Here is a 55,810-nt window from a genome sequence, read left to right as displayed (position 1 = left end):
CGTCAGGCTGTAGACGTCACCGGACCACGCCATCGTCATCCACACGTCGCCCTTGCTGACGGCGTCGACGTAGTCCTGCGTGTAGTACTTGCGGACGATGCCCTGGTCGCGCTGGTCGCGGAGCTTCGCGGCGGCCTTCTCCCAGTCGGCCTTCGTCGACTTCTCCGGGTCGATGCCGAGCAGGAACATCCCGAAGTTCCCGAGCTCCTGCGAGTCGCCCATCATCCCGACCCGGCCCTTGTACTTGGCGTCGAACAGCTGCGCGATGCTGGTGATCTCCTCCTTGACGTACTTGGTGTTGTACGCGATGCCGGTGACGCCCGACTCGTAGGGGATCGTGAAGGCGTTGCCGGGGTCGTAGGACGGGTTCTTGTACGGCTCCCCCGCGTTCGCCTGGAAGTTCTTCAGCTTCGACAGGTCGAGCGGCGCCAGGTAGCCGAGCTGGCGGCACTGCTCCAGCTGGATGCCGTTCGTCATGACCATCAGGTCGAAGCCGATGGACTGGCCCGCCGCGAGCGGCGCCTGGATCTTGCCGAACCACGGGCCCATCTCCTGGATGACCTCCTTGTAGGTCACCTTGATGCCCGTCTCCTTCTCGAACGCCTTGATGGTCGCCTGGTCGTCCTGCATGTAGCCCGGCCAGTTCGCCCAGTTGAGCTTGCCGCTCTTCACCTTGCCCGCCCAGTACTTCTGGACGTCGCTCTGGCTGACCTTCTCCTTGCCGCCCTGCCCCTTGACGCCGCAGGCCGACAGGGCGAGGCCGGCGCCCGCCGCGCCCATCAGCCGCAGCACGTCGCGGCGGGCCGGGTGGGAACGCGCCAGGCGCGGCCGGGTGAGTCCGCGCAGGAATGCGGGGTCGATCTGGCTCACTGGGGGGCTCCTATGGCGTACGAGTGGCGCGGATCCCACGACAGCCAGACGCTGTCGCCGCGCACGGCGATGTCGTCGGCGGACGTGGCGTTCTGCAGGAAGACGACGACGTCGGCCCCGGCAGAGGTGGTCACGTTGTAGTTCGTCGACGTCCCGAGGTACACGACCTCGGTCACGGTCCCCCGGACCCCGCACAGGCCGTCGCCCGGCTTGTCCGGCCCTATGCCGATCTTCTCGGGGCGGACGGTCAGCTCCAGGCGCTCCCCGGCCGCGACGTCCAGGCCGTTCCGCACCGGGACCTCGATCCGGCCGTCCTGGCCGTGCGACAGCACGGCGGTGCCCTGCCCCGTCTCGGTGACCTCGCCCCCCAGCAGGTTGGACGTCCCGATGAACCCGGCCACGAACCGCGTCGCGGGATGCTCGTAGATCTCCCGCGGCGTCCCGAGCTGCTCGACCAGCCCGTCGTTCATGACGGCGATGCGGTCCGACATCGTCAGCGCCTCGCCCTGGTCGTGCGTCACGTACACGAACGTGACGCCGACCTCCCGCTGGATCCGCTTCAGCTCGACCTGCATCGCCTGGCGGAGCTTCAGGTCGAGGGCGCCGAGCGGCTCGTCCAGCAGCAGGGCCCGCGGCCGGTTCACCAGCGCGCGGGCCAGCGCGACCCGCTGCTGCTGGCCGCCGGACAACTCGGCGGGACGGCGCCGCTCCCGTCCCGCCAAGTCGACGATGTCCAGCATCTCCCCCACCCGGCGCGTGATGTCCGCCTTCGGGACGCCGCGCCGGCGGAGGCCGAACGCGACGTTCTCGAAGACGCTCATGTGCGGGAACAGCGCGTACGACTGGAAAACCATGTTCACGTCGCGCCGGTTGGGGGGCACGCCCGTGACGTCCTGCCCGTGCAGCCGGACCTCGCCCGCCGTCGGCTCCTCGAAGCCGGCGATGACGCGCATGGTCGTCGTCTTGCCGCAGCCGGACGGACCGAGCAGGGAGAAGAACTCCCCCTGCGCGATCGCCAGGTCGACACCGCGCACCGCCGCCACGGTCTCGCCATAGGCGTGGTACGCCTTCTCGACACCCGTGAGCTCGATGGCGGGAACGGCGCGACCCGGGTCGTCGCGCGCCGGGGCGGGTTTCGTCTCGGTCATGGGCGGGGCTTCCTTCACGGGCCTCGGTCGGCGGCGGTCAGCCGCCGATGTAGTGCATGACGTGCTTGACGCGGGTGTAGTCCTCGATTCCGTACATCGACATGTCCTTGCCGTAGCCGGAGTGCTTGAAGCCGCCGTGCGGCATCTCGGACACCAGCGGGATGTGGGTGTTGACCCAGACGGCGCCGAAGTCCAGCGCCTTGCTCATCCGCATGGCACGGCCGTGGTTCTGCGTCCACACGCTGGCGGCCAGGCCGTACTTGACGCCGTTGGCCCATTCGATGGCCTGCCGCTCGTCCGAGAAGCTCTGGACGGTGATGACGGGGCCGAACACCTCGTTCTGCACCATCTCGTCGTCCTGCCTGAGCCCGCCGACGACGGTCGGCGCGAAGAAGTAGCCGCTGTCGCCGACACGCTCGCCGCCGGTCAGGACCTTCGCGTGGCTGGGCGCCCGCTCGATGAAGCCCTGGACGCGCTCCAGCTGGTTCGCGCTGTTCACCGGCCCGTAGAAGGCGTCGGCGTCGCTGGGCGGCCCGACCACCGTCCCCTTGGCGGCCTCGGTGAGCGCCTCGGTGAAGGCGTCGTGCAGCCGGTCGGCGACCAGGACGCGCGTCGCCGCCGTGCAGTCCTGGCCCGCGTTGAAGTACCCGGCCTCGGCGATGCCCGTCGCCGCCGCCTCGACGTCGGCGTCGTCGAACACGACGACCGGCGCCTTGCCGCCCAGCTCCAGGTGGACGCGCTTGAGGTCCTTCGCCGCGGACGCCGCGACCTCCATGCCGGCCCGCACGCTCCCGGTGATCGACACCATCTGCGGCGTCGGGTGCTCCACCAGCGCGCGCCCGGTGTCGCGGTCCCCGCAGATCACGTTGAAGACGCCCTGGGGCAGGAACTCGGCGGCGATCTCCGCCAGCATCAGCGTGCTCGCCGGCGTCGTCTCCGACGGCTTCAGCACCACCGTGTTTCCCGTCGACAGGGCCGGCCCGATCTTCCAGACCGCCATCATCATCGGGTAGTTCCAGGGCGTCACCTGGGCGCAGACCCCGACCGGCTCCCGCCTGATCGAGGACGTGTGGTCCGCCATGTACTCGCCGGACGCCTTGCCCTCCAGGACACGGGACGCCCCGGCGAAGAACCGGAGGTTGTCCACCATGGGCGGCACCTCCTCGTCCAGGGTCATCTGGAGGGGCTTGCCGGTGTCCCGGCTCTCCGCCTTGACGAGCTCCTCCGCGCGCGCCTCCACCGCGTCCGCGAAGCGGAGCATCGCGAGGCTCCGCTCGCCCGGCGTGGCGTCGCGCCAGGCGGGGAACGCCTCGGCCGCCGCGCGGAACGCGGCGTCGACGTCCTCGGCGCCGGACACGGGCGCCTGCGCGTACGTCTCGCCGGTACTGGGATCGACCACCTCCAGGGTCCGCCCGTCCTTGGCGTCCACGTACTCGCCGCCGATAAAGTTGCGCAGCCGATCGCCGCTCATCCTCAGGTCCCTCCTGGGCACCGTCGCCCGTTGTGTCCTGTTGGCCCGACCCTTACAGAGGATTCAGCCCAACACAAGTGATTCCGTTGTTACGATCCAGTTTCACGACTAATTCACTTGACCCAGAGGCCTCACACCCTCGATGCCGCAGCTAGGAGACCCCGATGGCCCGCGCCGCCCACGTCCAGCTGGACGAGACCGCCAAGCAGATCATCGAACAGCTCCAGCAGGACGGCCGCCGCTCCTACGCCGCCATCGGCAAGGCCGTCGGCCTCTCCGAGGCGGCGGTCCGCCAGCGCGTCCAGAAGCTCCTCGACACCGGCGTCATGCAGATCGTCGGCGTCACCGACCCGCTCATGCTCGGCTTCTCCCGGCAGCTGATGATCGGCGTCAGGTGCGAGGGCGACCTGGAGAAGATCGCCGACGAGCTGGCCGACGTGCCGGAGATCGACTACGTCGTGATCACCGCCGGCTCGTTCGACATCCTCCTGGAGCTCGTCTGCGAGGACGACGAGCGCCTGCTGGAACTGCTCGGCCGCATCCGCGCCGTCCCCGGCGTCGTCTCGACCGAGAGCTTCGTCTACCTCAAACTGCGCAAACAGACCTACTCCTGGGGAACCCGCTGACTCCATCGGACACCCGGCGATTCTCGTCCTCAGTGGGGATGTCCTGGCTACACCCGGCGGCGTACGTTGAAAAGCCGCAAGGAAGGAGACCGGCCATGTCTGAGTCGGTTCGCCAGGACCTTCCCGCCGCCTGGGGCCACGACCACATCGCCCTTCCAGCGTCCGCCGACCAGCTCCTCGTGATCCGCAAGGCCGCCGAGCTGGCCGGATGGACGGTCAGCGACTACATCCTGTCCACCGTCCTCGACCGGGCGGAACGCGACCTCTACGCACACGCCGCGGCCCAGGAGGCCGCGGTGCCGCCCCCCGCTCCCCCGGATCCGGCCGCCCCCTTCGTCGCCCTGCTAGCGGCCCTCGGCTGACGCGATGCCCTTGGCCCGGGACGGCGACGGCAACCTGCTGCTGGCCTTCCTCCCGCCCGCGGCCCCGCCGGCGGACGCCCCGATGCCCGCCGCCCTCGCCGCGGTCCGGCACGGCCGCCACCTGCTGCTGGTCTTCAACCGGCACCGAGCCCACTGGGAACTCCCCGGCGGCCTGATCGACCCGGGCGAAACCCCCCACGAAGCGGCCGTCCGCGAACTGCACGAGGAGAGCGGCCTCCACCTGCCCACCCTCACCCTCGCCGGCTACGGCCGCTTCCACCTCGTCAGACCACCCCGCGACGAGTACGCCGCCTTGTACACGGCTTCGACGACGTCCCGCCACACCGCCTTCACCCCCAACGAGGAGATCAGCGCGATCCGCTGGTGGGGCACCGCCACCCCGCATCCCCCCGACGCCCAGATCCTCGACACGACCATGGCCCGCGCGGCCCTATGACCGGAGGACGCCGGCGAGCCGCTCGGCGTACTCGGCGGCCTCGGCATCGGACTCGTACTTCTGCCGCGGCCAGAAGAACCCCCTCAGCCCGTCCTTTCGGTTCCGCGGCACCACGTGCACATGCAGATGCGGGACGCTCTGGCTGACCCGGTTGTTCATGGCGACGAACGACCCCGCGGCCCCCAGCCCCTCCTCCATCGCCGCCGCGAGCCGCTGCGCGTACCCGAAGTACGTCCCCAGGAAATCCCCGGGCAGATCCGTGAGCGTCTCGTAGTGCGTCCGCGGGATCAGCAGCGTATGCCCCTTGAACAAAGGCCGCACATCAAGAAACGCGACGACCTCGCCCTCATCCAGAACAACATGCGCCCCCCGCTCCCCCGCCACAACCTCACAGAACAAACAACCCATCCCCCCATCCTCCACCCGGCCGGGGGGGTTAACGCCGGGCTTACGGGTGGGGGTCTAGCGTGCGGGTCTCATGCGGCTGGACAACGTCGCCTTTCGTTATCGCCGGAAGGATCCCTGGGTGTTCAGGGATGTCACCTTCTCCCTCCCCGGCGGCAGCGTGACCGAGGTGACCGGGCACAACGGCGCCGGGAAGTCCACGCTGCTCCGGGTGATCGCCGGGCTGCGGAGGCCGGGTGCGGGCGCGGTCAAGGAACGGCCCGCGCGGGTGGGGTACGCGCCGGAGCGGTTTCCGGTGGACCAGCCGTTCAGCGTCCGCGCATACCTGGGGCACATGGCCGCCATTCGGCGTGTCCCCGCCGATACGGTCGGCACGTGGGCGGAGCGACTTGCCTTCGGTCATCTCCTCGATGTGCGGCTGCCCGAGCTGTCGAAGGGCAGTGCCCAGAAGGTGGGGCTCGCGCAGGCCCTCATGGACGACCCCGAACTGCTGGTATTAGACGAGCCGTTCGCCGGCCTGGACGCCGCGACCCGTGATGCGCTGCCCACGTTGATCGCCGAGCTCGCCGCAGGCGGCACCACCGTAATCATCAGCGACCACCAGCGCTGCATCGAGACCATGCCGGGCGTCGACCGGCTGCGCGTGGCCGGCGGCACCGTCACCCGCCTTCCGTCGGGCGACGCCCCCGGTTGGGCCGTCCTCGAGGTCGAGGTGCCCGCGGACGAAGCCGACACCGTGGAGACCAAGCTGCGCGCGGACGGCTACCGGGTGCGGAGGCGCGAGGGGTGATCGCGCTCGTCCGGTTCCAGGTCGCGGGATACGTCCGATCGCTCCGTGTCCTCCAGCCGCTGATCCTCGTCCTGCTGGCCGTCGCGCTGATCCTCGTCCAGGGGCCCAGCGGTCCGGACGCCGCCGACCTCGCCGTCGGCACCTTGGGAGACGTGGCCGCCTTCATGTTCCCCGTGTGGGCGTGGGCGGCGCGCGCCCTCCTCGACACGCAGCCCGACGAGCAGCGCGCGCTGACGACCACCGCCGCCCGCTCCCCGTCGGCCCCCGTCTGGGCGGGCCTGTTCGCCGCATACACGGTGAACGCCTTCCTGGGTGCCGTCGCACTGGCGGTTCCCCTCCTTCAGGCACTCGGTGCAGGCTCACCCGGGCAGGCGATTCTGGCGGGTCTCGTGCTCAACCTCCTGGTGGCCATTCCGGGGACGCTCCTCGGCGCCTGGACGAGCCGAGCGCGCATCCCCCATCCGGGCATCTCCTTGCTCGTCCTCCTCGGCGGCGCCACGGCGCTGCTCCTCCTCGGCCTGGGACGGCTCGCCTGGCTCTCCGTCCCCATGATCGGGTGGATGCGCGCGGCCCACGACGGCCCGTCCGCCTTCACCTCCGCCTTCCCCGGCATCGCCCTCCACCTCCTCATCTGGTCCACCCTCGTAGGCGCCGCCTACCTGACAACCACCCACCGCTCCCCCTAACACCCCGCAACTCTCACCTCCGCGCACCCAACTGTCTCAACCAGCACCACCTCCGCCCGGCGCCCCCGGCTGCGCGGCACCGATGCGCGCCGCGACGGCGGCCCGCGCCTCGATCCAGGCAAAACCCGGCCAGCCGCCTGCGCACCAACCGGCGGTGGGCCAGCCCACCCGCAGTCGCTAACGAACACCACGACGCAGCACGCCCACGCACCCCGCGGCCGCGGGTGGGGGCGCGATGCTGCGCGCCTCGGGTCGTGTCTGTCCTGGGGCGGTCTGCTGAAGGCCTCATTGGATGTTCAGGGCTGCACGGGCACTCCCTTGGCGCGTGGGTTGGGCGGCTTGGAGGGTTAGGCGGCTTGGAGGGTTAGCCAGGATTGCTCTAGTGGGGTGTTCTGGCGGGTGCAGAAGTAGACGCGGCCTGGGTCGCCCCAGTACCAACCGAGGCGGTCGTCCGAGTCGAGTTGGAGGAGGAGGTGCCATTCCTCGACGGCGTGCTGCTCGTCCGGGCTCAGGGACGGGGGCTTGACGGAGTCCAGGGGACGGCCGGTCGAGGCGTAGAGGCAGTCGGGGCCGAGCGGGCGCTGGACGAGGACGGGCCAGCCGCCGAGCTGGTGGGCGGGTGCGTCGTCCGGGCAGGTGTGGCGCGTCCAGGCCGCGTGCAGTTGCGCGTAGACGGCGGCGACGCCGCTGTAGACGGCCTCCAGGCGCTGGACGGCGGGCTCCTGCGGGGACGGTAGGGAAAGGAACGGAGCGGCTCCCAGGGTGGTCTGTGGGTAGGGGCGCGATTCGGGCGGTGGATCCGCGGCGTGGAGGTCGCCGGTGAAGACGCGCCACCCATCGCGCTGTACGGCCTCGTCGCCCCACGGACGCGGGGTCTCGCTCGCGTAGTAGAACGCGGCGCGGCAGGACGGCAGGCCGGGGATGTCGCCGAGGGAGGCGAGGCCGGCGAAGTCGATCGCGCCGAGGAAGTCGAGCGGGCGGCCGTTCCATTCCGGCCACGGCTCGTCCGGTGGCAGCAGCGGGGTGCCGCCGAGGTGGACGGGCACCTCCCCTTCGGCGCCGAGCCGAAGGGCCGGTCTGATCAGCGGCAGCACGGCGGCCGTGGCCTCGGGGGCGAGGAAGACGTCGAACAGGGCGCGGAGCCGGCGGTATTGCGCTGCGATGTTGTCCATGCACGTAGCGTTGCCTGGGTCCGGCCGCGTGTGCAGGTTCCCGCGAAATTGTGGATAACTCATCCGGTCTTGCGGCCCGGGGTCGTCCCGGGCCGCAAGACCGGCTGGCGCACTGAACAGCCGCCGCCAAGCTTCCGGTCAGTGGCCGCGTACGGGTGCATGGTGAAAACGGCGTCGGCGCGGCGGCCGTGCCTCACTCTGCGCCGCCGACGGCGCGCAGCAGGGCGCCGAGGTCGTCGAACCGGTCGACGTGCCGCAGCTTGTCGGGATTGGCGATGGAGTGGATCGTCTGGATCCGGCCGTCGGTGATGCTGAGCGCCGTGACCATGACCAGCCGGTCCTGTGCGTCGGTCGCCACCGCGCCGGGCTGGCCGTTGACCTCGGTGACACGGACGCGGACACCTCGACGCGCCAGTTCGGACATCCCGGCCGACAAGGTCCGGGCCACGTGCCGCCGCCCGTTGACCGGTCGCGCCAGCGCCCCCGGCACCTTGCCGCCGCCGTCGGCGTGCAGCGCCGCGTCCTGCGCCAGCAGCGCCTCCAGCGCTCGCAGGTCGCCCTGCCCGGCGGCGGCGAAGAAGCGCTGAGCCAGCTCCTGTCGCTGCCGCCGAGAGGCGTGGTAGCGCGGCCGGCGTTTCCGGACGTGGTCGCGGGCCCGCGCGACCAGGTGCCGCGTGGTGTCCACATCGGTGCCGAGGATCTCGGCGACCTCCGTATACGGATACTCGAACACCTCGCGCAGCAGGAACGCGGCCCGCTGCTGTGGCGACAAGCTCTCCAGCAGCACCAGGAACGCCAGCGACAGCGAGTCGGCCGTCTCGGCGCGCTCGGCCGGCGTCGGCTCGGTGACCAGCGGTTCCGGTAGCCACTCGCCGACGTAGCGCTCCCGCCGCACCCGTGCCGAGCGAAGATGGTCGATGGCCAGCCGGGTGACCAGCGTGGCGATGTACGCCCGGGGTGAGGCGATCGGCTCGTCCCTCCGCAGCGTCTGGTGCATCCGCAGGAACGCCTCCTGCACCACGTCCTCGGCCTCGCCGACACTGCCGAGCATCTGGTAGGCGATCGCAAAGGCCCGCGGTCGCAGCTCTCCGTACAGATCCGAGGTGGACACGGCCGGGTCACCCCAGTCCCTCGATGAACCCCGTGCGCCAGCTCGGGTACTGCGGCGCCCACCCCAGTTCGCGTTTGGTCTTCTCGCTGGAGATCCCGCGTGCCTGCGTCATCAGGTTCACCGGGCCCTTGCCGGCCAGCCGGCGTACGAGCCAGGCCGGCACGCGGCGCGGCGGTTCGGCGCCCAGCGCGCGGGCCAGTTCCGAGAGCCAGTCGCTCACCGGTGCCGGCTCGTCATCGCCGACGTGGTAGATCCCGGGCCTGCCACGCTCGACGGCCGCGACCGTGGCCGACGCGGCGTCGATGATGTGCACCAGCGACCACACCCCACCGCCGTCGCCGACGATCGGGAACTTCCGCCTGCGGATCTGCGCGGCCATGACGGCGTCCGGTGCGGCGCTGATGCCGGTCCCCGGGCCATAGAACCCACCGTAGCGAAGCGCGATGCCCTCACCCCAGCTGATGCCGGTCACCGCCTCCTCCAGGTGACGCAACGCGTCCACCGACTCCTTGACGTCCGCAGGCGGGTTCGGCTCGATCCGGCCGTTCTCGTCGGCGACCGGCCCGCCGGTGCGCTCCATCCACAGGGCGTTGCTCTGCGCCACGAACTTGCGGACGCCGACGGCGCGCGCGGCGGCCAGCAGGTGGTCGGTGCCTTCGGTGCGCAGCCGGTCGGTGGCGGCCGCCATTCGCTTCACGTGCCGGAAGTCCGCCGGTCCGCTCAGCGCTGTGAGCTGATGGACGATCACCTCTGGCTCGGCCCTGGCCACCACCTCGGCCACCGAGTCGGGGTCGAGCGCGTCGACGATCACCGGTTCAGCGCCGAGCGCGCGCAGCGCGGCGGTCTTGGCGGCCGAGCGGGTCGTGCCGACGACCTCGTGGCCGCGCACCACGAGCTGGGGAATGAGCTGGCCGCCGATCGCACCGGACGCTCCGGCGATGAAGATCTTCATGACGTCTCCGTTCGTTGTTCTCACCAACAGAGACGAGACAGGCCGGCACCCCATGAACGGCAGTAACCCACTTCACAGCACGACCCCTGGGGCCGCCACACCACGGCCGCGCCGTTGGGGGTCGGACGGAGGCCGGGATGACTTCGTCAGCGTTCGAGGGCGGCGGCGAGCTGGAGCAGGAAGCGGTCGACCTCGTGCTCGTCGTAGCCGGGCCCGAGCCGGACGACGCGGAACGCACTTTCCCGGACATCCCGGGCCGTCACCGGCGGGGCGGTGCCGCGCAGACCGGCGATCACGCGCTCGAGGAACGCGTCCACGTCCCGCACGTCGTAGCCAGAGCGCAGGCGGGCACCGGAGAACCGGGCGTTCTGGATCCAGTTGATCAGCCAGCCGGGCTGGGCCCGTGGACGGCCCGGCCGCTCGCCGATCGGCGCCCGGCCCTGGAGCTCCCTGATGCATTCGCGGAGCAACTCGTCCACAGCGCGACGCTCGTAACCGCGCAGGACGACGTCGAAGCGAGTCATGCGCACGTCGTCCACGGAAACCGGCGGACCGCCGTCCAGCGCCTGCGAGACCCGTTTCAGCAGAGCGTCCACCTGGTTCCGGTCATAGCCGCGCATGACCACCGGCAGCCGCGCACCCGTCCTCACCGGCACCGCTCCTCAGCCGTGTCCCCGCGCCCGCACGGACGCCGGACACGCCCGCGGAGCGCTCAGTCCTTGGTCGACGCGGCCAACTGGCCGCAGGCCCCGTCGATCTCCCTGCCCCGAGTGTCGCGCACCGTGACCGGGACACCGTGGGCCTCCAGGCGGCGGACGAACTCGCGCTCGTCCTCGGGCCGTGAGGCGGTCCACTTGGAACCCGGCGTTGGGTTCAACGGGATCAGGTTGACGTGAACGAGATTCCCGCGCAAGAGCCTGCCGAGAAGATCCGCCCGCCACGCCTGGTCGTTGACGTCCTTGATGAGGGCGTACTCGATCGAGACGCGGCGGCCGCTGCGGTCCGCGTAGGCCCAGGCGGCGTCCAGGACCTCGGAGACCTTCCACCGGTTGTTGACCGGCACGAGGTCGTCGCGCAGCTCGTCGTCGGGCGCGTGCAGGGACACCGCCAGGCGGACGGACATGTCCTCCGCGGCGAGCTTCTCCATGGCCGGGACGAGCCCGACGGTGGAGACGGTGACCGATCGCTGGGAGATGCCCAGGCCGGCGGGTGCGGGGTCGGTGATGCGGCGTACCGCGCCTATCACGGCCTTGTAGTTGGCCAGGGGCTCGCCCATGCCCATGAAGACGATGTTGGATACGCGCCCCGGACCGCCTGGGATACGTCCGCGGGCAAGGGCACGCGCCCCTGCAGCGACCTGTTCGACTATCTCGGCCGTCGACAGGTTACGGGTGAGCCCTGCCTGACCGGTCGCGCAGAACGGGCAGTTCATTCCGCACCCCGCCTGGGACGAGACGCACATCGTGGCCCTGTCCGGGTACCGCATCAGCACCGATTCGAACAGGACGCCGTCGAAGGCCTTCCAGACGGTCTTGAGGGTCGTCCCCCCATCGCAGTCCATTTCACGGACCGGGGTCAGCAGCGAGGGAAGCAGCTCAGAGACGAGCCGTTCGCGGAGAGCGGCGGGCAGGTCCGTCATCTTGGACGGGTCGTCGATCAGCCGCGCGAAGTAGTGCCGCGACAGCTGGTCGGCTCTGAACGGCTTCTCCCCCAGCGCGGCGACCGCCTCGCGCCGTTCCTCCGTGGTGAGGTCGGCGAGATGCCTCGGCGGCTTGCCGCGCCTCGGGGCGGCGAAGACGAGCTTCGCCGGGGTCTTCTTGGGCGCGGCGCCGGTCGCGGCGGGCTGGGTGGCAGACATGGTCCTCCAAGTGTCGCAAACACCTGCCCGTGCCTCGTCCGTCTGCGGCCACTCACCTTTACCCGCCGCACGACATTCCTGCACATGACCTTGTCTGCGACTAAGGTCTCGATCATGTCGGTATTGCGCAGGGGTGCGGCCACGGCACGGGGGCCGGCGGCGACGGTCGTCCACACGGCGGCCAGCCCGTACGGCAGCCGGCGGCTCACCGTCGAGACCGACGGCGACGTCACCGCGGCTTACCTGAAGGACGCGCGGGACTCGGTGGTCGGGGCGGTCTGGGTCGCGAACCACCGTGCGGCCCCGTCTGAGCTGGATCGGGCACGGCTGGAGGCGGGACGCGCGCCGCTCCTGCCGGAGTCGCACGTCCGCCATCCCTCGGGACGCGGGGCGCTTGACGGCGAGGCCCTGGAAGTCGTGTGGTTCGAAGAGGGCGACGGGGTGGCCGTCCTGGAGGCGGGCGACCCGCTCTTCGTGATCCCCGGCTGGTCGGACATGGGCCGCGGCATCCCCGGCTATGCCCGGGACGCCACGCGCCAGAGCCCGTTCGCGTTCCCCCTGGACGAGGAGATCGAGGACTTCGGGCCACGCATCGACCAGGCGCGCGAGCACTGGAAGCGGTGCCGTGCCGACGGCTCCTGGGCCGAGTTCCAGCAGTCGGTGCTCGGGCACCTGCTGCAACGGCTCGGCCCGAGTGGCCACTACTGGCACGACGTCGGACGCCAGCTCACCAACGGCAGGCCGGCCGCGGCCCCGACAGTAGGAGTGTCGGAGCGTCCCGCACGAGGCGACCGCGAGTACACCGTTCTCAGCACCGTGGGGATGAGCCGCCAGCGGATGCCCACGGTCGAACTGTACGAGGACGACGTCGCCCCGTACGGGCGGATAGAACTGGCCGTCGCCAGCACCCTGCCCAGCCAGCGGGCAGGGAGCATCTTCCCGTGGTTGGCGCAGTACCCCTGGCGGTCGGTGACCTGGTTCGCGCCTGGAGACGTCGTCAAGTGGTACCACGAGGCCCGCACGTTCCCTCTCGGCAACGGTGAGTCGTCCTGGGAAGGCGTGCTCCTCCTGGACGATCCGAACCGCCTGGCGGGCCCTCAGGGGCCGGCCATGACGGGGCTGACGCTGAACGGCGACGCCGTCCGGTGGCTGTGGCTCGTGCCCATCTCCGCTGAGGAACATCGCTACGCGAAGAGCGAGGGGTCGGACGCGCTCATCCGGCGTCTGGCCCAGCAGGGCCGCTCCTGGGTCGTCTCCTGACGAGACGCCGGGAGCGGCGGCCTAACTCGGGACGAAGAGCTCCAGCAGCAGCCACACGACGGGCGCCGTCGCGACCAGCGAGTCGAGGCGGTCCATCACCCCGCCGTGGCCCGGCAGGAGCGTTCCCATGTCCTTGATGCCCAGATCGCGCTTGACCACCGACTCGACGAGGTCGCCGGCGGTCGCGGTGACGACCGCGGCCAGCCCGATGATCACGCCCTGCCAGACCTGCCCGCCGTCCAGCAACCACCACACCAGCCAGCCGCCGATGAGCATGCAGGTGAGGGCCGAGCCGGTGACGCCCTCCCAGGTCTTCTTCGGGCTGATCGTCGGCGCCAGCTTGTGCTTGCCGAGGAACGACCCAGCGAAGTAGCCGCCGATGTCGCTGGCGACGGTGGCGGCGATGAAGATGACGATGCGGTGGTCGCCGTCGTCCGGGCGCATGAGCAGCGCGACGATCCCGCCCATCAGCACCAGGTAGACCGCCACGAACGAGCCCGCGGCCACGTCCCGGACGTATCCGGCGGCTCCTTCGGTCATCCGCGTCATCAGGAGCGCCAGCACGGTCAGGGACACCGCGGCGATCGTCGCGGTGGGCCCCCACACGTACGCGACGACGGGCGTGCCGACCATGCCCGTCGCGACCGGGATGAACGGGACGCGGATGTCGCGGGTCTTGAAGGCCTCCGTCAGTTCCCGCATGCCGAGGAACAGGAACACGACCATCACGCCAAGGAAGATCTCCTTGACGGTGTAGAGAGAGAGCAGCACGAGCGCGCCGAGCGCGGCGCCCACGCCGATGGCCATCGGGAGGTTGCGGCCCGTCCTGCCGTGGGGCTGGTCGGACCGGTCACCGGCAGTCGCGCCGGCGGAGGGCGGGACGTCCTCCTCGGGGCCGTCCGGTTCCCGCCCCGGGGACGAGTCCACTGCCTCACCGGGGGGTGGGCCGGCCATGTCGACCTCCGGCTCGTCCGGGGAGCCCGAGGGCTCCCCGGCGTCGTCGAGTTCCATCAGACTTCGAGCAGTTCGGCCTTCTTGTGCTCGAGCAGCTCGTCGATCTGCGCCACGTAGCGGTGCGTGGTGTCGTCGAGCTCCTTCTCGGCACGCCTGACCTCGTCCTCGCCGGCCTCGCCGTCCTTGGCGAGCTTGTCGAGGGTGTCCTTGGCGCGGCGCCGGATGTTGCGGATGGAGATCCTGCTGTCCTCCGCCTTCGTCCCGGCCACCTTGATGAACTCCTTGCGCCGTTCCTCCGACAGCTCGGGGAACACGACGCGGATGACGTTGCCGTCGTTGGTGGGGTTCACGCCGAGGTCGCTGTCCCGGATGGCCTTCTCCACCGCCTGCATGGACGACTTGTCGAAGACCTGGACGATGACCATCCGCGGCTCCGGCAGCGTGAACGACGCGAGCTGGTTGATCGGCGTCGGGGTGCCGTAGTACTCGGCGGTGATCTTGTTGAACATCGCGGGGGTGACGCGGCCGGTGCGGATGGCCTGGAAGTCCTCCTTGGCGACCGCGACCGCCTTCTCCATTTTCTCCTCGGCCTCGAGGAGGGTCTCGTCGATCACTGTGACTCCCATGTCATCTGGTCGGCCTTGGTCCTGGAGTGCCGCGACGGGTCCGGCGCGGCCGCGGGCTGGGGTCAGCCCTCCGCCGGGCTGACCAGCGTGCCGATCTTCTCACCCCGGACGGCCCGGACGATGTTGCCCTGCCCCATGAGGTCGAAGACCACGATGGGGAGCGCGTTGTCCATACAGAGGCTGATGGCCGTGGCGTCCATGACCTTCAGGCTCCTCTGTAGAACTTCACCGTAATCCAAACGGTCGAACTTGACCGCGTCTGGATTCTTTCTGGGGTCGGCGTCGTACACACCGTCCACCTGAGTCGCCTTCAGCACCGCCTCCGCACCGATCTCCAGCGCGCGCTGGGCGGCGGTGGTGTCGGTGGAGAAGAACGGCTGGCCGAGGCCCGCGCCGAAGATGACGACGCGGCCCTTCTCCAGGTGCCGGATGGCGCGGCGCGGGATGTAGGGCTCCGCCACCTGGCTCATGGTGATGGCGGTCTGCACACGGGTGTCGAGGCCGAGCTTCTCCAGGAAGTCCTGCAGGGCGAGGCAGTTGATGACGGTGCCGATCATCCCCATGTAGTCGGCGCGTCCGCGGTCCATGCCGCGCTCGGCCATGACGGCGCCGCGGAACATGTTGCCGCCGCCGCACACGACCGCGACCTGCACGCCGTCCCGTACGGCCTCCGCGATGGCCTCGGCGACATGCTGGACGACCTCGGGATCGATGCCGAGCGGGTCCTTTCCGGCGAAGGCCTCGCCCGAGAGCTTCAGCAGCACCCGCCTCCAGCCCGCACGCGGCGCGTGCTGGCCGGACGACGAGGCCGCCGTCGCGCTACTGGTCGTCTTGTCCGGCACGTCGGCGGCCTCCTCGTTGCGTCGCGATATCTCTCGGGTGCCCGTCTCCGGCGCCCTTACGCCTGCCCGACCTTGAACCGGGCGAAGCGGACGACCTTCACGCCGGCCTCGTCGAGGACCTTCGCGATCGTCTTCTTGTTGTCCTTCACGAACGCCTGCTCCACGAGCACGAAGTCGCGGAAGTAGGCGTTCACCCGGCCCTCTACGATCTTCGGGATCGCCTTCTCGGGCTTGCCCTCGTCGCGGGTGAGCTGCTCGGCGAGCGCCCGCTCCTTCTCGACCGCCTCGGCGGGGATCTCCTCGCGGGTGAGGTACTTGGGGGCCATCGCCGCGATCTGCTGGGCGACGTCCTTGGCGACCTCGGGGTTCTCGCCGTCCAGCTCGACCAGCACGCCGGTGGTCGGCGGCAGGGACGGGTCGGACTTGTGCAGGTAGCTCGCCACGTAGGCGCCCTGGAAGTGGGCGAAGCGGCGCAGCTCCAGCTTCTCGCCGATCTTGGCGCTGTTCTCCTCGATCAGGGCCTGGACGGTCGTGCCGGGCTCGATCTCGGCGGTCAGCAGGGCGGGGGCGTCGGCGGCGCCGCTGCCGGCGGCGAACTCGACCAGGCGCTGGGCCAGCTCGATGAACTGCGCGTTCTTGGCGACGAAGTCGGTCTCGCAGTTCAGCTCCAGGAGCGCCCCGTCACCGGAGTTCGCAAAGTGCTCGGCGACCAGGCCGTTGGCGGCGGTGCGCTCGGCGCGCTTGCCGACGTCCTTGGCGCCCTTGAGGCGCAGCAGCTCGGTCGCCTTCTCGAAGTCGCCGTCCGCCTCGGTCAGGGCGTTCTTCACGGCCATCATGCCGGAGCCCGTCAGGTCGCGCAGCCGCTTGACGTCAGCGGCGGTGAAGTTGGCCATCGCTCTCTTCGCTTCTCTCGTCGTTGGTCGTGTGACCCGCGACGGTCCCGGCGGCGCGATGGGGCGCCGCCGGGACCGCGGGATCAAGCCTGCTCGGCCTCGTCGGCCTTCGGGGCCTCGTCGGCCTTCGGGGCCTCGTCGGCCTTCGCGGTCTCGTCGGCCTTCGCGGTCTCGTCGGCCTTCGGAGCGTCATCCGCCTTCGGGGCGTCCGCCGTCGGGGCGTCCGCCGTCGGGGCGTCCGCCGTCGGGGCGTCGTCGGCCTTCTCGGCGTCCGCGCCCTCGGTGGTCGCGGCGGCGTCCGCCGGGGCCTCCGCGGAGGGCTGCGCCTCGTCCGGCTTGAGCAGGTTGCGCTCCCATTCCGCCAGCGGCTCTTCGGAGCCCGCGGCGGCGGCGCCCTCGACCGGCTTCTCGTCGCCGCCGGAGGCGGCGCCCGCACGGGCGATCAGGCCGTCGGCCACGGAGTCGGCGACCACGCGGGTCAGCAGGCTGACGCTGCGGATGGCGTCGTCGTTGCCCGGGACCGGGTAGTCGACCTCGTCGGGGTCGCAGTTGGTGTCGAGGATCGCCACGACCGGGATGCCGAGCTTCTTGGCCTCGTTGACCGCGATGTGCTCCTTCTTGGTGTCCACGATCCAGATGGCGCTCGGAACCTTCGCCATGTCGCGGATACCGCCGAGGGTGCGCTCCAGCTTGTCCTTCTCGCGGCGCAGGCCGAGAAGCTCCTTCTTGGTCATGCCGGAGCCGGCCACGTCGTCGTAGTCGATCTCCTCCAGCTCCTTGAGCCGGGTGAGCCGCTTGTGGACGGTGGAGAAGTTCGTGAGCATGCCGCCCAGCCAGCGCTGGTTGACGTAGGGCATGCCGACCCGGGTGGCCTGCTCGGCGATGGACTCCTGCGCCTGCTTCTTGGTGCCGACGAACAGGATCGTCCCGCCGTGGGCCACCGTGGCCTTGACGAACTCGAACGCGCGGTCGATGTAGGACAGCGACTGCTGGAGGTCGATGATGTAGATGCCGTTGCGCTCGGTGAGGATGAAGCGCTTCATCTTCGGGTTCCACCGGCGGGTCTGGTGGCCGAAGTGGACGCCGCTCTCCAGGAGCTGCCGCATGGTGACGACGGGTGCCATTGCCCGTGCTCTCCTTCTCTGGCCCTGCCGGGCCGCATTTGGTTGTCTGCCTGCGCCCGGGTGCGGTCCCACCGTCGCCGAGGCGACGGACCGAGGGACTGCGCCCCACCATGGTTTCCGGTGGCATGCGGACGCGTGAAATCAGCCGCCGGGATACCTCCAGGCGGCTGTGACCCGTTTCCGAGTCTGGGTCCCGGCCGCTCTGCGAGCGGCTTCCGCCTCCCCGCCCGCGGCGGTTCAACGGCGGCCTGGCCCTGGCCGATGCCCTCTCGGGCACGTTTACAGATTATCAGGGCGCGGAGGTGGCCGGGCCCCATCGGTCCCGGAGGTTATCCACAGTTCGCGGACCCTCTCGCGGCGCCGCCCGCCACCCGGCAGGGTGCGGTGCATGACGTTGCTGACGCTGCTCCTCACCTGCATGATCACCCTCGGATCGCCCGGCCCGGACGCCTGGCGCTGGCCCTTAGGCCCGTCCGCCCCGCCGGTCCTGCGGGGCTTCTCGCCACCGTCCTCCCCATGGGGTGCCGGGCACCGCGGGGTCGACCTCGCGGCGCGCCCGGGCCAGACCGTCCACGCCGCGGGGCCGGGACGCGTCTCGTATGCCCGCGACCTGGCGGGACGCGGCGTCGTCGCGATCGACCACGGCGTCCTGCGCACCACGTACCTGCCCGTCCGTCCCAGCGTCCTGGTGGGACGCCGCGTCGCATCCGGTACCCCCATCGGTGTCCTGGAGGACGGCCGGGTCCACTGCCCCGTGACCTGCCTGCACTGGGGGCTACGCCGTGGCGCCCTCTACCTGAACCCGCTGAACCTGGTCCAACGTCAATTCCGCCTCCTACCCCAGTGGGACCAACCCACCCCCAAACCACGCCCAGCCGAGCCTTCCCCGTCCAGGATGGGCCTACGCGACGCCACCACGGCAACGGGCGGCGCCCTAACGGGGATGGTCCTGGCGTTCGCAATGGCGTTCGTATGGCGCCGCACCCGCCTGCGATTCCGCCTGCACCGCAGACGCCGCCCGCCGCCGGGCGTTATCAACCTCTCCCACCAACGCCACCTACGCCGCGCCCGCTGACCAAAGACGGCCTGCCCGCCGGCCACCCGGCAGGCAGGCCGTCCACCACACCACCCACCCACAGGCCACCGCGCCGACGGCGACCACGAACACACCTCCACCCAACACGCAGGCGACGCCCCTGCACGACAACCCCTACGCCCCCAACAAAGGAGGTCCAGCAAGCCAGATCAGCTCGGGCTCGCTGGGTCGCCAACAAGCCACCCACCACGACAGACCACGGCACGCACGCGAGCCGGACACCAACACCAAGCGGCAGGTCAACGACGACCCGACCCACACCACAATCCGCGGCACAGACGCGGACGGCACCCACGCAAGGCGGTCGGCCGACGCCAAGCGGCAGGCGCAGAGCCCTCGGCACGGACGCATACTGAGCCCCCGACGAGCCGACCCGCACAACAAGACCGCGGTACGCACGCGCGCCGGGCACCGACACCGAAGGACAGGTCAACCACGGCCGACCTTCACGACAGACCGCAGCGCAGACGCGGGCCAGCAGCGACGCAAGGCAGCGGGCCGACGCCAAGTCGGCCAGCGCGAAGGTCCGGCGCGGACGCGTGCTGGGCAGCAACGCGAGGTGGCTGGCCCACGACGAACCGACCCGCACGGCAGACCGCGGCACGCACGCGGGCCGGACAGTGACATGAAAGGCAGCCGAGGACGAGTCGGGCGCATGCCAAGCCGCGACATAGCCGCAGACCGGACATCAACACCAGTCGGCCGACCGACAACAAGCCGACCGGCACGACAGGCCTCGGCGGGGACGCAGACCAGGCACCAACACCACGGCCAGGCCCACGATGAGCCGACCGGCGCGGGCTCGCGCGACAGGCAGCCAGCCGACAGCGAGCCCAGCCCGCCGCCAGGTCGCGAAATGGACGCAGGCTGGACATCAACGTCATACGGCCGAGCGGCACGACAGACCTGGCGCGGACGCGGACCGGGCGCTGACTAACGCCGCGGCCACCGCCACCGCGCCCGCGTCGGGCGCCGGCGGGCGGGGGCCGGGGCCCGTCGGCCTGGACGACGATGGCCGCGGCGCGCGGACGCCGGACGCCCGGCCCGCATCGGCAACGGGCCGACTGGTGCGGCCCTACAGCATGGACGCGTGCCGAGCACAAACGCCCAGGCCACCGGTGTGCCGGGGCGGCAGCGGCGGCGCGGAGTGGGCAGCGAGGCGGGGGGTGGGGGGCGATGGCGGGCTTATTGGGCTGGGCGGGTGCCTCGGGGGTGGGCTTGGCGGTGGACTTGTTTGAGGCGGTCGGCTGATACGTGGGTGTAGATCTGCGTGGTCTGCAAGGAGGCGTGGCCCAGGATTTCTTGGACGCTTCGCAGGTCGGCGCCGCCTTCGAGCAGGTGGGTGGCCGCGCTGTGGCGCAGCCCGTGGGGGCTGAGATCCGGGACCTGGCCTACCTCGGAGATCCGCGAGTGGACGATGCGGCGGGCGCTCGTCGGGTGGAGACGTCCGCCGCGGGCACCGAGGAAGAGGGCGGGGCCGCTGTCCTCGGTCACGAGCGCGGGGCGTCCGGCGCGCAGCCAGTCCTGGACGGCGCGGACGGCGGGTTCGCCGACGGGGACCGTGCGCTCACGTCCGCCCTTGCCGAAGACGCGGATAGTCCGGCGGCCGGTGTCAAGATCGTCGATGTCGAGTCCGCACAGTTCGCTGACTCGGACGCCGGTCCCGTAGAGCACCTCCAGGACGGCCAGGTCGCGCAGACCGAGCGGGCCTTGGGCGTCCATGGTGTCCAGGAGATGCGCGGCGTCGTCCTGGGTGAGCACGTCGGGAAGGTCGCGCCGTCGTTTGGGCGTGCCCAAGAGCAAGCCCGGGTCGTCTTCGAGGAGCCCCCGCCGGTGTAGGTGGCGGGTGAAGGCTCTGACTGCGGCCGTACGGCGGGCCAGGGTCGCGCGTGACCGTCCCATGGCGTGCTGACGGGCCAGCCACGCACGCAGCAACGAGACGTCCAGTTCGGCCGGTTCGGTGACCCCGGTGACCGCGGCGTAGGCGCACAGGTCGGCCAGATCACCGAGATAGGCGCGCAGGGTGTGCGGCGAGACGTCCCGTTCGGCGCGCAGATGGCGCCCGAACTCGGAGACGGCGTCCTCCAGCGGCTCGGTCACAGGCGTCACGCTGCGCCACAGCCCCGGCCGAAGCAAGCACCGCACCCCGGTTTCGAGCGATCTGCCGAGCTTGTTCCCGCGGTTATCCACAGGTTGTCGTTTCTCGGCTACGCACCGTGACGGTCGGCCAGTGTCGAAGGCCGGAGGTGAGGCCCATGAACGCCCACATCAACCTCGGCCGCCGCGGCGAGGACGCCGCGGCCGAATACCTGGCCGGCCTCGGCTGGACGATCCTCGACCGCAACTGGCGGTGCCGCGAAGGCGAGCTGGACATCGTCGCCCATGACGGGCGAAGGCACGTGGTCTGCGAGGTGAAGACCCGCCGCTCGGCCAGGTTCGGCGACCCCCTCGAAGCCATCACCGGCGACAAGGCCGCCCGGTTACGGCGGCTGGCCTGGCGGTGGGCCGCCGCGAACGGGGTCGGCGGCGTGTCCATTCGGGTCGACGTCCTCGGCCTGACCGGCGACGGCGACCGCTTCTCGATCGACCACCTGCGGGAGGTGTGCTAGATGACGCTCGCGAAGACGCGCTCGGTGTCCCTGGTCGGGGTGGACGGCTTCGTCGTGGACGTCGAGGCCGCCATCACCAGCGGCGTCCCCGGCCTCCACCTGGTCGGCCTTCCCGACACCGCGCTCAGCGAGGCCCGCGACCGGGTCCGCGCGGCAGTCTTCAACTCGGGCGAGGACTGGCCCAACAGGCACGTCACGGTCTCGCTGTTCCCGGCGAGCATGCCCAAGAAGGGTTCGACCTTCGATGTCGCCATAGCCGTGGCCCTGCTCGCGGCGGCGGAAGTGGTCCCCGCCCGTAGCTGCGCGGGGCTCGTGCTGATCGGCGAGCTCGGGCTGGACGGCCGCCTCCGTCCCATCCAGGGGGTCCTGCCCGCCGTCCTGGCCGCGGCCAACCGCGGCTGCCGCACGGTCGTCGTCCCGAGCCAGAACGCCGCGGAGGCCGAACTCGTCCCGGGCATGGAGGTCCTGTCCGCGCGTAACCTGCGCGGGCTCCTCTGCCTGCTGCGCGACGAGCCGCCACCCATCGAGGAGGAGGACGAGGAGGACGCCCTCGGCTCCCCGATGAACGGGTTCGCTCTGCGCCAGCAGGAGATTCCACCCGACCTGGACCTGGCGGACGTCCGCGGCCAGGCCGAGGCCCGCCGCGCTCTGGAGATCAGCGCCGCGGGAGGGCATCACCTCTTCTTCGCCGGCCCGCCGGGCTGCGGCAAGACGATGCTGGCGGAGCGGCTGCCGACGCTGATGCCGCCCCTCGAACCCGAGATCGCGCTGGAGGTCACCGCGATCCACTCCGTGGCCGGGACGCTCCGGCCCGGCCAGCCGCTGATCACCCAGCCGCCGTTCTACGCGCCGCACCACACCGCCTCCCGCGCATCGATGGTCGGCGGGGGTTCGGGCCGGGTCCTCCAACCCGGCGCCGTGTCCCTCGCACACCGCGGGATCCTCTTCCTGGACGAGGCCCCCGAGTTCCAGCTCGGAACGCTCGACGCCCTCCGCCAGCCCCTCGAAGAGGGCGAGGTGCGGATCACCCGCATCGAGGGCATGGCGCACTTCCCCGCGCGGTTCACGCTCGTCCTCGCCGCGAACCCGTGCCCGTGCGCCGCGGCGAAGCAGATCGACTGCTCCTGCGCACCCGGCATCCGCCGCAAGTACGCGACCCGCGTGTCCGGGCCGCTGCTCGACCGCGTCGACCTCAAGCTGGAGCTGGCCCCGGCCAGCCGGGCCGAACTCCGCTACGACCTGGAGTTCGCCGAGTCGAGCAAGATCGTGGCCGAACGCGTCCTGCTCGCCAGGGAGCGGACGCTCAGACGCCTGGCCGGAACCCCATGGCGGTCGAACGCCGAGGTCCCCGGGCCGGAGCTGCGCCGCCGGTTCACCCCGCCGCAGGAGGCGATGCGGGCCGCCGACGACGCCCTGCAGCGGGGGACGCTGAGCGCCCGCGGCCTCGACCGGGTCCTGCGGGTCGCGTGGACGATCGCCGACCTCGCCGGCCACGACGAACCGGGCCCGGACGACATCGGCGGCGCGCTCACCCTGTGGTCGGCGGGGCGCCAATGAGCGACGAGCGAACCGCCCGCGCCACCCTGACCGCGGTCGCCGAGCCCGGCGACACCTTCCTCAACCGGATCATCGACCACTGCGGCCCGGAAGGGGCGCTGGAGGCGATCCGGGGCGCCCGGGTCCCGGAAGGTGTGCCCGCCGCTCCGAAGGAGGCCCGGCGGCTCGACGCCTGGCGGATCCGCCTCATCGCCGCGGAACCAGACCAGGACATGGCCGTCTGCGCCCGGTTCCGCGGCCGGCTCGTCTGCCCCGGAGACCCCGAATGGCCGACGACTCTCGACGATCTCGGCACCGGCCGGCCGTACGCGCTCTGGCTCCAGGGCCCGGTCGATCTGCGCTACGGCTGCCTGCGCTCGGTCGCCGTCGTCGGTTCCCGCGCCGCGTCCCCCTACGGCCTGCGCGCCGCCGCCGACTTCGCCTCCGAACTCGCCGACGCGGGCTGGACGGTGATCTCCGGCGGCGCCCTGGGCATCGACGCGGCCGCCCACCGCGGCTCGCTGGCCGCCGACGGCGCCACCGTCGCCGTCCTCGCCAACGGGGTCGACGTCCCCTACCCGGCGTCCAACGAGGGCCTCTTCGCCGAGATGGCACGGCGGTCGCTGCTGGTGAGCGAGTCGCCGCCGGGCACCCATCCGCACCGCCTCCGGTTCCTCGTCCGCAACCGGGTGATCGCCGCCCTCTCCCGGGGCACCGTCATCGTCGAGGCGGAGGCGCGCAGCGGCGCGCTCAACACCGCCGGCTGGGCGGCCAAGCTCGGCCGCGTCGTCATGGCGGTGCCCGGCCCGATCACGTCCCGGTCCTCGGTCGGCTGCCACCGCCTCCTGCGCGAGGAGGGCACCACGCTGGTGACGCGCTCCGAGGAGATCGTCGAGGCGGTGGGTCTCATCGGCGACGACCTGGCGCCACCACCGGACACCCCCGTCCTCCCCCGCGACCGCCTGGAGCCGGTCACCCGCTGCGTCCTGGAGGCCTTCCCGGCGCGCGGCGCGACCGGCCCCGCCCAGCTCGCGGTCAAGGCGGGCGTCGACCTGAACACCGTCAACGCCAAGCTCGGCCTCCTGGCCGCCGCCGGCTTCATCGAACGCACCCCAGCCGGCTGGCGCCTAACAAAATCCGCCAAATCCCCCACCGGCCCCACCCCACCCCCCGAACAATGACCCACCCCCCACCACCCTGCTCACCGACAACGCCGGACGCTCCCGCCTCCCGCCAGACGCCCCAGGTCTCGGCGAACTCCAGCCACCGTTCCATCGCCGCCGCCTCGGTCGAGGCTCGGATGGGGGCGGGGCTTGGGTGGGTGGAAATTAGGGGTTTATTGGAGGGTGTTGGTCTGAGGGGAGTTCGAAGTCGCTTTTGGCGAGTTCTTCGACGTTGACGTCTTTGAAGGTGACGACGCGGACGTTCTTGACGAAGCGGGCCGGGCGGTACATGTCCCAGACCCAGGCGTCCTGCATCGTGACCTCGAAGAAGACCTCGCCGTTGTCGACGCTGCGCACCTGGAGGTCGACCGAGTTCGTCAGGTAGAAGCGGCGCTCGGTCTCCACGACGTAGGTGAACAGGCCGAGGACGTCGCGGTACTCGCGATAGAGCTGAAGCTCCATCTCGGTCTCGTACTTCTCGAGATCCTCGGCGCTCACGCTCGTGCCCCCTCCGTGCGGTCCTCGCCGGGGAGTTCCCCCTCGGTCTCCTCCTCCAGGACCACATCCCCATTGTTCCGCAAGGCACGCCCGACGTTGACGTAGGAGAACCGATGTTCCGGACAGGGGCCGTGCTCGGCGAGCGCCTTGCCGTGCGCGCGGGTCACGTAGCCCTTGTGGACGTCGAAGCCGTACTCGGGGTAGCGCTCGTGGAGTTCCACCATGATGCGGTCTCGGGTGACCTTGGCGATGATGGACGCCGCGGCCACGCAGGCCGCGACCTGGTCCCCTTTGATCATCGCGAGGCCGGGGACGTCCAGGCCGGGGACGGGGAAACCGTCGCTGAGCACGTAGGCGGGCCGCCGGTCCAGGGCGGCGAGGGCCCGCCGCATCCCGGTGATGTTGCATCGGTGCAGGCCGATCCTGTCGATGTCATGGCAGGGGATGATGACCGCGCTCCACGCGTGCGCGCGTTCGGTGATCTCCGTGTAGAGCGCCTCGCGGCGGGCGGGCGTGAGGAGTTTGGAGTCGGTGAGGCCGTCGATCCTGCCGCGCCCGCCCTGGAGGATCACCGCGCCGACGACCATCGGTCCCGCGCAGGCGCCCCGGCCCGCTTCGTCGACGCCGGCGACGGGGCTGAACCCGGCGTGGGCCAGCGCGCGCTCGTACGCGAACAGCCCCGCGTCGCGGCGCGGAGTGAAGCGAAGCGGACGATCCCTCATGCTCCGCAGCGTACGACCCGACCGCCCCCGGTCGCCCACAGAACGCCCCCTTGCGGCCTTATGTCACAACCGTGCCGCGTCTCCTCCGGTGGCGGCGCCGCAGGTAGGCGATGGGGAGGGCGCCGAGGAAGCCGAGGGCGTACGGCGTGGCGGGGAGGGCGGCGGCGGCCGGTTTCTCCAGGCCCTGCTGTTTGAAGGTGCCGGGGATCGGCAGCGTCCCCATGCGGTCCAGGGGCCAGACGATGACGAACGCGCGGCCGATGACGCGGTCGATCGGGATGGTGCCGCCGCCGGGGTCGCCGCGGTGCGAGCGGGAGTCGTAGGACAGCTCGCGGTGGTCGCCCATGACCCACAGCTGGCCCGGCTTCACGGTGACGTCGAAGGGGTCGTTGGACGGCTTGTTCTGCTCGCGCGTGACCGGGTCGGTGAAGATGTAGGACTTCTCGTCGAGCGGGACGCCGTTGACGGTGACGCGGCCCTTGGCGTCGCAGCATTTGACGCGGTCGCCGGGGATGCCGATGACGCGCTTGATGTAGTCCTTCTCGTTGGGCGCCACGCCGAAGGCGGTCCCGATCGCGCGCAGGACCTTGGAGACGGGGTTGCCGGGCTCCTCGACCTGGACCTCTGGGTCCCAGGAGTCGAGCCCGTTGAAGACGATGACGTCACCGCGGGCGATGTCGCGCGTGTGGTAGACGATCTTGTTGACGAGGACGCGGTCGCCGACCTGGAGGGTGTTCTCCATGGAGCCGGACGGGATGTAGAACGCCTGGACCGCGAACGCCTTGATGACGAGGGCCAGGACGACGGCGACGACGATGAGGACCGGGAGCTCTTTCCAGAACGATCCCTGCTTCTTCTTCTTGCGCCTGCCCTCGTCCTCGGAGCCGTCGGCCGCCTCGTCGGCCGAGTTCGCGGGCTCCTTCTCTTCGGGCACCGAGCCCTCGGCTTCGGATCGCACGTCTCTCCGATCGTCCTCGTCAGTCATCAGAGCGAAAGCCTAGCGGCGCCGGGCCCGCCGGGCGCCGCGCGCGGGCGTGTCGGCGGGGTGCCGGCGATCGGCTCCGTCCGGAACGGGCAACGCCCCGGTCACCGCTGCGGGTTCCCGGGGCGTCGTCGTCATCGGCTCAGTGGTCGCGCTTCTCCTTGATGCGCGCGGCCTTGCCGCGCAGGTTGCGCAGGTAGTAGAGCTTGGCGCGGCGGACGTCGCCGCGGGTGACGACCTCGATCTTGTCGATGGAGGGGCTGTTGAGCGGGAACGTCCGCTCGACGCCGACGCTGTAGCTGACCTTGCGGACGGTGAAGGTCTCGCGGGCGCCGCCGCCCTGCCGCCGGATCACCACGCCCTGGAAGACCTGGATACGGCTCCGGTTGCCCTCGGTGACGCGCACGTGCACCTTCAGCGTGTCTCCCGGACGGAAGTCCGGGATGTCGGCGCGCATCGCGGCCTTCTCGATCTCCTGGATCAGGGTGTGCATCGCAGCCGTTCCTCATGGTCGAACGCGGGCGTCGAGAGGCCCCGGTGGATCGTTCGTGGGGGCGTCGCGCCGCGGAAAGTGGTCTTGGGGTGCCGTGCGGCCTACGCGCACGGACGCTCTAGTCTGCCATATCTTCGCCGTCAACCGGAAAACCGGCCTCCCGCAGGACGGCCCGGTCGCGTTCGTCCAGGGCCTCGCGGTCGAGGCGGTCGAGCAGTTCGGGACGGTGCCGCGCCGTCCGCCGGAGCGCCTCGTCACGCCGCCAGCGGGCGATCGCCCCGTGGTGTCCCGACAGCAGGACGTCGGGGACGGCCCGGTCGCGCCAGACCGGGGGTTTGGTGTAGACGGGCCCTTCCAGCAGCGACTCCATGGCGCCGGGGGCGAAGGAGTCGTCGGCGGCGGAGTCGGCGTTGCCGAGGACGCCCGGCAGCAGGCGCCCGATCGCCTCCACCATGACGAGGACCGCGACCTCCCCGCCGGCGAGGACGAAGTCGCCGAGGCTGACCTCGTCCACCGGCATCCGGGTGCGGGCCTCCTCGGCGACCCGGGAGTCGATGCCCTCGTAGCGCCCGCACGCGAACACCAGCCACGGCTCCGCGGCGTAGCGGACCGCGTCGGCCTGGGTGAACGGCCGCCCGCTCGGCGTCGGAATGATCAACCGCGGAACCGACCCGGCCGGGGACGCAGGGGACGGGACATCGCCGGCAGGCATCCGAGATGACGGGTCGCCGAGAGACCGCCCGTCACCGGACGCCGATGCGCCTTGTGCCGCGTCGCCGGACGGCGGGCCGCCCGCATGTGACCGGTCGGACGAGACGCCGCTCAGGGACGTCCCCTCCGAACGTGAACCCGCTGGCAGGCCGCCCGCATCTGTCGGGTCGGACGACGCGCCGCCGTCCTGCGGCCGGTCGGACGGCAGGGTGCCGTGGGGTGCCTCCTCCGGACGCGGGCCGGCTGACGGCTCGCCCGGTGGGGGGACGAGGGCGTCGAGGGCCTCGCCCCAGGGGGTGGGTTTCATGACCATGCCGGGGCCGCCGCCGTACGGGGTGTCGTCGACGGTGCGGTGGCGGTCGTGGGTCCAGGCGCGCAGGTCGTGGACGTGGACGTCCAGGATCCCGGCGCGCCGCGCCTTGCCCAGGAGGGAGATCTCCAGGGGGGCGAAGTACTCGGGGAAGATCGTGACGATGTCGATTTTCATGATTCGTCGAGCAGGCCGGGGGGCGGGTCGATCACGAGCCGCCCCCCGGGGACGTCCACCTCCGGGACGAGCGCCGCCACGAACGGGACGAGCTTCTCCCCGCCGGCGCCGCGCACGACCAGGAGGTCCTGGCCGTGGTGGAGGACGCCGGAGACCTGGCCGACATCGGTCCCGTCCGCGGTGACCACGGCGAGCCCGATCAGTTCCTGGTCGTGGAAGTCGTCGGGGTCGGCGGACGGGGGGATGTCGCCGGGGCCGACGACGAGCCAGATGCCGCGCAGTTGCTCCGCGGCGTCGCGGTCGCCGATCCCGGCGAAGCGCACGAGCAGGCGTCCCGAATGCCAGCGTGCCCGCTCGACGGTGAGCGGACCGGCGGTGGAGGGGTCGGTGGCGACCGTCGCGCCGACGGCGAACCGGGAGCCCGGCTCGTCCGTGCGGACGTCGATGGTGACCTCGCCGCGGACCCCGTGCGGCCGTCCGATCCGTCCCACCACGAGCGGTTCGCTCATCGGGACACTCTCAGCGGACCTCGTTGACATCGAGGAGGTCGACACGCACGTAGCGGCCCCCGGACAGGGCGCTGATCACCGTGCGGAGGGCCTTGGCGGTGCGACCGCTGCGGCCGATGACCTTTCCGAGGTCCTCGGGGTGCACGCGCACCTCGAGGACCCGGCCGCCCCTGATCCGGCGGGCGCGGACCCGGACGTCGTCCGGGTTCTCCACGATCCCGCGGACCAGGTGCTCGAGCGCTTCTTCGAGCACGTCAGCCCTCGCTCTTGGCTTCGTCGTTCTCGGTGGCCTTCGCCTCGGACTTCTTCGGCTCGGCCTTCTTCTTGCCCCGGGTCGCGGTGCCGGAGGCCGCGTCGTCGCCCAGCGACTCCTTGACGGCGGCCTCGAACGCGGCCTTCTTGTCGGCCTTCGGCTCGGCGACCTTGAGGGTGCCCTCGGCGCCCGGCTCGCCCTTGAACTTCTGCCAGTCGCCGGTGATCTTCAGCAGGTTGAGCACGGGCTCGGTCGGCTGCGCGCCGACGCCGAGCCAGTACTGCGCGCGCTCGGAGTCGATCTTGATGAGCGACGGCTCCTGCTTGGGCTGGTAGAGCCCGATCTCCTCGATGGCGCGCCCGTCACGCTTGGTGCGGGCGTCGGCGACGACGATCCGGTACTGCGGGTTCCGGATCTTCCCCAGACGCTTGAGCTTGATCTTGACTGCCACGGGTGTGGTGTACTCCAACTTCATCACTGGGTGGACGGGCCCGTGCCAGGTGGGGAACACCGGCTCACGGCCGTCCGATGGACTCCGGTCGCGCAGGACGAGAGAGGGCGCCTCGCGAGTCCGGGTTTCCAGCCTGTCATTCTGCCAGACGTTCGGCGTGAAAGCGCAATCGCTCAACCGGGTGTCGCCCGGCCCGCGGCGGGCCCGCGAAGCCCGGGCGAGCAGGGCGGTCACTTCTTCTTGCGGCCCTGGAGCTTGCCGAGGTCGGGCATCTGGAAACCGGGCGGGAGCTGGCCGCCGAGGCCCGGGGGCAGGCCGCCCTTGCCGCCGAGGCCGGGCGGGAGGCCCTGGGGCACGCCGTCGGCGGCGGGCTGCTGCTGCTGGTCCGGGCGGCCGTCCTTGCCGGCGGCGCGCTTGCGCGGGTCGCCGCTGCGCTGCTTGCCCTTCTTGTTCTTGGCCGCCTTCGCCGCCTTGGCGGCCTTCTTGCGCCCGCCGGGCATGCCGGGCAGGCCCATGCCGCCGGCCATCTGCCGCATCATCTTCTGCGCGTCGAAGAAGCGGGTGACGAGGCTGTTGACCTCGCCGACACCGACGCCGGAGCCCTTGGCGATGCGGGCCCGTCGGGAGCCGTTGATGATCTTGGGCTGGGAGCGCTCCTGCGGGGTCATCGAGCGGATGATCGCGGCGATCCGGTCCAGGTCGCGGTCGTCGATCTGGCTGATCTGGTCGCGGACCTGCCCCATGCCCGGCATCATTCCGAGCAGGTTGCCGATCGGGCCGAGCTTGCGGATCATCATCATCTGCTCGAGGAAGTCCTCCAGCGTGAAGTCCTCGCCCGAGGCGAACTTGCTGGACATCTTCTCGGCCTGCTCGGCGTCGAACGCCTGCTCGGCCTGCTCGATCAGGGTGAGGATGTCGCCCATGTCGAGGATCCGGCCCGCCATGCGGTCCGGGTGGAAGACGCTGAAGTCCTCCAGCTTCTCGCCCGTCGAGGCGAACATGATGGGGCGGCCGGTGATGTGCCGGACCGACAGGGCCGCGCCGCCGCGGGCGTCGCCGTCGAGCTTGGTGAGGACGACGCCGTCGAAGCCGACGCCCTCCATGAAGGCCTGGGCGGTGTTGACGGCGTCCTGGCCGACCATGGCGTCGACGACGAACAGCACGTCGTCGGGCTCGACGGCGTCGCGGATGTCGATGGCCTGCTGCATCATCTCGGCGTCGATGCCGAGCCGGCCCGCGGTGTCGATGACGACGACGTCGTGCAGGGCGTGCCGGGCCTGGTCGATCGACCGGCGCGCGACGTCGACCGGGTCGCCGACGCCGCTGCCCGGCTCGGGCGCGAAGACCGGCACCCCGGCGCGCTCGCCGACGACCTCCAGCTGCTGGACGGCGTTCGGGCGCTGGAGGTCGGCGGCCACCAGCAGCGGCGTGTGGCCCTCCTGCTTCAGCCAGCGGGCCAGCTTGCCGGCGAGGGTGGTCTTGCCGGCGCCCTGCAGGCCGGCGAGCATGATCACGGTGGGCGGCGTCTTGGCCAGCCGGATCCGCCGGGTCTCGCCGCCGAGGATGTTGATGAGCTCCTCGTTGACGATCTTGACGACCTGCTGCGCCGGGTTCAGCGCCTGCGAGACCTCCGAGCCCCGCGCCCGCTCCTTGACCTGCGCGATGAAGTCCTTGACCACGGGGAGCGCGACGTCGGCCTCGAGCAGGGCGATCCGGATCTCGCGGGCGGTCGCGTTGATGTCGGCCTCGGAGAGCCGGCCCTTGCTGCGCAGCGACGAGAAGACCGTCGTCAACCGGTCGGAGAGCGTCTCGAACACGTGTCTGGACCGTCCTTGGAAAGCTTCTGGGATCGCCTATCAGCGTATCGGGTCGCCGGCGGGTCCCCGCCCGTCTCGCCGGCCCTTTTCCGGCGGGGGCGTCCGCGTCAGCGGAGCGCCGCCAGCACCTCGTCCCGGACGGCGGCCGCCGCGGCCGGGTCCTCCAGCGGGCGGCCCTGCCCGTCCACCACGTAGAAGACGTCCACCGCCTCGGCGCCGAGGGTGTCCACCTGCGCCGCGCGGATCTGGACGCCGCACGCCCCGAACGCCTGGCCGATCCGCCACAGCAGGCCGGGCCGGTCGTGCGCCCGCACCTCGACGACGGTGGCGGTCCGCGACGCGTCCGGGACGATCATGACGCGCGGCGGCGGCACGGTGATCCCGGGCCGCGCCCGCACGGACCGCGCCCGCCGCTCCAGGCGGGCGGCGACGTCGAGCCGGCCGGCGAGCATCCGCCGCAGGTCCGCCTCCAGGCTGGCCGGATCCGGCGGCGTCCCGTACTCGGGGACGGCCGTGAAGTCCAGGACGGCCGTGTCCCCCTCGCCGTCGAGGGAGGACGTCGTCCGGGCGGTCTTGACGGCCAGGCGGTGGAGGGCGAGGACGCCCGCGGCGCGCCACAGGAGGCCGGGCCGGTCGGGCGCGGCGATGGTGATCCGGGAGCCCGCGACGCGGACGGCGGCACCGTCGTGGCGGGCCAGGGCGAGGTGGCCGGGGGCCAGGGCGGGCGCGGGCGGCGGGGTGCCGCCGGCGAGGGCCGCGGCGGCGCGGCGGGCGAGCTCGGCGACGAGCCCGGCCTTCCAGGGGCCCCAGGCGGCGGGCCCGGTGGCGCCGCCGTCGGCGATCGCCAGGGCGGCGAGGAGGTCGAGGAGCTCGCGCTCCCGGCCCGGCACCTCCGCGACGGCTTCCGTGACGGTCTGGATCGTCACCGGGTCGTCGATGTCGCGGCGGGTGGCGGTCTCGGGCAGCAGCAGATGGTGCCGGACGAGCGTTTCGAGGACGCGCACGTCCTCCTCGGGGAAGCCGAGGCGGGCGCCGATGTCGCGCGCGACGACGGCGCCGCCGGTGGAGTGGTCGCCGGGCCAGCCCTTGCCGATGTCGTGCAGGAGGGCGCCGACCAGCAGCAGGTCGGGGCGGGCCACCTCGCGGGTCAGGGCGGCGGCGCCCGCGGCGGTCTCCACCAGGTGGCGGTCCACGGTGAAGCGGTGGACGGGGTTGCGCTGCGGCCGGTTCCGGACGCGCTCCCAGTCGGGCAGCAGCCGGACGATCAGCCCGGCCTGGTCGAGGGCCTCCCAGACGGCGATGGCCGCGGGGCCGGCGCCGAGCAGGGAGACGAGGGCGTGGCGGGCCTCGGCGGGCCACGGGTCGCGGGGCAGCACCGCGCGCTCGGCCAGCCGCGCGACGGTGGCGGGGGCGGGCGGCAGGCCCGCCTGCGCGGCGGCGGCGGCGAGCCGCAGGACGAGCGCCGGGTCGTTCAGGTCCGCGTTCCGCGCGAGGACGACCTCGCCCTCGTACTCCACGGCCCCGTCCCCCACCGGCCGCCGCTCGCCACGCCCGTCCGCGCCGACCCGCCCGAAGCCCGAAGCCCCCTTGCTCGGGACGGCGGCGCTCGGCCCGGCGGCGCCCGGTCCCTCTTTGCTCGGGTCGGCGGCCTTCGAACCGGCGGCCTTCAACTCGGCGGCGTCCGGAGCGGCTGCCTTCGGAGCGGCGGCGTCCGGAGCGGCGGCGTCCGGAGCGGCGGCGTGCAGAGCGGCGGCGTGCAGAGTGGCGGCGTCCGGAGCGGCGGCGTGCGGGGCGGTGGTGGGTGGTTGGGCGGTGGATGGGGTGGGGCGGGCGGTGCTGGCTCGGGTTCTGGTGAAGCGGTCCACGCGGCGCCACAGGTGGGAGGCCGCGTAGGTGATCGTGCGGGCCGCTTCCGCGATCGAGCGCTGCAGGACGTCGGCGTCCAGGAGACCGAGGGTCTCGGCCACGGCCTGCTTCTCCTGAAGGACGAGGCGGTCCGAGGAGCGGCCCGTCACCTCGTGCAGGGCGTGCCGGACGTCGAGGAGCAGGTCGTGGGCGGACCGGACCCGGGCGTCCGGGGCGGAAGCCACCCAGGAGGCGGCGACGGCGTGCATGACGTGCACGTCCCGGAGGCCGCCGTGGGCCTCCTTCAGGTCGGGTTCCTGCAGGAAGGCCAGCTCGCCCTGGGCCTCCCAGCGGTCGCGGCACATCGCCGACAGCTCGTTGAGCCGGGCGGGCGCGTCGGCGCGCCAGTCCGTGAGGACGGCGGCGCGCAACTCGTCCACGAGCGCGTGGTCCCCGGCGATCCGGCGGGCCGACAGCAGGCCGAGCGCGGCCTTCATGTCGCCGCGCGCCACGGTGCGGGCCTCGTGCACGGTGCGGACGGAGTGGTCGAGCCTGGTCCCGGAGTCCCAGACCGGGTACCAGACGCGGTCGGCGAGGGCGGCGACGCCGGCCAGGCCGCGGTGCAGCAGGACGAGGTCGAGGTCGCCGCCGGGGGTCAGCTCGCGGCGGGCGTGGCTGCCGACCGCCACGAGGGCGACGCCGTCCGGGACGGGGCCGGCGGCCAGCAGGTCGGCCAGCCACCGGTCCAGCTCGGCGGCGCGGGCGGCCCGCGCTCTCGCCAGGGCCGCCCGCGCGGTGTCCGCCGTTCCATTGCCGCCGGCCGGTGCGGGCGCGGGGGCCCGGCCTCCGGCCGGCGGGCGGGCGAGGGTCACCGGGGTCCCTAGAGGGCGTCCGGACCGGTCTCGCCGGTGCGGACGCGGACCACGGTGTCGACCGGGACGGCCCACACCTTGCCGTCGCCGATCTTGTCGGTGCGGGCCGCCTTGACGATCACGTCGATGATGTCGTCGGCGTCCTCGGCCTCGACGAGGACCTCGATGCGCAGCTTGGGCACCAGGTCGACCTGGTACTCGGCGCCGCGGTAGACCTCGGTGTGGCCCTTCTGCCGGCCGTAGCCGCTGGCCTCGCTGACGGTCATGCCCTTGACCCCGAAGGTCTCCAGGGCCTTCTTGACCTCGTCCAGTTTGAACGGCTTGATGACCGCCGTGATGAGCTTCATGGCTTAAGCCTCCACCTTCTTCGCCGCGTCCCCGGAGACCGGGGCCGGGGGCGCCGCGACGCTCGCACCGGAGCCGCCGGCGCGGATGGTGCCGAAGTCGTAGGCGGTCTCCGCGTGAGCCGTGCTGTCGATGCCGGTGGCCTCGTCCTCCTCGCTGATCCGGAAGCCCATGATCAGGTCGATCACCTTCGCGATCACGAAGGTGACGACGAACGAGTAGGCGAGGGTCGCGAGGACGGCGACCGCCTGCTTGCCGAGCAGCGAGAACCCGCCGCCCGCGAGCAGCCCGTCGGCGCCCGCGTCGTTCACCGCGGTGGTGGCCAGGAAGCCGATCAGCAGGGCGCCGACGATGCCGCCGACCATGTGGACGCCGACCACGTCGAGCGAGTCGTCGTAGCCGAGCTTGTACTTGAGGCCGACCGCGAACGCGCAGACCGCGCCGGCGATGAGACCGAGGACGATGGCCCCGAGCGGGGTGATGAACGCGCAGGCCGGGGTGATGGCGACCAGCCCGGCGACGACGCCGGACGCGATGCCGAGCGTGGTGGACGCGCCGTCCCGCAGCTTCTCCACGATGATCCAGCCGAACGCGGCGGCGCAGGTCGCGGCGAGCGTGTTGACGAACGCGACGGCCGAGGTGGCGCCGGCCGACAGCGCGGACCCGGCGTTGAACCCGAACCAGCCGAACCACAGCAGACCGGCCCCGAGCAGGACGAACGGCAGGTTGTGCGGGCGCATCGGCTCCTTCGGCCAGCCCTTGCGCTTGCCGAGGACGATCGCCAGCGCGAGCGCCGCGACGCCGGCGTTGATGTGCACGACCGTGCCGCCCGCGAAGTCGAGCGCGCCGAGGTCGAACAGCCAGCCGGCCTTGCCGCCCTCCTCGCCGTCGGACCACCACACCCAGTGGGCGATCGGGAAGTACACGAGCGTCGCCCAGACGACGGCGAACACGACCCAGGCCCCGAACTTGGCGCGGTCCGCCACCGCGCCGCTGATCAGGGCGACGGTGATGATGGCGAACGTCGCCTGGAACGCCACGAACACCAGCTGCGGGATGCCCGTTCCGTCGTCGGCCGTCGCCGCGGTCTCCAGGCCGACCAGGCCCCAGTCTCCGAACCCTCCGATGAACGAGCTGAGCCCGCCGCCGGAGGAGAACGTGAGGGAGTAGCCGTAGACGACCCACGCCATGCCCACCACGGCGATGCTGACGAAGCTCATCATCATCATGTTGAGCACGCTCTTGGCCCGGCTCATGCCTCCGTAGAAGAAGGCGAGCCCGGGTGTCATCAGCAGGACGAGCGCGGTGCTCGTCAGCATCCAGGCGGTACTACCGCTATCGATCTTCATCTCTGAGAGAGTCCCTCCTCGCCAGGAACTTCGAACTGCTCAGAGACTCGACCTCGGCGATTTCACCCGAGGGACCCGTACGTTTCCAGGGTGTGAAAACCGCTCCCGGTGTGTTTCACCGGTGTTTCCAAATCCTCACATGCCGTATTTGTGTGACAGGAGGCCGTTATTACTCGCCCAGGATGGCGTCCACGAAGGCCTCGGGCTCGAACGGCGCGAGGTCGTCCGGCCCCTCCCCGAGGCCGACGAGCTTGACCGGGACGCCCAGCTCCCGCTGCACCTGGACGACGATGCCGCCCTTCGCGGTGCCGTCCAGCTTCGTCAGCACGACGCCGGTGACGTTGACGACCTCGGCGAAGACGCGGGCCTGCTGCATGCCGTTCTGGCCGGTCGTCGCGTCCAGGACGAGCAGGACCTCGTCCACCGTGGCCTGCTTCTCCACGACGCGCTTGACCTTGCCGAGCTCGTCCATCAGCCCGGTCTTGGTGTGCAGCCGCCCGGCGGTGTCGATGATCACCGCGTCGACCTTGGTATCGATGCCCTGCTTGACGGCGTCGAACGCGACGCTGGCGGGGTCGGCGCCCTCGTCCTTGCGGACGACCTGCGCGCCCACCCGCGTCCCCCAGGTCTCCAGCTGGTCGGCGGCGGCGGCGCGGAAGGTGTCGGCGGCGCCCAGCAGGACGGTGTTCCCGTCGCCGACGAGGACGCGGCCGAGCTTGCCGCAGGTGGTCGTCTTGCCGGTGCCGTTCACGCCGACGACCATGAGCACGGCGGGGCGGTCCCCGGGCGCCTCGGTGCGCAGGGAGCGGTCCAGATCGGGGCCGATCTGCTTGACCAGCTCCTGCTTGAGCAGCTCCCGGACCTCCGCCGGGCTGCGCGTGCCGAGGACCTGGACCCGGGTCCGCAGGTCGTCGGTGACCTGCCGGGCCACCGAGGTGCCCATGTCGGCGGTGATCAGCGTGTCCTCGATCTCCTCCCAGGCGTCCTCGTCGAGCGTGTCGCGCGACAGCAGGCCGAGGAGGGTCTTGCCGAAGGTGTTCTGCGACCGGGCGAGCCGCGCGCGCAGCCGGACGAGCCGGCCCGCCCCCGGCGGCGGACGCTCGATCTCGACCGTGGGCCGCGGCGGCGGCACCTCGGTCGGCGGCGCCTTCTCGATCGTGGGGGCGCCGGCCTCCGCCTCGCCGGCGGCGGTGGCCCCGCCGGTCCGGTCCGCGGGCGGCTCGGCGGGCGGGCGCGGGCGGGTCCGCCCCGGCCGCAGGAGCGCGATACCGCCGGCGATCAACGCGACTACCGCCAGCGCGGCGATGACGATCACATATTCCATAGCGCCCCCAGTTTTCCAGAAGATGCTAGTGCCCACCCAGGCGGGCGATCCCTGGAGCTCCCGTGGGCCTGACCGGTCAGTCTGGCATCCGCCCGGGGAGGGATGCCCGCTCGGACGACTCCCACTCGTCGACGTTGCGCAGGAGGGCCTCCAGGTACGAGCGCAGGTGGGTGCGGTAGACGTCGCTGTAGGTGCGCAGGTAGGCGATCTCCCGTTCCATGGCGCGGCGCTCGTCGTCCGGGAGGGACGCCGGACCGGGGGCGGGCGGCGCGGCCTGCTCGGCGTGGCGGACGGCCGCGTCGGCGACGGCGGCGGCCTTGCGGTGGGCGTCCTCCAGGAGCTGCTCGGCACGTCCCTTGGCGTCGGACAGGATCGCCTCCCGGTGCAGGCGCGCCTCGTGGGCCAGCTCGCGGGTGTAGCGCTCGGCGTCCGCCACGTACAGGTCGGCGGTCTGCTGGGCCTGGGACAGGATGCGGACGGCCTGGAAGTGGGCGTCCTCGGGCGCCATCACGCCGCGGGTGCCCTTGGCCGCCTGGGCGCGCAGCCGGTTCACCTCGTCGGCCAGGGCGGCCCTGTCGGTGAAGATCTGGACGAGTTCCCTCTCCACGTACTGCAGGAAGTTGCGGACCTGCTCCTCGTCGTATCCGCGGCGCCCGAGGGCCGCCCTGGCGAACACCACCGAGTGGAGCTCGCCCGGGGTCAGCCGCGAGCCCTCGGAGACGACGGGAAGGTTCGGGGAGTTCAAGGCGCTCACCTCTGTGCGTCTGCGAAGGTTTCCAGGCGGATGCGGTCGCGCGGGACGCCGAGCCGCGTCAGCTGCTCGACGGTGTGCCCGACCATGGCGGACGGGCCGCATACGTAGGCGTCGTGGCCGTCCCAGGGGCCGCGCCTGGCGACCACGTCGGACAGGTTCCCGTGCTCGACGTCGCCGTCCCCGCCCTGGAGCAGCGAGGAGAAGCCGTGCCCGCCGGACTCGTCCGACACGGCCGGGACGACGGTGAGCCAGGGGAACTCACCGCCCAGCTTGGTCAGGTCCTCCAGGTCGTAGAGGCCGTCCCTGGTGCGGGCGCCGAAGAACAGGTGCACGCGCGGCGGTGGGGCCGGACGGTGCGCGATCTGCTCCAGGATCGCCTTGAGCGGCGCCAGGCCGGTGCTGCCCGCGATCAGCAGGACGTCCCGCCCGGACGCCTCGTCCAGCGTGAGAGTGCCGATGGGCGCGCCCATGCGGACCCGGTCGCCGGCGTCGGTCCCGCGGACCAGCACGGGGCTCACCGGCCCGCCGTCCACCAGCCGGACGTGGAAGTCGACGGTCTGGTCGGGCCGCGGGGCGTTCGCCATCGAGTAGTAGCGCCAGTGCCGCAGCCGGGACGGCACCTCCAGGGCCACCGACTGGCCGGGCAGGTACGGCAGGGGCCGGTCGGGCTGGACGCGCAGGACGCTGATGTCGAACCGGCGCCGCTCGACCGCGACGACGTGGCCGTTCCACCAGGCGGGGCTGCTGAGGGCGTTCTCGTCGGCGGCCTCCAGCATCACCTTGGCGACGAGGCTGTAGGCGGCGTTCCAGTCGCCCTCGACCTCGTCGGTCCAGGCCGTCCCGGAGAAGTGCCGCAGGGTGGCGAGGAGGCTGGCCCCCACATGCGGGTAGTGCTCGGCGACGATGCCGAACCTGCGGTGGTCGCGGCCGAGCTGCTGGAGGAACGGGACGAGGGCGGGCAGGTCGTCCACCCGGGACACGATATGGCCGAGGGCGCGCAGCAGCTTGTCGCGCTGGCCGCTCATCCCGATCGGGAACATGTCGCGCAGGTGCGGGTTGCGGACGAAGAGGTCGGAGTAGAAGAACAGCGCCACGGCGTCGCCTTCTCCGGCGACCCGGTCGAAGCTGTCCTTCAGTCGCTGTGTGTCCATGCGGGTCAGGAGACGGGCTCGGCCGCGGCCTCCGACATGACCTTGGCGACGAGTCCGTAGGCGGCCGCCCAGTCGCGTTCGAGGTCCTCGCTCCACGCGGGGCCGCTGAAGTAGGCGAGGGTGGCGAGCAGGCTGGCGCCGACGGGCGCGTAGTGGTCGGCGACCACGCCGAAGCCGTGGTGGCGCCGGCCGAGGTCCCGCAGGAACGGGACGAGCGCGTCGGTGTCGTCGACCGACGAGACGATCTGCGACAGCGCCGCGAACAGCACCTCGTGCTGTTTGGCCATCGCCGCCGGGAACATCGACCTGAGCTGCGGTTCCCGCGCGAAAAGGTCGGCATAGAAATAGTCGGCGACGTCCACGCCGTTAGCGCCCACCAGGGCGAAATTGTCTTTGAGTTTCCCGGTGTCCACGGGCATCACCCCTCCCGCGATCCTCCGTACCGGACGGGGGGAGCCCGGTGGGGGAGCCGGAGAACCGCCGGTGCCTATGGGTAGTGGATGGCCGACGGGCCGCACAAGCCCGCGAGCGTCGCCACGTCATCACGGTCGGTGGCGGCCGGTCCGGATGCTCAGGCGCCACCGGGGCCAATGCGATGTAACCAAACGGTTATTGGAGACCGAAAATACTTGGGAGCCGATCACGATCTCGCCCGAAATAATGAAGATTGGGCGATGTCACGTTCCATCAGAGGTACCGGATATTGCCGTTATGTGAAAAGCGCGGGCGCTAGTCGCGCAGCCGCTGGCTGACGACCTGGGTGACGCCGTCGCCGCGCATGCTGACCCCGTAGAGGGCGTCGGCGCCCTCCATCGTCCGCTTCTGGTGCGTGATGATGATCAGCTGGGACGACTCGCGGAGCTCCTCGAAGACGGTGATGAGCCGCTGGGTGTTGGTGTCGTCCAGGGCCGCCTCGACCTCGTCCAGCACGTAGAACGGGGACGGGCGGGCCTTGAACACGGCGACGAGGAACGCGATGGCGACCAGGGAGCGCTCGCCGCCGGACAGCAGCGACAGCCGCTTGACCTTCTTGCCCGGCGGGCGGGCGGCGACCTCGACGCCGGTGGTGAGCATGTCGCCGGGCTCGGTCAGCGACAGGCTGCCCTCGCCGCCGGGGAACAGCCGGGCGAAGATGCGCTCGAACTCGCGGGCGGTGTCGTCGTAGGCGGCGGCGAACACCTGCTGGACGCGGTCGTCCACCTCCTTGACGAGGCCGAGCAGCTCCCGCTGGGTCTTCTTCAGGTCTTCGAGCTGCGAGGTGAGGAACGCGTGCCGCTCCTCCAGCGCGGCGAACTCCTCCAGGGCGAGCGGGTTGACCTTGCCGAGCTGGTTGAGCTGCCGCTCGGCGGTCTTGGCCCGCTTCTCCTGGACGGCCCGGTCGTACGGGACGGGCCGCGCGTCCTCCCCCTTCTCGGGATCGGGCGGGACGAGCTGGTCGGGCCCGTACTCGGACACGAGCGACTCGACCTCCAGGCCGAACTCGTCCAGGGCCCGCTGCTCGAACTGCTCCAGCCGGAGCCGCTGCTCGGCGCGGGCGACCTCGTTGCCGTGCACGACGTTCACCAGGCGTTCGAGGGTCGCCGACAGCTCGCGCACCTGGGTGCGGACGACCTTCAGCTCGGCCTCCCGCGCGGCCTTGGCCTCCTCGGCGGCCTCCCGGCGGCGGACGGCGGCGGCCAGGGAGTGCTCGATGCTCTCCAGGGCGGTCCGGGCCCCCCGCAGGACGGCCTGGGCGACCCTGGCCTGCTCCTCGCGGCGGGCGCGGCGCCGGGCGGCTCGGGCGCGCTCCTCGCGTTCCCGCCGCGCGCCGCGTTCGAGGGCGTCGGCGCGGCCGGAGATGGCCTGGACGCGCTCCTCGGCGGTGCGCACCGACAGCCGCGCCTCCATCTCGGCGGTGCGGAGCTCCTGGCAGCGGGCGTCCAGCTCGTCGCGGGCGTCGGTGTCGTGCCCGGCCTCGTCGGCGACCTCGGCGGCCTCCTCCGCCTCGGCGAGCCGCAGCGCCAGTTCCTCGGCCGCCTCGGTGTCGCGCTCCAGGGACTCGTTCGCGGCGTCGAGCGACTTGGTCAGCCGCTCGGCCTCGCCCCGGGCGGCGCGGACGCCGGCCTCCAGGCGGGCCGCGCGCTTGGCCTCCTGTGCGGCCTGCGCGTCGAACTCCCGCACGCGCGCGCGGACGCGGTCGAGCTCGGCCTGGGCGTGGTTCACCCCCGCCTGGGCCTCGTTGGCGGCGGCCTCGGCGGCCTCCACGGCCGTCTGGGCGGACTGCTCGCGCTCCACCGACGCGGTGAGGTCGTCCGCGGCGGCGCTCGCGGCGGTCTCCGCGGCGGCCAGGTCCTCGGTCGCCTGGTCGAGCGTGGTCCTCATCTGCAGCAGGCTCTGGCCGCCCCCCGCGGCGCCGCCCCGCGCCCAGTGCGCGCCGACGAGCTCACCGTCCCGCGTGACCGCTCGGAGGGACGCCTCCCGGCGGACGAGCGCGGCGGCGGACGGCACGTCCTCCACCACGACCACGTCGCGCAGGAGATGCTCGACCGCGGGCCGCACGGCGTCCGGGACGCTCACCGCGTCGATCGCGTAGTCGGCTCCCGCGACCCGCCGGGGCGGGGAGGCCGCTCCCCCGCCGACGAGCAGGCCGGCGCGTCCCGCGTCCCGGGAGCGCAGCAGCGCCAGCGCCGCCTCGGCGGTGTCCAGGGACCCCACGGCGATGGCCTCGGCGGCGTTCCCGAGCGCGGCGGCGACGGCCGTCTCGTACCCGGGACGGACGTTCAGCAGCGACGCGACGGTGCCGAGGATCCCGTCGAGCGTCCCGTCCGCGCCCGCCGCGAGGAGGGCCTCGCCGCCGTCCGCGGCACTGGCGAGTGTCAGGTTGAGGGCCTCGATCCGCGCCTGGAGCGCGGTGACCTTCTTCTGGGCGCCCTGGTCGGCGGAACGCGCCGACGCCACGGCCGCCCGCGCCTCCTTCAGGGCGCGCCGCGGGCCGTCCACCGCCGCCCTGGCGGACTCGGCGGCGTCCTTCGCGGTCGCGAGCGCCTCCTGGGCGGCCTCGTGCTCGGCGGCGAGCTCCGGGTCCTCGACGACCTCGGCCTCGAACGCCTCGAACTCGGCCTGCGCGGCCTCGGCGCGCTGCTCGGCCTCCTCCCGGGCGCCGGTGAGCCGCCCGATCTCCGCCCGCCCGGCCTGGGCCTTGCTCCGCAGCGCCTCGACCCGGCCGCGCAGCCGGGCCAGCTCCTCGCGCCGGTCGGCGGCGGCGCGGGCGGCGGACCGCAGGCGGCGCTCCTCGGCCGCGAGGGCCTCCTCGGCCCCCGACCGCTCCTCGACCGCACGGGCCAGGCCGTCCTGCGCCTCGTCCAGCGCGGCGCGGAGCATCTCCTCCTGCTCGCGGATCTCGGCGGCCTCGCGCTCCATGTCCTCGGGGTCGCGGCCGCGCCGCTCCTCCTCGCGCGCCTCGGCGGCGTTGCGGTGCCGCTCCGCGGCGAGGTCGGCGACGCCCCGCAGCCGCTCCTTGAGCGCCGACAGCCGGAACCACGTGTCCTGGACCTGCGCGAGCCTCGGCGCCTGCTCGGCCTCCTCGGCCTCCAGGACGGCCTCGCGCTCCTGCGCCTCGGTCAGCGCCCGCTCGGTCTCGGCGCGCCGCTCCCGGATCGCCGCCTCGTCGGCGGCCTCCTGCTCCAGCTTCGTCCGCAGCGTGACGAGGTCGTCGGCCAGCAGCCGCAGCCGGGCGTCGCGCAGGTCGGCCTGGATCACCGCGGCCCGCCGCGCGATCTCGGCCTGCCTGCCCAGCGGCTTCAGCTGCCGCCGCAGCTCCCCGGTCAGGTCCTGGACGCGGGTCAGGTTGCCCTGCATCGCGTCCAGCTTGCGGAGCGCCTTCTCCTTGCGCTTGCGGTGCTTGAGGACGCCGGCCGCCTCCTCGATCACCGCGCGCCGCCCCTCGGGCCCGGAGTGCAGGACGCGGTCGAGCTGCCCCTGCCCGATGATCACGTGCATCTCGCGGCCGATGCCGGAGTCCGACAGCAGCTCCTGGATGTCCAGCAGCCGGCAGGAGTCGCCGTTGATCGCGTACTCGCTCGACCCGGACCGGAACATCAGCCGGCTGATGGTGACCTCGGTGTAGTCGATCGGCAGCGCACCGTCGGAGTTGTCGATGGTCAGCACGACCTCGGCGCGCCCGAGCGGCGCCCGGCTGGCGGTGCCGGCGAAGATGACGTCCTCCATCTTGCCGCCGCGCAGCGACTTGGCGCCCTGCTCGCCCATCACCCAGGCCAGGGCGTCGACGACGTTGGACTTGCCGGACCCGTTGGGCCCGACCACGGCGGTGATGCCGGGCTCGAACCTGAGCGTGGTGGAGGACGCGAAGGACTTGAAGCCGCGCAGCGTCAGATTCTTCAGGTACACGCGCTAGCCGTCCCCCTCCTGCGTACCCGGCACCTGGAACATCCGTCGAACGATACCGGCCGCGGCACCCCGGAGCACGGCACACGCACGCCCACCCGCCCGACTCCCGGACACCACCCCCGCAACCCCTCAAATGCCCCAATTCGGTAGATCAACGCAAAACCCTAATAATCGGACAGCCCGAAATCCCACCGAACCTTGACCGTCCCACCGCGATCAGCGGCGCCCGCAATTGCCGACCCCGCGACGACCGCCGATCGCGGTAACCGAGAGTCACCGCCGCCGCGCCGCTCGCCAAGGCCTCGGCGGGTACACGGCCGCCCAAGACATGAGCACGGCTACAAGGGGGCTCCTCCGGGACCTGAACACCGCCGAGGGCCCAGCCGTACCAACAGCGGGGACTGACGGGCGCACGCGGCACCCGGCCCGCCAGAAAGGGCAGACGTCAACGGTGAACGCCCCTAGCCGGGCGTGGACAGGGGTACCGAAGGCAAAAAACAAGGGACGCCATGGGCGGCGTCCCTGGTCAACTTGAGAGAGAAGAAGGCGCCGATCAGGTCAGCGCCGGTTCACGGTCCTTCACCGCGAGCGACATCACATCGTCGTCCGTCGCCGTCGCAAGCGCGTCGTTCTCTGCCTGAAGCCGTACCAGCTCGGCTTCCAGATCACGTACGCGCTGCTGAAGGCGCCGCATCTCCGCGACCATCCGGGGGTCGGGACCGCCGACGTGGCCGAGTAGAGCCTTCGCCATGACTAAGGGTCCTCCACGCTGAGTAACCAGCAGGGATCGCGCACGAGAAACAGCTGAAGTCGGTGCGCGTACCGTCTAGAGTCGCACCGGCCGCTGTCCTGGTCAAGACGCACATCACAGGCCGGTAACAACCTTCCTCTACTAGTTTAGCAGGTACAAACCGGTACTCCCTACCCGCTCACCGTTCGAGGAATCCGGCGGCCTCGCCGCGCGGCCCACTCCAGCGCCCGGTGACGCCGGTGACCTTTCCGGGGCGCCCCGGGAGGCCGGCCGGGGAGTCGCCGTCGAGCAGTTCCAGCAGTCGCCGGCACCTGCCGCGGGGGCCTTCGGCGACGACCTCCACGCGCCCGTCGCGCAGGTTGGTCGCGCTGCCGTCCAGGCCCAGTTCCAGGGCCCGCGCCCTGACCCACCAGCGGAATCCGACGCCCTGGACGCGCCCGCGCACCCACGCCGTCAGCCGCACGATCTCGTCGTCGTCTCCCATGTCGCCCCCCTCGGCCCCAGCCCCTGGCACAGTGCCCCAGTACCGTGCCCGCTAGTACCGTGCCCGCCGGGGGCGCGGCTGGCACACGGGGCAGCTGTAGGACGAGCGGTTCATGAACTCGTCACGGCGGATCGCCGTGCCGCAGCGGCGGCAGGGCTCGTCCCGCCGCCCGTAGGCGTCCAGGGACTGCTCGAAGTAGCCGCTCTCGCCGTTCACGTTCACGTAGAGGCTGTCGAAGGACGTGCCGCCGACGTCCAGGGCGGCCGCCATGACCTCCTGTGCGGCCTCCAGGACGCGTGCGGCCTCCGCCCGCGTCATCGTCTCGGTGGGGCGCGCCCAGTGCAGCCTGGCCCGCCACAGGGCCTCGTCGGCGTAGATGTTGCCGACGCCGCTGATCAGGGACTGGTCGAGGAGGGCCCGCTTGATGCCGGTCCTGCGGCGGCGCAGGGCGCGGAAGAACGCCTCGGTGTCGAAGGCGTCCTCCAGCGGGTCGGCGGCGATGTGCACGATCGGCTCGGGCACCAGCGCGTTCTCGTCGAAGGCGTCGGGGACGAGGTCGGCGACCATGAGGTGCCCGAACGTCCGCTGGTCGACGAAGCGCAGGTCGTGGCCGCCGTCGCCGAACGCGATCCGCACCCGCAGGTGCTTCTCCCGTTCCCGGTCCGGCTCGCCGACGAGCAGCTGCCCGCTCATCCCGAGGTGGGCGAGGACGGCCTCGCCCTCGCCGTCCAGCGGGATCCACAGGTACTTGCCGCGGCGGCGCGGGGCCAGCAGGGTGCGGCCGGCGAGGCGGCCGGCGAAGTCGGCGGGGCCCGCCTCGTGGCGGCGGACCGACCGGGGGTGCAGCACCTCGGCGGACGCGGCGGTGCGGCCGGTCGTCCAGCGCTCCAGGCCGCGCCGGACGACCTCGACCTCGGGCAGCTCAGGCACCGGCCTGCGCCGCCTGCCCGGCCTGCTGCGCGGCCTGCTCGCCCTGCGCCTGCGCCTCGCGCTGCACAACAATCTCGCGGATCTTGTTCCAGGCGGCCTCGGCGGCGTGCTGCTCGGCCTCCTTCTTGCTGCGGCCCTCGCCCGACCCGTAGGTCTTCCCGCCGACCCGCACGGAGGCGCGGAACGTCTTCTGGTGGTCCGGGCCGCTCTCGGCGACGTGGTACTCGGGGACGCCGAGCTCCTCGACGGCGGTGAGCTCCTGCAGCGAGGTCTTCCAGTCCAGGCCGGCGCCGAGGCCCGCCGACCGGGCGATCAGCGCGTCGAAGAGCCGGTGCACGAGGGCGGACGCCTCGTCCAGGCCGCGGTCCAGGTAGACGGCGCCGATCAGCGCCTCCAGGGTGTCGGCGAGGATCGAGGCCTTGTCGCGGCCCCCGGTGCCCTCCTCGCCGCGGCCGAGCCGGATGTGGGCGCCGACGCCGAGACCGCGGGCGACGCCGGCGAGGGCGCGCATGTTGACCACGGCGGCGCGCAGCTTGGCCAGCTGCCCCTCGGGCAGGTCGGGGTGGCCCCGGAACAGGGTGTCGGTGACGACCAGGCCGAGCACCGAGTCGCCGAGGAACTCCAGGCGCTCGTTGGTGGGCAGGCCGCCGTTCTCGTAGGCGTAGGAACGGTGCGTCAGTGCGCGTTCGAGCAGCTCGTCGTCCACACGGACGCCGAGCGCGGCGGTCAGTTCCGCGCGGTCCGGCGCGGGTTCGCTCTTCTTGGCGCTCACGGGCCCTCCTCGCAGGCCGTGTGTACCGCGCGCTGCGCGGTCGCGTCGATGGCGCGCGGCCGGAAGCCGGCCGGGACGGCGAGGACGCTCGGCGGGAGGGTCCGCGAAGACGAGGTGCGCGCCGGTCGGCTGATCCCGGCGTGCACCACGGCTCCGGGCGCAGTCTCCGCGCCGGTCACCACGCCGACGGCACACGCCGGGGTGGTCGGGGTGCGTGTCCTACCGCACCGTGGGGGGCGGGCCGCGCCGTCCGCGCGGATCCGCCCCCCAGGATGCGAGAAGACTCAGGCCGACGGGGCGATGACCTGCCGCCGGTCGTAGGTGCCGCACGTCGCGCACGCGGTGTGCGGCAGCTTGTGGTCGCGACACGTCGGGCACTCGACCAGGTTCGGCGCGGTGGCCTTCCACTGCGCACGCCGGTGCCGCGTGTTGCTGCGCGACTTCTTCCGCTTCGGGACGGCCACGTCAGCCCTCCTGCTTTCCTTCTCGTCGGTCGGATGAACCACGGGAGCCGAGGCTTCCGTTCCCCCGGTCGGGGGCGGCCGGCGCCATGTCGCCGGCGAGGTCCGCCAGCGCCGCCCACCGGGGGTCGGCGACGTCGTGGTGGTGCCCCGGCTCGGCGTCCGCCAGCCGTGCACCGCAGTCCGGGCACAGGCCCGGGCAGTCGTCCCGGCACAGCGGGGACAGCGGCAGCGCGAGCACCACCGCGTCCCGCAGGACCGGTTCGAGGTCGATGAGGTCGCCCTCGAGGCGGAGCTCGTCGTCGCCGGCGTTCCCGCCCGAGCGGGTGTCGTCGTAGACGAAGAGCTCCTGGAAGTCCGCCTCGAAGGTCGAGGCGATCGGGTCGAGGCAGCGGGAGCACTCCCCCTTGAGGGGGACCGTCGCCGTGCCGGTGACGAGCACCCCCTCCAGGACCGCTTCGAGCCGGAGGTCCAGCTCGACCGCGGCGCCCTCGGGGACGCCCACCATCTCGACGCCGAAATTCTCCGGTGCCGGCACGGACAGGTGCTCCTCCCGCGACGACCCGGGTTGCCTGCCCAGAGCTCGGGTGTCGAGCTTGAGAGGTGCGCTGGGTTCGTGGCGTGTCAGCGGATTCCTGCTTTCGTGTGGCATGGTGAACGGCGGCCGCCTGCGATGGCCGATGTCCCAGAGTACCGAACACCGGCGCGCCGACCCAACTCGCGGGCCGCTCACCAGGGCCGCGCGCCGGAGCGGGCCGTCACCCCGACTGCTGGAGCCGCTCGACCAGCCGGTCGTGGACGCTGTCGGGGACGAGCCCGGAGATGTCCCCGCCGAACTTCACGACCTCCTTCATGAGGCTGGACGACAGGAACGCGTACTCGGGGTTCGTCGCCATGAACAGCGTCTCGACGCCGGCGATCCGGTGGTTCATCTGCGCCATCTGCAGCTCGTACTCGTAGTCGCTGACGGCCCGCAGGCCCCGGACGATCACCGGGATGTCCTGCTCCCTGCAGTAGTCGACGGTCAGCCCGTAGAAGGTGTCCACCCGGATGTTGCCGTACTCGCGGGTGACCTCGGCGATCATGTCGGCGCGCTCGTCGACGGTGAACAGGCTCTTCTTGTTCTTGTTGATCAGCACGGCGACGACCACCTCGTCGTACAGACGGGAGGCGCGGCTGATGATGTCGAGATGCCCGTTGGTGACGGGGTCGAACGATCCCGGACAGACGACACGGCGCACGGCGCGAACCCCTTCGGTCCCGGTTTCTGACCTGCGGCGTGAACGTACCAAATGCCGTTCGGGTCACTGACGGCCGGGCTCGCCGGAGGGCCTCGGCGCGGTCTCGCCGGCCCCGTTCAGCGGTCGAGCGCGTCCACGATCCGGGCCGCGATCGGGCCGGACTCGATGCCGTAGCCGGACGCCTCGGTCATCACCGCCACCGCGTACCTGGGGTCGCTGCGCGGGCCGAACCCGATGAACCAGCGGTCGTTGTAGGCGGCGCCCTCGACGTCGGCGGTCCCGGTCTTGCCTCCGAGGACGGACGTCCCGCGCAGGGACTTGCCGGTGCCCCGCTCGACGACCGCCTTCATCATGTCCCGCAGCTGCTCGGCCTGCTCGGAGGTGAGCGCGCGCGACAGGCGCCGCGGGGAGATCTCGTCGACCGTGGAGCCGTCCGGGGCGCGCAGCCTGTCCACGAGACGGGGCCTCATGACCTCCCCGTCGTTGAGGACCCCGGCGGCGACCATGGCCATCTGAAGCGGCGTGGCGACCGTGCTGCCCTGCCCGATCGAGCCGAGCGCGCTGAGGGACGGCTGGTCGGTCTCCGGGAAGGCGCTCGGGGCGGTCGTCAGGCCGTCCGCGAACTCGACGCGGTCGCCGAACCCGAACTTGCCCGCCTGCGTGCGGACGGCGCCGTTGCCGGGCTCCTCGGCGCCCATGTAGGCGAACGTGGTGTTGCAGGACTGGGCGTAGGCCTCGATGAGCGGGATGCGGCGGAGGTCGCAGGAGCCGCCGATGTCGCCCGCGTCGTTGTTGATGGCCTGCCCCGCGCCCGGCGGCCGGTAGCTGCGTCCGGCCCGGACATCGGTGTCCTCGTTCCCACCGGCCTGGAGCGCCGCCGCGGCGACCACGGTCTTGAACGTGGAACCCGGCGGGAACAGCTCGTAGGCGGCCTTGTTGAGCAGCGGCTTGAGCGGCTGGTCACCGAGCCGGTCGAACGCCCGCACGGCCTGCTCCCGGTCGAGCGTCGACACCTCGTTCGGGTCGTAGGAGGGCGTGGACGCCATCACGAGGATCGCGCCGTTGGAGGCGTCGAGGACCACCGCCGCCGCGCGGCGGGCGCCGCTCGCCCGCAGCGCCTGGTAGGCGACGCGCTGCGCGTCGGGGTCGACGGTGGCCTCGACCGTCCCGCCCGGGACGGGCCTGCCGATCAGCTTGTCGATGAAGTTGGACGTGGCGAGCCGGTCGTCCGAGCCGTCCAGGAAGTGGTTCTCGGCGTCCTCCAGCCCCGTCTGGGAGAAGACCGAGAAGTAGCCGGTGATGGGAGCGAAGACGGCGCCGTCCTTGTAACGCCGCTGGTACCGGTCGCGGCCGGTCTTCTCCGACCAGGCGAGCCGTTCGCCGTCCGCGACGATGGGCCCGCGGTCGATCTTGAACCGGTCCTCGAACTGGCGGGCGTTGCGGGAGTCGTCCCGGAGCTCCTGCGCCTCGAACCCCTGCACGTAGGTGATGTTCACCAGGAGCGCGATCGCCATCACCAGCGTGATGATCCACGTACGTCCCAGCGCTCGGTCCATGCCGGGCTTCATGCGCATGGCTCTACCCGAACTCCCCCCGTATCAGCGTCCTTCGGCTCGGCCGTACCAGAAGATCGCCTCGCCGTAGCGGCGGTCGCGCTCGGGGGCGTAGCCGTCCGGCCACGCCAGGGCCGGGCCGCGCGCGGCGCGTTCCACGACGACGAGCGCGTCCGGGGCGGCCCACCCGTTGTCGCGCAGGTCCTCCAGCAGCGCGGTGACGGACGCGTCCGCCAGCGCGTACGGCGGGTCGGCGAAGATCAGGTCGTAGGGCTCGTCCGGCTGCCTGCGGACGAGGCGCTCCACCCTGTCCGCGCACGGGACGGCGCCCGGCAGCCCGAGCGACGCGGCGTTCCGGCGGATCACCTTCATGGCGCGCGGGTGCGACTCGACCAGCAGCGCGTGGGCGGCGCCCCGGGAGAGCGCTTCGAGGCCGACCGCGCCCGAACCGGCGTACAGGTCGGCGACGCGGAGCCCGTCCAGCGGGCCGAGCAGGGCCAGCACCGTGGAGAACAGGCCCTCCCGGGCACGGTCGCTGGTCGGCCTGGTGTCCTTCCCCGCCGGGACCGCCAGCCGCCGTCCGCCCGCACTGCCCGCGATGACCCTGCTCACCCGTCCAGTATCGGGGGCGTCCCGCGATGGTCGCGCAATCCCCCGGCCGGGGAACGCGCGGAATCATGCACAACCGCCACGCCCTTCCGTTGTGAACCTCTACCCAAATGGTCGGGACCCTGTTCACAACGACTACTTGACGTGTAAACGTGCTCGCAGGTTGTGCAACCCAGCCATCAGGAGCAGCAGTGCATCACGGAAAGAGACTGGCGGTGACTGCCGGAGCGACGGTTCTCGGCATCGCCGCCATGAGCGGCGTCTCACATGCTGAGACCTCGCAGCCCCCCGCCAGGCACGCGGCACATCCGCTCGGGGACCTGGCACTGAAGAAGGCCCCCCAACTGAAGAAGGCGACGCCCAAGAAGGCGACGCCGAAGAAGGCCGCCCAGAAGAAGGCGACGCCGAAGAAGATCGGCCTGAAGAAATCGGCCGCACCGAAAACCACAAAAACGACGAAGACTCCCATTAAGGCGAAAACCCGAAAAGCGGCAACAAAGAAGGCACAGCCGGGGGTCGGCCTTCACCTCGGCGCCACGCTGAAGTACGACGAGCGCACCAGGACCGCGAGCGCCGGCGTCGACCTCGGCGCGGGCCTCCGGACACCGGAGGGCGGCGCGGGCGTCCGGCTCCAGACCGGCGCGAGCGTCTCGCTGAACGACGCCACGGTGCAGGCGGGCACGCGGCTCGGCGCACGCGCCGCCTCGCCCGCCGGAACGGCGGGGCTGACGCTCGACACCGGCGCCACGGTGTCGGCGGGCCGGCAGCTCCTCAGCGCGCAGACCCGGCTCGGCGCCTCCGTCACGCCGGCCGGCGGCACGCCGCTGTCGGCGCAACTGTCCGTCGGCGCCTGCGTCGGCGGCGGATGCGAGGCCCCGACCCCGCCGACTCCCCCGACGCCGCCGACCCCGCCCACGCCGCCGACTCCCCCGGTGCCGCCCGGCGGGCCGACGCCGCCCGGTCCGTCGCCGGCGCCGCCGTCGCTCCCGTCGTCGCCGCTGCTGCCGGAGCTCCCGTCCGGCGGCGGCATGGGCCCCGGCGCGACCGCGGCCGGCGAGATCACGCCGCCGAAGGAGCTGCCCTTCACCGGCGCCGGCGCGCTGCCGCTGGTGGCGCTCGGCATCACCGCCATCGCCGCGGGCAGCGCCGCGGTGGCCGCGACCCGCAGGCGGCACGTCCGCGAGTCCTGAGCACCACCTTGAAAGGGGCGTCTCCCACCCGGGGGGCGCCCCTTCGGGTGTTCAGAGCGCCTCGGACTTCGCGACCTTCCACCCGCCGCCCGCCGGCTGGAGCAGCAGCCGGCGCATCTCGATCTTGTCGTTGTCGGTGCAGGTGCTCTCGCAGTCACCGACCAGGACCAGCGCCGTGAGCCCGGTCCCCGCCTCGCCGGAGCGCAGGCCGACCTCCAGTGCCGTCCCCCGCGCGACGGACGGTTCCCGCGACACCGTGTCGATCACCCCGCGCGCGTCCGTCCCCGGCCACGTCGCCCCCGACACGTCGGCCTTCGGCGACCCCGCCTTCAGCGAGTACAGGCTGTCGAGCAGCCACCCGCCCCCCTGCTTGACCATGGTCGCGCGCATCGGGTCCTGGAGCCGGGTCGGGTCGGCGTTCTCGGCGCGCACCGTCCGCTTGACGTACGACAGCACGGTCACCTGGCCGGACCTGGCGGACACGACGGCCGAGTCGACGACCTCCGTGCTGACCGAGCCCTTCTTGGACGCCAGCTCCTCCTTGTAGTCCCGCGTCCCGAGCTGCCGGTCGTAGTCCGCGCCGTAGCGGGGCGTCGACACCCGGTGCGCCGCCGCCACGTTCTCCTCGAACTCGGCGTGGTCGAAGCTGAGCACCGACGTGATCGCCTGCGCGGCCGGCGCGACCGCCTCCGCCGCCGCGGCGGGCGGGGCGACCGACCCGGTGTCGGCCTTCGCGGGATTCTCCCCCGAACCGTCCGACATCAGCAGCCACGCCGTCCCGCCCGCGGCGAGCGCGACGAGCGGCGCCACCACCGCCGCGGCGATCCCGAGCCCCCGGCGCCGCCGCCGCGGCGGGACGGTGTGCGGCTGCGGGGCCTGGTACGTCCCGCCCGAGTCGGTCCCGGCCGGCTGCGCCGGGCGCCCCACGGTCGGCGGCACCCGCGCGTCCCCGGCGAAGTGCGCGCCGGTGCTGAGCGCCCCCTCGTCCTCGGGGACGTCGTGCCCGCCGAGCAGGGTGAGCAGCACCTCCTGCGCCGCCGGCCGCATCGCCGGGTCCTTCGCGAGGCAGGACGCGACGACGCCGCGCAGCGACTCCGGCAGCGGCGACAGGTCCGGCTCGTAGTTCAGGATCCGGTGGAACACCGCGGAGATCGTGTCGTTGCCGAAGGGGTGCCGCCCCGTCGCCGCGAACAGCATCGTCGCCGCCCACGTGAACATGTCCACGCCGCTGCCGAGCTCGGCGTCGGTGACCTGCTCGGGCGCCATGTAGGACGGCGTGCCGACCACGCCGCTGCCCCGCGCCGACGCCGCGCCGATGACCCGCGCGATGCCGAAGTCGATGACGCGCGGACCGTCCGGCCCCATCAGCACGTTGGACGGCTTGAAGTCGCGGTGCAGGATCCCCGCCCGGTGGATCGCCGCGAGCGCCGTGACCGTCCCGATCGCCAGCCGGTCCAGGTCGGTCCCGATCCGCGGGCCCTGCTCGTTCACCAGCCCGCTGAGCGACGGCCCCGGCACGTACTCGCTCACGACGTACGGGAGGTCGCCGGAGATGTCGGCGTCCACGACCTGCGCCGTGCAGAACCCGGCCACCCGCCCGATCATCCGCATCTCGCGCTCGAACCGCGCCCGCCACTCCGGGCTGCGGCTGAGCTGGTCGCGCAGCAGCTTCACCGCCGCCCGCACGCCGTCCTCCCGGCGCCCCAGGTAGACGACGCTCTGCCCGCCCTCCCCGAGCCTCCCGACCAGTTCGTACCGCCCGAGCCGCGCCGGGTCTCCGGGCACCAGGGGACCGGGGGACGTCATGGGGAGCTCCTCAATCGCGTACCGACCCGCCACGGGGACCTGTACCCGCACAAGCCCCCGATGGCCACCTACCATCCTGTACACGTTAGACGTCCGTGATCAACCATGTGTTCTGAGTTAGCCCAGGGAGGCGACACCCCTGGAACCCCCGGGTCACGGTGGCCGGGGTGGTTCTCGCCGCGCCGTGCCACGCGGCGGCCCGTCCGTCTGTTCGCCGGTCAGACCCCGACCCCGGGGCCCGGGTCCGGACCCCGGGGTCGGGGTCGGGGTCGGCGAGTGCCCGGGCGAGGGCGTCGCCGGTGCCACGCGGCGCCTCCCCCGCCCGGGCGGCCCGCGTGAGCACCGTGAGCGCGGCGGCGCGCGGCCGGGCGCTCGGGGCCTCAGTCGGGTTCACGCGTTCATCGTGACCCGTCCCGGACAGAGATGTCAACTTAATAGGTAGAGAATATCGGGAGCCCTAGGCCTTCTCCAGGAAGTCGGCGCGCTCGTCGTCCAGGAGAGAGGCCAGCACGGTGGCGAGGCCGGGGTGGCCGGAGAGGTCCGGATCCGCGTCGACGAGGGCGGTCGCCTCCTCGCGTGCGTCGCGGATGACCTCCTCGTCCCGCTGGAGGGTGAGGAGGCGCAGGCTGGACGCGCGGCCCGCCTGCGCGGCGCCGAGGACGTCGCCCTCGCGGCGCTGCTCCAGGTCGAGGCGGGACAGCCGGAAGCCGTCGGTGGTCGAGGCGACCGCGTCGAGCCGTTCGCGCGCCTTGCCGCCCGGCGCGGCGTCGGTGACCAGCAGGCACAGGCCGTGCAGCGATCCCCGCCCGACGCGGCCGCGGAGCTGGTGGAGCTGGGAGACGCCGAACCGGTCCGCGTCCATGATCACCATGACGGTGGCGTTCGGCACGTCCACGCCCACCTCGATGACCGTGGTGGCGAGCAGGACGTCGACGTCCCCGGCGGTGAAGCGGCGCATCACCGCGTCCTTCTCGTCCGGGTGCAGCTTGCCGTGCAGGACGCCGATGCGCAGCCCGGCGAGGAGCTCCTCCAGCTTCGGCAGCACCTCCATGATCCCGAGCGGGGAGCGGCGCTCGCCCTCCTCCGCCACGACGGCGTCGCCCTCGTCGCCCTCCTGCTCGCCGATGCGCGGGCACACGATATAGACCTGCCGCCCGTTCGCCGCCTCCTCCTTGATCCGCTCCCAGGTGCGGGCGAGGAAGGCGGGCTTCTCGGGCGGGACGACATGGGTGCGGATCTCCGACCGCCCGGCCGGGAGCTGGCCGAGCACCGACGTCTCCAGGTCGCCGAAGACGGTCATCGCCACGGTCCGCGGGATCGGCGTCGCCGTCATGACCAGGACGTGCGGGCGGCCGCCGCCGGCCTTCTCCCGCAGGGCGTCGCGCTGCTCGACGCCGAAGCGGTGCTGCTCGTCCACGACGACGAGCCCGAGGTCGGCGAACTGGACGGTCTCCTGCAGCAGCGCGTGGGTGCCGACCACGATGCCGGCGGCTCCGGACGCCACGTCCAGCAGCGCCTCCTTGCGCGCCTTCGCGCCCTGCGACCCGGTCAGCAGCGCGACCCGGGTGGCGTGCTCCGCCCCGCCGATCTGCCCCGCCTGCGCCAGGTCGCCGAGCATCCCGGTGATCGAGCGGTGGTGCTGCTGCGCCAGCACCTCGGTGGGCGCGAGCAGCGCGGCCTGCCCTCCCCCGTCCACGACCTGCAGCATCGCCCGCAGCGCGACCACGGTCTTGCCCGCGCCGACGTCGCCCTGGAGCAGGCGGTGCATGGGGTGCTCGCGGGCCAGGTCGGCGGCTATCTCGTCGCCGACCTCGCGCTGGCCCTTGGTGAGCTCGAAGGGGAGGCGCGCGTCGAACTCCGCCTGGATGCCGCCGAAGGACGGGGGCCGCGGCTTGGCCGGGAGCGCCGCGGCGGCGACGCGGCGCTGCGCCAGCGCGATCTGGACGACGAACGCCTCGTCCCACTTCAGGCGCGCCCTGGCGCGGCCCAGCTCGTCCCAGGTGCGCGGCCGGTGGATGCCCTCGTAGGCCTCGCGCAGGCCGATCAGGTCGCGGCGCCGGAGCAGGGCCGCGGGCATCGGGTCGGCGGGCAGGTCCAGCTGGGACAGGACGGTCTCCACCGACGTGCTGATCGCCTCGATGGGCAGCGACTTGGTGGACGGGTAGATCGGGATGATCTCGTCGGCCCACTCCTGCGCGGCCTCCGCGGCGCCCTTCTCGGGGACGACCTTGTACTGCGGGTGCGCGAGCTGCCGCACGGGCCGGCCGCTGCGCGGCGCGTAGGTGCTGATCTTCCCGGCGAACAGGCCGCGCGTGCCGGGCGACAGGTCCTTCTCCGGCCGGTAGGAGCCCTTGCGGCCGAAGAAGCTCAGCTTGAGCTCGCCCGTCCCGTCCGTGACGGTGATCTCCAGGACGTAGCCGGGGTTGCGGGTGAGGGTGCGGCCCTGCACCTTGACGACCTCGGCCATGACGGTGACGTGCTCGCCGTCCTGCAGGCCGCTGAGCTGCGTCAGCTCGCCGCGGTGGGCGTAGCGGCGCGGGTAGTGGTGCAGCAGGTCGCCGACCGTGCGCAGGTCGAGGCCCTTCTCCAGCGCCTTGGCCGTCTTGTCGCCGAGGACCTTGCCCAGCGGCTCGTCGAGATTCGCCACGTGGTCTTTTCTAGCCCATGGGGGCGACGGGAATCACTCGACGCCGATGAGCAGCGGGTACCGCTCCTGGTCGCCGTCGTAGACGCCGACCTCCACGTCGGGGTGCGCGCGGCGCAGGTGATCTTCGAGGGCGGCGGCGAGGCCGGGCGGCGCGTGCCGACCGGCGATCAGGGTGACCAGCTCGCCGCCGCCCGACAGCATGCGGTCCAGGACGTCCGCGGCCACGGCGGCGACGTCCGCGCCGATCGTCGCGACGTCGCCCTCGATGAGGCCGAGGACGTCCCCCGGCTGGCAGAGCCCGACGCTCGTGACGGCCTCCTCGGCGGCGACCTCCAGGTGGCCGAAGCGGGTGGCGCCGGCGGCGCGCGTCATCTCGATGACGTCCTCGGCGAAGCGGCGGAGCGGG

The 55,810-nt window shown here is 72.2% G+C and carries 55 protein-coding genes and 2 pseudogenes (2 of these 57 only partly in view); 11 read left to right on the top strand and 46 right to left on the bottom strand.

The genetic code is table 11. The features are described 5' to 3' along the window. The 3 genes in view from K8Z49_RS43135 to K8Z49_RS43125 are tightly spaced (at most 37 nt apart) and all read right to left on the bottom strand, a layout consistent with a single transcriptional unit that may run on beyond the window. Nucleotides 1-870, bottom strand: the 5' portion of a protein-coding gene (locus K8Z49_RS43135) for a polyamine ABC transporter substrate-binding protein (RefSeq protein WP_021594760.1). 375 nt of this gene lie to the left of the window's left edge; only the first 870 of its 1,245 coding nucleotides appear in the window; its start codon is at nucleotides 868-870; its stop codon lies off the left edge, out of view. Further along, a complete protein-coding gene (locus K8Z49_RS43130) occupies nucleotides 867-2,018 on the bottom strand; it encodes an ABC transporter ATP-binding protein (protein ID WP_075019642.1) in 1,152 nt (383 codons plus the stop codon). The genes K8Z49_RS43135 and K8Z49_RS43130 overlap by 4 nt, the downstream gene beginning before the upstream one ends. Nucleotides 2,019-2,055: 37 nt before the next feature. Beyond that, complete coding sequence (locus K8Z49_RS43125; protein ID WP_412516864.1) at nucleotides 2,056-3,489, bottom strand: gamma-aminobutyraldehyde dehydrogenase; 1,434 nt, start codon at nucleotides 3,487-3,489, stop codon at nucleotides 2,056-2,058. A gap of 164 nt (nucleotides 3,490-3,653) precedes the next feature. On the opposite strand from K8Z49_RS43125, the gene K8Z49_RS43120 reads away from it, so the two are divergent. The 3 genes from K8Z49_RS43120 to K8Z49_RS43110 all read left to right on the top strand — a co-directional run bounded on the left by K8Z49_RS43120 (nucleotide 3,654) and on the right by K8Z49_RS43110 (nucleotide 4,934). Then, nucleotides 3,654-4,115: an Lrp/AsnC family transcriptional regulator gene (locus K8Z49_RS43120; protein WP_021594763.1), complete on the top strand. Its 462-nt coding sequence runs from the start codon at nucleotides 3,654-3,656 to the stop codon at nucleotides 4,113-4,115. A gap of 95 nt (nucleotides 4,116-4,210) precedes the next feature. Continuing rightward, complete coding sequence (locus tag K8Z49_RS43115) at nucleotides 4,211-4,477, top strand: DUF1778 domain-containing protein (RefSeq protein ID WP_021594764.1); 267 nt, start codon at nucleotides 4,211-4,213, stop codon at nucleotides 4,475-4,477. Between the two features lie 4 nt (nucleotides 4,478-4,481). After that, a complete protein-coding gene (locus tag K8Z49_RS43110) occupies nucleotides 4,482-4,934 on the top strand; it encodes an NUDIX hydrolase (protein WP_412516863.1) in 453 nt (150 codons plus the stop codon). Here K8Z49_RS43110 and K8Z49_RS43105 read toward each other — a convergent pair. Then, nucleotides 4,929-5,342 carry an HIT family protein gene (locus tag K8Z49_RS43105; RefSeq protein WP_021594766.1) on the bottom strand — a complete coding sequence of 138 codons (414 nt, stop codon included), beginning with the start codon at nucleotides 5,340-5,342 and terminating at the stop codon, nucleotides 4,929-4,931. The genes K8Z49_RS43110 and K8Z49_RS43105 overlap by 6 nt on opposite strands. Before the next feature lie 118 nt (nucleotides 5,343-5,460). On the opposite strand from K8Z49_RS43105, the gene K8Z49_RS43100 reads away from it, so the two are divergent. Together K8Z49_RS43100 and K8Z49_RS43095 are read left to right on the top strand one after the other, a co-directional pair. After that, nucleotides 5,461-6,129 (top strand): ATP-binding cassette domain-containing protein, encoded by a 669-nt coding sequence (locus K8Z49_RS43100; protein WP_021594767.1) that lies wholly within the window; start codon nucleotides 5,461-5,463, stop codon nucleotides 6,127-6,129. Then, nucleotides 6,126-6,815, top strand: coding sequence for a hypothetical protein (locus tag K8Z49_RS43095; RefSeq protein ID WP_021594768.1), 690 nt, complete (start codon nucleotides 6,126-6,128; stop codon nucleotides 6,813-6,815). The genes K8Z49_RS43100 and K8Z49_RS43095 overlap by 4 nt, the downstream gene beginning before the upstream one ends. A 347-nt stretch (nucleotides 6,816-7,162) precedes the next feature. On the opposite strand, the gene K8Z49_RS43090 is transcribed toward K8Z49_RS43095, so the two are convergent. The 5 genes from K8Z49_RS43090 to rlmN all read right to left on the bottom strand — a co-directional run bounded on the left by K8Z49_RS43090 (nucleotide 7,163) and on the right by rlmN (nucleotide 11,908). Next, nucleotides 7,163-7,987: a DUF1963 domain-containing protein gene (locus tag K8Z49_RS43090; RefSeq protein WP_412516862.1), complete on the bottom strand. Its 825-nt coding sequence runs from the start codon at nucleotides 7,985-7,987 to the stop codon at nucleotides 7,163-7,165. A gap of 193 nt (nucleotides 7,988-8,180) precedes the next feature. Then, nucleotides 8,181-9,098: an RNA polymerase sigma-70 factor gene (locus tag K8Z49_RS43085; protein WP_412516861.1), complete on the bottom strand. Its 918-nt coding sequence runs from the start codon at nucleotides 9,096-9,098 to the stop codon at nucleotides 8,181-8,183. Nucleotides 9,099-9,105: 7 nt separating this feature from the next. Continuing rightward, entirely contained in the window at nucleotides 9,106-10,050 is a 945-nt protein-coding gene (locus tag K8Z49_RS43080) for an NAD-dependent epimerase/dehydratase family protein (RefSeq protein WP_412516860.1), read from the bottom strand. 146 nt (nucleotides 10,051-10,196) lie between these two features. Further along, nucleotides 10,197-10,700, bottom strand: coding sequence for a DivIVA domain-containing protein (locus K8Z49_RS43075; protein WP_111833554.1), 504 nt, complete (start codon nucleotides 10,698-10,700; stop codon nucleotides 10,197-10,199). 62 nt (nucleotides 10,701-10,762) lie between these two features. Then, entirely contained in the window at nucleotides 10,763-11,908 is a 1,146-nt protein-coding gene (rlmN, locus tag K8Z49_RS43070; RefSeq protein ID WP_021594773.1) for a 23S rRNA (adenine(2503)-C(2))-methyltransferase RlmN, read from the bottom strand. A 114-nt stretch (nucleotides 11,909-12,022) separates the two neighbouring features. Between rlmN and K8Z49_RS43065 the strand changes: the two genes are divergently transcribed. After that, on the top strand, nucleotides 12,023-13,168 hold the full coding sequence (locus K8Z49_RS43065; RefSeq protein ID WP_052357960.1) for a suppressor of fused domain protein: 1,146 nt from the start codon (nucleotides 12,023-12,025) through the stop codon (nucleotides 13,166-13,168). A 21-nt stretch (nucleotides 13,169-13,189) separates the two neighbouring features. Here K8Z49_RS43065 and K8Z49_RS43060 read toward each other — a convergent pair whose 3' ends face one another. The 5 genes from K8Z49_RS43060 to rpsB all read right to left on the bottom strand — a co-directional run bounded on the left by K8Z49_RS43060 (nucleotide 13,190) and on the right by rpsB (nucleotide 17,607). After that, nucleotides 13,190-14,179, bottom strand: a complete 990-nt coding sequence (locus K8Z49_RS43060; RefSeq protein ID WP_412516859.1) for a phosphatidate cytidylyltransferase — start codon at nucleotides 14,177-14,179, stop codon at nucleotides 13,190-13,192. Next, a complete protein-coding gene (frr, locus tag K8Z49_RS43055; protein WP_021594776.1) occupies nucleotides 14,179-14,736 on the bottom strand; it encodes a ribosome recycling factor in 558 nt (185 codons plus the stop codon). Before frr ends, K8Z49_RS43060 begins: the two co-directional genes overlap by 1 nt. A 74-nt stretch (nucleotides 14,737-14,810) precedes the next feature. Beyond that, nucleotides 14,811-15,512, bottom strand: coding sequence for a UMP kinase (gene pyrH / locus K8Z49_RS43050; protein WP_052357961.1), 702 nt, complete (start codon nucleotides 15,510-15,512; stop codon nucleotides 14,811-14,813). Nucleotides 15,513-15,646: 134 nt separating this feature from the next. Beyond that, nucleotides 15,647-16,483 carry a translation elongation factor Ts gene (gene tsf, locus K8Z49_RS43045; protein WP_021594778.1) on the bottom strand — a complete coding sequence of 279 codons (837 nt, stop codon included), beginning with the start codon at nucleotides 16,481-16,483 and terminating at the stop codon, nucleotides 15,647-15,649. An 83-nt stretch (nucleotides 16,484-16,566) separates the two neighbouring features. After that, nucleotides 16,567-17,607, bottom strand: coding sequence for a 30S ribosomal protein S2 (gene rpsB / locus K8Z49_RS43040; RefSeq protein WP_412516858.1), 1,041 nt, complete (start codon nucleotides 17,605-17,607; stop codon nucleotides 16,567-16,569). Nucleotides 17,608-17,995: 388 nt separating this feature from the next. Here rpsB and K8Z49_RS43035 point away from each other — a divergent pair, with 388 nt between their 5' ends. Continuing rightward, entirely contained in the window at nucleotides 17,996-18,682 is a 687-nt protein-coding gene (locus K8Z49_RS43035; RefSeq protein ID WP_412516857.1) for a murein hydrolase activator EnvC family protein, read from the top strand. A 1,206-nt stretch (nucleotides 18,683-19,888) separates the two neighbouring features. On the opposite strand, the gene K8Z49_RS43030 is transcribed toward K8Z49_RS43035, so the two are convergent. Next, nucleotides 19,889-20,803, bottom strand: coding sequence for a tyrosine recombinase XerC (locus K8Z49_RS43030; protein WP_244938929.1), 915 nt, complete (start codon nucleotides 20,801-20,803; stop codon nucleotides 19,889-19,891). Between the two features lie 155 nt (nucleotides 20,804-20,958). On the opposite strand from K8Z49_RS43030, the gene K8Z49_RS43025 reads away from it, so the two are divergent. From K8Z49_RS43025 to dprA, 3 genes are read left to right on the top strand one after another with little or no spacing between them, the layout of a single operon-like run. Further along, nucleotides 20,959-21,312 (top strand): YraN family protein, encoded by a 354-nt coding sequence (locus K8Z49_RS43025; RefSeq protein ID WP_111833549.1) that lies wholly within the window; start codon nucleotides 20,959-20,961, stop codon nucleotides 21,310-21,312. After that, a complete protein-coding gene (locus tag K8Z49_RS43020) occupies nucleotides 21,313-22,869 on the top strand; it encodes a YifB family Mg chelatase-like AAA ATPase (protein WP_021598315.1) in 1,557 nt (518 codons plus the stop codon). After that, nucleotides 22,866-24,029, top strand: a complete 1,164-nt coding sequence (dprA, locus tag K8Z49_RS43015) for a DNA-processing protein DprA (RefSeq protein WP_412516856.1) — start codon at nucleotides 22,866-22,868, stop codon at nucleotides 24,027-24,029. The genes K8Z49_RS43020 and dprA overlap by 4 nt, the downstream gene beginning before the upstream one ends. A gap of 147 nt (nucleotides 24,030-24,176) precedes the next feature. On the opposite strand, the gene K8Z49_RS43010 is transcribed toward dprA, so the two are convergent. The 28 genes and pseudogenes from K8Z49_RS43010 to rsmD all read right to left on the bottom strand — a co-directional run bounded on the left by K8Z49_RS43010 (nucleotide 24,177) and on the right by rsmD (nucleotide 49,764). After that, a complete protein-coding gene (locus tag K8Z49_RS43010; RefSeq protein ID WP_021598313.1) occupies nucleotides 24,177-24,509 on the bottom strand; it encodes a DUF2469 domain-containing protein in 333 nt (110 codons plus the stop codon). Continuing rightward, nucleotides 24,506-25,231, bottom strand: a complete 726-nt coding sequence (locus tag K8Z49_RS43005; RefSeq protein ID WP_021598312.1) for a ribonuclease HII — start codon at nucleotides 25,229-25,231, stop codon at nucleotides 24,506-24,508. The genes K8Z49_RS43010 and K8Z49_RS43005 overlap by 4 nt, the downstream gene beginning before the upstream one ends. A 58-nt stretch (nucleotides 25,232-25,289) precedes the next feature. Continuing rightward, nucleotides 25,290-26,189 carry a signal peptidase I gene (gene lepB / locus K8Z49_RS43000; RefSeq protein WP_021598311.1) on the bottom strand — a complete coding sequence of 300 codons (900 nt, stop codon included), beginning with the start codon at nucleotides 26,187-26,189 and terminating at the stop codon, nucleotides 25,290-25,292. 166 nt (nucleotides 26,190-26,355) lie between these two features. Continuing rightward, the gene (rplS, locus tag K8Z49_RS42995) at nucleotides 26,356-26,706 is read right to left on the bottom strand and encodes a 50S ribosomal protein L19 (protein WP_021598310.1); all 351 of its coding nucleotides are present in this window, start codon (nucleotides 26,704-26,706) and stop codon (nucleotides 26,356-26,358) included. A 118-nt stretch (nucleotides 26,707-26,824) separates the two neighbouring features. Then, nucleotides 26,825-27,391: pseudogene (gene trmD / locus K8Z49_RS42990) on the bottom strand (tRNA (guanine(37)-N(1))-methyltransferase); the annotation flags it as partial. Between the two features lie 294 nt (nucleotides 27,392-27,685). Then, a pseudogene (locus K8Z49_RS42985) lies at nucleotides 27,686-27,904 on the bottom strand (tRNA (guanosine(37)-N1)-methyltransferase TrmD); the annotation flags it as partial. Beyond that, a complete protein-coding gene (gene rimM, locus K8Z49_RS42980) occupies nucleotides 27,901-28,413 on the bottom strand; it encodes a ribosome maturation factor RimM (RefSeq protein WP_412516855.1) in 513 nt (170 codons plus the stop codon). The gene rimM and the pseudogene K8Z49_RS42985, both read right to left, overlap by 4 nt. 10 nt (nucleotides 28,414-28,423) lie before the next feature. Continuing rightward, entirely contained in the window at nucleotides 28,424-28,666 is a 243-nt protein-coding gene (locus tag K8Z49_RS42975; RefSeq protein WP_021598307.1) for an RNA-binding protein, read from the bottom strand. A gap of 1 nt (nucleotide 28,667) precedes the next feature. After that, a complete protein-coding gene (rpsP, locus tag K8Z49_RS42970; RefSeq protein ID WP_021598306.1) occupies nucleotides 28,668-29,117 on the bottom strand; it encodes a 30S ribosomal protein S16 in 450 nt (149 codons plus the stop codon). A 230-nt stretch (nucleotides 29,118-29,347) separates the two neighbouring features. Then, the gene (gene ffh, locus K8Z49_RS42965; RefSeq protein WP_412516854.1) at nucleotides 29,348-30,934 is read right to left on the bottom strand and encodes a signal recognition particle protein; all 1,587 of its coding nucleotides are present in this window, start codon (nucleotides 30,932-30,934) and stop codon (nucleotides 29,348-29,350) included. 107 nt (nucleotides 30,935-31,041) lie between these two features. Continuing rightward, entirely contained in the window at nucleotides 31,042-33,651 is a 2,610-nt protein-coding gene (locus K8Z49_RS42960) for an ACT domain-containing protein (RefSeq protein WP_412516853.1), read from the bottom strand. Nucleotides 33,652-33,659: 8 nt separating this feature from the next. Continuing rightward, nucleotides 33,660-33,998, bottom strand: a complete 339-nt coding sequence (locus tag K8Z49_RS42955) for a P-II family nitrogen regulator (RefSeq protein WP_021600195.1) — start codon at nucleotides 33,996-33,998, stop codon at nucleotides 33,660-33,662. Nucleotides 33,999-34,001: 3 nt separating this feature from the next. Beyond that, complete coding sequence (locus K8Z49_RS42950; RefSeq protein WP_024935310.1) at nucleotides 34,002-35,345, bottom strand: ammonium transporter; 1,344 nt, start codon at nucleotides 35,343-35,345, stop codon at nucleotides 34,002-34,004. 169 nt (nucleotides 35,346-35,514) lie between these two features. Further along, nucleotides 35,515-36,669: a signal recognition particle-docking protein FtsY gene (gene ftsY / locus K8Z49_RS42945; RefSeq protein WP_024935311.1), complete on the bottom strand. Its 1,155-nt coding sequence runs from the start codon at nucleotides 36,667-36,669 to the stop codon at nucleotides 35,515-35,517. A 76-nt stretch (nucleotides 36,670-36,745) separates the two neighbouring features. Then, the gene (locus K8Z49_RS42940) at nucleotides 36,746-37,414 is read right to left on the bottom strand and encodes a DivIVA domain-containing protein (protein WP_021599798.1); all 669 of its coding nucleotides are present in this window, start codon (nucleotides 37,412-37,414) and stop codon (nucleotides 36,746-36,748) included. A gap of 5 nt (nucleotides 37,415-37,419) precedes the next feature. Next, complete coding sequence (locus K8Z49_RS42935) at nucleotides 37,420-38,574, bottom strand: globin domain-containing protein (RefSeq protein WP_021599797.1); 1,155 nt, start codon at nucleotides 38,572-38,574, stop codon at nucleotides 37,420-37,422. A gap of 5 nt (nucleotides 38,575-38,579) precedes the next feature. Beyond that, entirely contained in the window at nucleotides 38,580-38,993 is a 414-nt protein-coding gene (locus tag K8Z49_RS42930; protein ID WP_412516852.1) for a globin domain-containing protein, read from the bottom strand. Nucleotides 38,994-39,303: 310 nt separating this feature from the next. Beyond that, entirely contained in the window at nucleotides 39,304-42,960 is a 3,657-nt protein-coding gene (smc, locus tag K8Z49_RS42925) for a chromosome segregation protein SMC (protein WP_412516851.1), read from the bottom strand. Between the two features lie 553 nt (nucleotides 42,961-43,513). Beyond that, nucleotides 43,514-43,711 (bottom strand): hypothetical protein, encoded by a 198-nt coding sequence (locus K8Z49_RS42920; RefSeq protein ID WP_021598747.1) that lies wholly within the window; start codon nucleotides 43,709-43,711, stop codon nucleotides 43,514-43,516. A gap of 178 nt (nucleotides 43,712-43,889) precedes the next feature. After that, nucleotides 43,890-44,195, bottom strand: coding sequence for an acylphosphatase (locus K8Z49_RS42915; RefSeq protein WP_021598748.1), 306 nt, complete (start codon nucleotides 44,193-44,195; stop codon nucleotides 43,890-43,892). 51 nt (nucleotides 44,196-44,246) lie between these two features. Continuing rightward, entirely contained in the window at nucleotides 44,247-45,125 is an 879-nt protein-coding gene (gene mutM / locus K8Z49_RS42910; RefSeq protein ID WP_412516850.1) for a bifunctional DNA-formamidopyrimidine glycosylase/DNA-(apurinic or apyrimidinic site) lyase, read from the bottom strand. Further along, nucleotides 45,118-45,897, bottom strand: a complete 780-nt coding sequence (rnc, locus tag K8Z49_RS42905; protein WP_021598750.1) for a ribonuclease III — start codon at nucleotides 45,895-45,897, stop codon at nucleotides 45,118-45,120. The genes mutM and rnc overlap by 8 nt, the downstream gene beginning before the upstream one ends. Continuing rightward, a complete protein-coding gene (locus K8Z49_RS42900; protein ID WP_143118258.1) occupies nucleotides 45,894-46,076 on the bottom strand; it encodes a hypothetical protein in 183 nt (60 codons plus the stop codon). Before K8Z49_RS42900 ends, rnc begins: the two co-directional genes overlap by 4 nt. Nucleotides 46,077-46,181: 105 nt before the next feature. Next, nucleotides 46,182-46,361 (bottom strand): 50S ribosomal protein L32, encoded by a 180-nt coding sequence (gene rpmF, locus K8Z49_RS42895; protein WP_021598752.1) that lies wholly within the window; start codon nucleotides 46,359-46,361, stop codon nucleotides 46,182-46,184. A 1-nt stretch (nucleotide 46,362) separates the two neighbouring features. Further along, complete coding sequence (locus tag K8Z49_RS42890; RefSeq protein ID WP_024935315.1) at nucleotides 46,363-47,010, bottom strand: YceD family protein; 648 nt, start codon at nucleotides 47,008-47,010, stop codon at nucleotides 46,363-46,365. Between the two features lie 106 nt (nucleotides 47,011-47,116). Then, a complete protein-coding gene (coaD, locus tag K8Z49_RS42885; RefSeq protein WP_021598754.1) occupies nucleotides 47,117-47,599 on the bottom strand; it encodes a pantetheine-phosphate adenylyltransferase in 483 nt (160 codons plus the stop codon). A 116-nt stretch (nucleotides 47,600-47,715) separates the two neighbouring features. Beyond that, entirely contained in the window at nucleotides 47,716-49,155 is a 1,440-nt protein-coding gene (locus K8Z49_RS42880) for a penicillin-binding transpeptidase domain-containing protein (protein ID WP_075020103.1), read from the bottom strand. A 42-nt stretch (nucleotides 49,156-49,197) separates the two neighbouring features. Beyond that, entirely contained in the window at nucleotides 49,198-49,764 is a 567-nt protein-coding gene (rsmD, locus tag K8Z49_RS42875) for a 16S rRNA (guanine(966)-N(2))-methyltransferase RsmD (protein WP_021598756.1), read from the bottom strand. A gap of 212 nt (nucleotides 49,765-49,976) precedes the next feature. Here rsmD and K8Z49_RS42870 point away from each other — a divergent pair, with 212 nt between their 5' ends. After that, nucleotides 49,977-50,951, top strand: coding sequence for a hypothetical protein (locus K8Z49_RS42870; RefSeq protein WP_412516849.1), 975 nt, complete (start codon nucleotides 49,977-49,979; stop codon nucleotides 50,949-50,951). Nucleotides 50,952-51,002: 51 nt separating this feature from the next. Here K8Z49_RS42870 and K8Z49_RS42865 read toward each other — a convergent pair whose 3' ends face one another. The 3 genes from K8Z49_RS42865 to K8Z49_RS42855 all read right to left on the bottom strand — a co-directional run. Further along, entirely contained in the window at nucleotides 51,003-52,757 is a 1,755-nt protein-coding gene (locus K8Z49_RS42865; RefSeq protein ID WP_024935319.1) for a serine/threonine-protein kinase, read from the bottom strand. Between the two features lie 457 nt (nucleotides 52,758-53,214). Continuing rightward, entirely contained in the window at nucleotides 53,215-55,404 is a 2,190-nt protein-coding gene (recG, locus tag K8Z49_RS42860) for an ATP-dependent DNA helicase RecG (protein WP_412516848.1), read from the bottom strand. 33 nt (nucleotides 55,405-55,437) lie between these two features. Beyond that, nucleotides 55,438-55,810: the final stretch of a DAK2 domain-containing protein gene (locus K8Z49_RS42855; protein ID WP_412516847.1), read on the bottom strand. Its footprint extends 1,229 nt past the window's final position; only the last 373 of its 1,602 coding nucleotides appear in the window; the start codon falls outside the window, past its right edge; it ends in the stop codon at nucleotides 55,438-55,440.

Source organism: Actinomadura madurae (genome assembly GCF_047130825.1).
Classification (GTDB): domain Bacteria; phylum Actinomycetota; class Actinomycetes; order Streptosporangiales; family Streptosporangiaceae; genus Spirillospora; species Spirillospora madurae.
The sequence above is the reverse complement of the archived record's forward strand: the minus strand, read 5'-3'. Positions and strand labels throughout refer to the sequence as shown.

Coding starts and splice junctions, on each gene's coding strand:
- K8Z49_RS43130 (WP_075019642.1), bottom strand. CDS start 2,018: ATGACCGAGACGAAACCCGCCCCGGCGCGCGACGACCCGGGTCGCGCC.
- K8Z49_RS43125 (WP_412516864.1), bottom strand. CDS start 3,489: ATGAGCGGCGATCGGCTGCGCAACTTTATCGGCGGCGAGTACGTGGAC.
- K8Z49_RS43120 (WP_021594763.1), top strand. CDS start 3,654: ATGGCCCGCGCCGCCCACGTCCAGCTGGACGAGACCGCCAAGCAGATC.
- K8Z49_RS43115 (WP_021594764.1), top strand. CDS start 4,211: ATGTCTGAGTCGGTTCGCCAGGACCTTCCCGCCGCCTGGGGCCACGAC.
- K8Z49_RS43110 (WP_412516863.1), top strand. CDS start 4,482: ATGCCCTTGGCCCGGGACGGCGACGGCAACCTGCTGCTGGCCTTCCTC.
- K8Z49_RS43105 (WP_021594766.1), bottom strand. CDS start 5,342: ATGGGTTGTTTGTTCTGTGAGGTTGTGGCGGGGGAGCGGGGGGCGCAT.
- K8Z49_RS43090 (WP_412516862.1), bottom strand. CDS start 7,987: ATGGACAACATCGCAGCGCAATACCGCCGGCTCCGCGCCCTGTTCGAC.
- K8Z49_RS43080 (WP_412516860.1), bottom strand. CDS start 10,050: ATGAAGATCTTCATCGCCGGAGCGTCCGGTGCGATCGGCGGCCAGCTC.
- rlmN (WP_021594773.1), bottom strand. CDS start 11,908: ATGTCTGCCACCCAGCCCGCCGCGACCGGCGCCGCGCCCAAGAAGACC.
- K8Z49_RS43065 (WP_052357960.1), top strand. CDS start 12,023: ATGTCGGTATTGCGCAGGGGTGCGGCCACGGCACGGGGGCCGGCGGCG.
- K8Z49_RS43060 (WP_412516859.1), bottom strand. CDS start 14,179: ATGGAACTCGACGACGCCGGGGAGCCCTCGGGCTCCCCGGACGAGCCG.
- tsf (WP_021594778.1), bottom strand. CDS start 16,483: ATGGCCAACTTCACCGCCGCTGACGTCAAGCGGCTGCGCGACCTGACG.
- rpsB (WP_412516858.1), bottom strand. CDS start 17,607: ATGGCACCCGTCGTCACCATGCGGCAGCTCCTGGAGAGCGGCGTCCAC.
- K8Z49_RS43035 (WP_412516857.1), top strand. CDS start 17,996: ATGACGTTGCTGACGCTGCTCCTCACCTGCATGATCACCCTCGGATCG.
- K8Z49_RS43025 (WP_111833549.1), top strand. CDS start 20,959: ATGAACGCCCACATCAACCTCGGCCGCCGCGGCGAGGACGCCGCGGCC.
- K8Z49_RS43020 (WP_021598315.1), top strand. CDS start 21,313: ATGACGCTCGCGAAGACGCGCTCGGTGTCCCTGGTCGGGGTGGACGGC.
- dprA (WP_412516856.1), top strand. CDS start 22,866: ATGAGCGACGAGCGAACCGCCCGCGCCACCCTGACCGCGGTCGCCGAG.
- K8Z49_RS43005 (WP_021598312.1), bottom strand. CDS start 25,231: ATGAGGGATCGTCCGCTTCGCTTCACTCCGCGCCGCGACGCGGGGCTG.
- rplS (WP_021598310.1), bottom strand. CDS start 26,706: ATGCACACCCTGATCCAGGAGATCGAGAAGGCCGCGATGCGCGCCGAC.
- rimM (WP_412516855.1), bottom strand. CDS start 28,413: ATGAGCGAACCGCTCGTGGTGGGACGGATCGGACGGCCGCACGGGGTC.
- K8Z49_RS42955 (WP_021600195.1), bottom strand. CDS start 33,998: ATGAAGCTCATCACGGCGGTCATCAAGCCGTTCAAACTGGACGAGGTC.
- K8Z49_RS42950 (WP_024935310.1), bottom strand. CDS start 35,345: ATGAAGATCGATAGCGGTAGTACCGCCTGGATGCTGACGAGCACCGCG.
- ftsY (WP_024935311.1), bottom strand. CDS start 36,669: ATGGAATATGTGATCGTCATCGCCGCGCTGGCGGTAGTCGCGTTGATC.
- K8Z49_RS42935 (WP_021599797.1), bottom strand. CDS start 38,574: ATGGACACACAGCGACTGAAGGACAGCTTCGACCGGGTCGCCGGAGAA.
- K8Z49_RS42930 (WP_412516852.1), bottom strand. CDS start 38,993: ATGCCCGTGGACACCGGGAAACTCAAAGACAATTTCGCCCTGGTGGGC.
- K8Z49_RS42920 (WP_021598747.1), bottom strand. CDS start 43,711: ATGGCGAAGGCTCTACTCGGCCACGTCGGCGGTCCCGACCCCCGGATG.
- K8Z49_RS42915 (WP_021598748.1), bottom strand. CDS start 44,195: ATGGGAGACGACGACGAGATCGTGCGGCTGACGGCGTGGGTGCGCGGG.
- K8Z49_RS42890 (WP_024935315.1), bottom strand. CDS start 47,010: ATGCCACACGAAAGCAGGAATCCGCTGACACGCCACGAACCCAGCGCA.
- K8Z49_RS42880 (WP_075020103.1), bottom strand. CDS start 49,155: ATGGACCGAGCGCTGGGACGTACGTGGATCATCACGCTGGTGATGGCG.
- K8Z49_RS42865 (WP_024935319.1), bottom strand. CDS start 52,757: ATGACGTCCCCCGGTCCCCTGGTGCCCGGAGACCCGGCGCGGCTCGGG.